The organism is Kluyvera sp. NPDC087067, assembly GCF_044745165.1.
In the GTDB taxonomy this organism is placed as follows: domain Bacteria; phylum Pseudomonadota; class Gammaproteobacteria; order Enterobacterales; family Enterobacteriaceae; genus Kluyvera.
Genome location: NZ_JBIUZS010000005.1, coordinates 44,142 through 101,812 on the forward strand (window position 1 = coordinate 44,142; position 57,671 = coordinate 101,812).

Here is a 57,671-nt window from a genome sequence, read left to right on the forward strand (position 1 = left end):
GCCGGTCGTTTGTTGTGTTTTTCTTTTCTGGGCGGGGGCGCGGCCCGGGGGGGGGGGGGGGGGGGGGGCGCGGCCGCGGCGCCCCCCCCCCCCCCCCCCCCCCCCCCCCCCCCCCCCCCGCCGGGAAATGCTCGATTATTCGGTTAATGCCCGTCGAATCACTTCCAGCGCCTGCTGGAACTGCTTCTCAGGAATGGTGAGCGGATAAAGGAAGCGAATCACGTTACCGTAAACCCCACAGCTCAGCAGCAATACCCCTTCGGCTAACGCGCGCTGCTGCACTAGTTTGGTGAATTCCGCTGACGGCTCGCCGCTTTGCGGGTCGATAAATTCGACCGCTACCATTGACCCCACCCCGCGCACATCGGCAATGGCCGGGCAACTTACGCGTGCGGCATTCAGCACTTCAATCAGATGCTGACCCAGATGGTTTGCTCGCGAGCACAGCGCCTCCTCTTCAATCACATCCAGCACCGCATGTGCCGCCGCGATTGCCAATGGATTGCCCGCGTAGGTGCCACCCAGCCCGCCGGGAGCGGGAGCATCCATAACTTCCGCGCGCCCCACGACACCGGAGAGAGGGAAACCACCCGCCAGGCTTTTCGCGATGGTGATGAGATCGGGCTTCACGCTATGGTGTTCCATCGCAAACAGCTCGCCGGTACGGGCAAAACCGGTCTGCACTTCATCGGCAATCAGCAAGATCCCATGGGTATCGCACAGTGCGCGCAGCCCCTGCATAAAGTCAGCGGGTGCAACAACGAAACCGCCTTCCCCCTGAATGGGTTCAACAATAATCGCTGCCACCTGATCGGGGGCAATATCCGCTTTGAAGATGTGGGCCAGGCTTTTCAGCGCCATCTCGGTGGTCACACCGTGGGCAGCATTCGGGTAGACCCCGTGATAGACCGAGCCGGGGAACGGGCCAAAGCCGATTTTATACGGTGCCACTTTGCCGGTCAGCGCCATGGTCATAAAGGTGCGCCCATGGAAGCCGCCGCCGAAGGTAATCAACCCCGGGCGTTTGGTGTAGGCACGGGCAATTTTAACCGCGTTTTCGACCGCTTCTGCGCCGGTACTAAAGAAGGCAGTCTTGGCGTTGCCCTCAATAGGCGCCGCGTCATTAATACGTTCTGCTAACGTTACATAGCTTTCATACGGGACAATCTGGTAGGCGGTATGGGTGAATGCTTTGAGCTGATTCTCCACGGCAGTAATCACCTGCGGATGACGATGACCGGTATTGAGCACCGCAATTCCAGCGGCAAAATCGATATACTCATTCCCTTCGATATCCCACAGCGTGGCATTTTCCGCGCGTTCCGCGTAGAAATCACACATCACGCCAACACCGCGCGGCGTTGCCTGTACACGCCGATGATTCAGTGACTCGTTACTCACGATAAACCCCCTGCCGTTAAAAGACGGAAAAATACGTAGCGCTTATTTAGTCTTTGCCATCGGCTTCATTCCCGCCAGCAGTAAAAGGGAAATAAACAGAGGAAAGCGTGATGACGGTGGGATTATCGGAGTGACGAACCCGTAGGCCCGATAAGCGTAGCGCCATCGGGCAGGTCGGCACAGATTGCCGGATGGCGGCGACGCCTTATCCGGCCTACAAAAAACAAAACCCCCGAATTTGCATTCGAGGGTTCAGTGGGCGCGTTTAATAATCAGGCTTCGATAGCCGCGCGCAGTTTTTTCATCGCATTCTTTTCAAGCTGACGAACACGCTCGGCGGAAACGCCATAACGGTCGGCCAGTTCTTGCAGCGTGGACTTGTTGTCTTCGTCCAGCCAGCGGGCGCGGATGATGTCCTGGCTACGTTCGTCCAGGCCCTGCATCGCGTCGGTCAGCTTATTGGCTGCCTGCTCTTCCCAGTTATCGTCTTCAATGCCGTCGGCAAAGTTGGACGATTTGTCCTGCAGGTAGAGCACCGGTGCAACGGCATGGCTTTCGGAATCGTCGTCAGACGACATATCAAACGCCATATCCTGTGCCGACATACGCGATTCCATTTCGCGCACATCTTTGCTGGAAACACCCAGCTCACGTGCCACCATCTCAACTTCATCCTGGTTGAACCAGCCCAAACGCTGCTTGTTTTTACGCAGGTTAAAGAACAGCTTACGCTGTGCTTTGGTGGTCGCAACTTTGACGATACGCCAGTTACGCAGCACGTATTCGTGGATTTCCGCTTTGATCCAATGCACGGCAAAGGAGACCAGGCGCACGCCTACTTCAGGGTTAAAGCGACGTACCGCTTTCATCAGGCCAATGTTGCCTTCCTGAATCAGGTCCGCCTGCGGCAGGCCATAGCCCGAATAATTACGAGCAATATGAACAACAAAGCGCAGGTGTGATAGGATCAGCGTTTTCGCCGCTTCCAGATCGCCCTCATAATGCAGTCTTTCAGCCAGCGCCTTTTCTTCATCAGCCGTCAACATCGGCCATGTGTTCGCAGCCCGGATATAAGATTCCAGGTTACCGACAGGGGCTAACGCTAAATTACGCATATCTTTGATCATTCAAATCCTCTCAATTCACTTCATGCTGGCGGAGGCTTGTCGACAAACACAACAAACATGCCAGGCTCTAGAGCCGCGAGAATAACATCCGCTCTTTTATCAGACAGTGAGTTTATCCACAAGTTCAATGCAACAGTGTGAATAAATTACGCACAAAATGTGACACGCGATAGCCGCGAGGGCAGAAAGATGGGGTTCAAAACGCATCCCCTGCGGACGTAAGTCGTCGCAGGGGACAATTATAACAGAACTTTTTTAATCGGGGGTAAAGTGGCGTAAATGTTGTACCGTGGCAAGCCACGCTGCCACCCAGCCAATCATTGAACTGAGCAATAAAAGCAGTAAACATTCATCAAACGACAGGCCGCTTAGCTCAAACTGCGTGCCGAATACCCGCGCGACTTCAGTCACCGCCGATGACAGACGCATCACCAGAATTTCCGACAAAATCAACGACAAGAACGAGCCGGAGAAACCGAGCAGCGCACCGCCATAGAGGAACGGACGCAGGATAAATCCATCCGTTGCGCCAATCAGCTTCTGCACGTTGATGCTGTCACGACGGGCGAAGATGCTCAGACGCACGCTGTTACCAATGACGAGGAAGACGGCTGCCACCATCAGCACGCCGATCATCGCCGACACGCGTCCTACCAGCCCCGTAATCGACGCCAGACGGGAGAACCAGCTGTCATCCATACGCACTTCGTTAACGCCCTGCACCTGCGACACTCGGTCGCGCAGAGTGTTTAAGGCATCCGTTGTCTGGAAGTCGATTTTCGGGATCACCACCGCCACGGCGGGCAGCGGGTTTTCCTCAAGCATATCCAGCGCGCCACCAAAACCTGACCAGTTACGGAATTCACCCAGCGCTTCGTCGCGAGACAGATAGTTAACCTTGTCGACGCCCTGCTCGGCCTGAAGCTGCCCGACCACTCTGGCAGCAGCATCGTCATCCAGGGTTTTCTCCAGATAAACGGTGATCTGCGGCGACGGATAGTACTGAGACGCTGCGGTGTTGACGTTTTTGTAGACCATGTAACAGACGCTTGGCAGCGTCAGGGAGATGGCGATCACCATCACCGTCAGGAAGGTCGCAAGCGGCTTGCTTTTCAGATCCTGAACGGCACCTTGCCAGGCGTAGCGTACCTGCTCGTTAAAGACGTTGGTTTTACGCGAGTTCGGTTTAGGCGCAGGCTTTCCGCGCTTTGGCGGCTGGCGCCCGTTGTCGCCGGGGGCCGTGACCGATTTACGGAAACGGTCAAGGCGACCGCCGAACTGGCGAATCTGGTTGATTGCATCGCGCTTATTCACTCGTCAGGCCTCCATGCAAGTGACCGTCGCTCAACGTCAGCATACGGTACGAACGACGCGAAATCAGATTCAGGTCGTGCGTCGCCATCAGTACCGTTACGCCAACGCGGTTAAACTCTTCAAACAGGCGCAGAATGCCTTCCGATAACGCATCGTCAAGGTTACCGGTCGGTTCATCCGCCAGCAGTACGGCAGGTTTATTCACCACTGCGCGGGCAATCCCCACGCGCTGCTGTTCACCGCCTGAGAGCTGAATCGGGAGGTTTTTCGCTTTATCGAGCAGACCAACTTTATCCAGCGCCGCCGATACGCGACGACGAATGTCGTCGTAACTGGCGCCTGCGATAATCAGCGGGATCGCCACGTTATCAAACACGGTACGGTCCATCAGCAAGTGGTGATCCTGGAAAATCATGCCGATCTGGCGACGCAGAAACGGCACCTCACGGTTTTTCAAACGGCTGATATCATGACCGCCGAATAAAATTTTCCCGGCGCTTGGCCGCTCAATCCCACAGATAAGCTTCAGCAAAGTACTTTTACCTGCACCGGAATGACCGGTCAGGAATGCCATCTCGCCCGGCTGCAGATGGAACGTGACGCCCTGCAGCGCTTGTCTCCCGCCGAGATAGGCTTTGCTGACGTGTTCAAAGCGAATCATGATTAATCCTCTCGGGCAAAAAGTGCCTCAATAAAATCGCCCGCTTTAAACGGACGCAAGTCCTCAATACGTTCGCCGACGCCGATATAACGAATCGGGATGCCGAACTGGTCTGCCACGGAGAATATCACCCCGCCTTTGGCAGTTCCGTCGAGTTTGGTCAGCGTAATGCCGGTCAGGCCCACCGCTTCATGGAACAGTTTGGCCTGGCTAATGGCATTCTGCCCGGTGCTGGCGTCAATCGTCAGCATGACTTCATGCGGCGCATCGACGTCGAGCTTTTTCATCACGCGGACGATTTTCTTCAGCTCTTCCATCAGATGCGATTTGTTCTGCAAGCGCCCGGCGGTGTCTGCAATCAACACATCGACGTTACGCGCTTTCGCCGCCTGAATGGCATCGAAAATTACCGAGGCGGAATCCGCACCGGTATGCTGGGCAATCACCGGGATGTTGTTACGCTCGCCCCATACCTGAAGCTGCTCAACGGCTGCCGCACGGAAGGTATCGCCTGCTGCCAGCATCACCGTTTTACCCTGCTGCTCGAACTGACGCGCCAGCTTGCCGATGGTGGTGGTTTTACCCACGCCATTCACACCCACCATTAAAATAACGAATGGGGTTTTGCCTTCAATATTAAGCGGTTCATCCACTTTTGCGAGGATTTCACCCATTTCATCTTTCAGCAGGCCATAAAGCGCTTCAGCATCGTGAAGCTGTTTGCGGCTGGCTGTTTCGGTCAGGCTGGTGATGATCTTACGGGTGGTGTCCACGCCAACGTCGGCAATCAGCAACTGCTCTTCCAGCTCTTCAAACAGATCGTCGTCTATTTTCTTGCCGCGGAATAGACTGATAAATCCTGAACCGAGATTTTCTTTCGTTTTTAACAAGCTGCGTTTCAGACGCGCGAAGAAACCTTCTTTGGTTGGTTTTTCCTGCTCTTGCTGCTGGGCAACGGACGCTTCTTCCGCCGGTTCAGCTTCCAGCGCCTGGGCTTCGAGTTCTTCGTCAGTCAGCTCGGCTTCTGCGATGTCTTCCGGGGCCACGGTTTCAACAACCGGCAGTTCTTCCACCAGTACGGGCGTAATATCTTCAGCGACTGGCGGCTCTTCTACGGCAACTGGCGCGTTGTCTTCAACGACCGGCAGTTCTTCAACCAGCACGGGCGTAACATCTTCTGCAACCGGCGGCTCTTCGACGGCGGCCGACACGTTGTCTTCGACCACCGGCAGTTCTTCCACCGGAACCGGCACGGCATCGTCAACCACTGGCTGCTCAGCTTCACTCTGGGCAACCTGCTCAGTGACTTCAACCACATCAGCGGCAAACACTTCGCTCTCTGCAACCGTATGTGGGGCAGGCGTCTCTTCCGCGACGGCTTCCGTTACGACAGTTTCTGAATCCTGTTCTGCAGCCGGTGCTTCAGGTGTAACAACCGACGCATCTACCGCCGACTGTTCTTCAATTTTTTCTTCTGATTCAACAACCTGATCCTGTTCTTTTTGACCAAAGCCCAGCCAGGAAAAAAAACCACGTTTTTTCTCTTTTGCCATTTGCGACCACACTCCCCGTTGCTCATTGATGGCGCCACTTCGCCATAATCGACGCGAAGGCTGAAATAATGATGAAATTAGTCGGTTAGTCTACCACTTAACTTCCCAGGCTTCACCGCTTTCACCCGGCAGAGCAGATCGCTAGAATAGCAGGCTGAAAGAGCGATCAGAGCGAGCAAATGAAAAAACCAACCTCCGGCGGCAGTGGCCAGATCCGCATTATTGGCGGGCAATGGCGTGGCCGCAAACTTCCTGTCCCCGACAGCCCAGGTCTTAGACCCACCACCGACCGCGTGCGTGAAACCCTTTTTAACTGGCTGGCCCCGTCGATGGTCGACGCCCGCTGCCTGGATCTCTTCGCCGGAAGCGGTGCGCTCGGACTAGAAGCACTCTCCCGCTACGCCGCCAGCGCCACGCTGCTGGAGATGGAGCGTCACGTTGCTCAACAGCTACAAAAAAATCTGGCGACGCTTAAGGCGACACAGGGCAAAGTGGTCAACACCAACACCCTCACCTTTCTCGCGCAAAACGGGACGCCGCACGATGTGGTCTTTGTCGACCCACCGTTTCGTAAAGGACTGCTTGAAGAAACCTTAAACCTGCTCGAATCAAACGGCTGGTTGGCGAATAACGCGCTAATCTACGTAGAAAGCGAAGTGGAAAATGGCCTACCGCCGGTTCCCGCCAGTTGGGATCTGCATCGGGAAAAAATTGCCGGTCAGGTAGCTTATCGCCTCTATCATCGTGAAGTGCAGGGAGAAAAGGATGCTGATTAATCTGGGACGTTTGTTGATGCTCTGCGTGTGGGGATTCCTGCTGCTGAATTTATTCCAGCCGTTCCCGCGCCCGCTGAATATTTTCGTCAACGTCGCGCTGATCTTTATGGTGCTGATGCACGGTATGCAGATGGCGCTATTGCAGTCGACGATGCCCAAAGACGGCCCGCAGATGACGCGCGGCGAAAAGGTGCGCATCTTCCTGTTTGGCGTGTTTGAGCTGCTGATATGGCAGAAGAAAATTAGCGCGGATTTGAAGAAGAAATAATGAGAACGCCCGATGAGGATGAACTTATCGGGCGTTAAGCGCCGTAAATTTTCTATTGATGTGGAGGGATGGAATCGAGTTTGTCATTCAGTTCATTTACCGCTTTGACTCCTCCATTATCCCAGGCTTCTTTCATTTGCTCGCAAATTGATTTACTTTTTGCGTAGTAGATACCTGAAAATGCCCCGCTGCCATCACAGTAAGTATAATCAGTACTGAGTGGGTAGATGTTTAGCACAATTGAAAGAACAGTACCTAACACAAGGGCGATACCTCCATATGCCAGAGCAATAATTAACCCATGGTAGAGAAACCTGTAGGGCATCAGGCCCCTTGAGCAAACTGCGCACAAATAGAAAAAAACATAATAAATGCCAGTAGGCAGAACAAGGAGAATAGGTATTGAACGCCAGTTTAGGTAGACAATACTTCTTGATTTCACAATCCCCATAATATCATCAATTGCTATTTCGTAGGCATCATAAAGCCCATAGGAAATAAACGCCATACCCAACAAAATTATAATCCTGCTTTTTACAGGTGTACGTAAGTCCAACCTAATACCCCCCTCGCAATATATCCCTACCAATACCCAATGAGTGTTTATTATTCCACTCCTCAATCCGTTGTTGTTCTTTTAATGCATTACGGATACATTCAATTAATTTTTTTGACAATTTATTATTTTCATCAAAACTAGCAAGTTTATTAGTAATAATAAATCCAATAACGACGACAATAACAATCTCCCCCCATATTGGCACAGCCAAACTTGCAGGTAATAATCCCGTCAATAGCGTCACACCTCCAGCAATCACCTCAGTAGCAAAAATCGTCACAACCACCTTAGCCACATCCATGGTGATATTCCCCAAAAAAGCGGCAACATCATGATCGGATCGGAAGATGAGCTCTATCAACCGCCAGCAAGCCGAAAACCAGATGCAAAACCTTGCCCCAGAAATCAATCCGGCTCGAAGTCCGGCTTTACCAATACCTAGCTCCAGAACTTTTGGGTGGTTAATGCCGTAACGGGTACCGTTAAGAATCCGTCGTAGAGAGGGGTAGCCAGTAATTTTCACATACATCTTCCCGCCATAAGAGTATTGAATCGCTTTAATCCCCCGCCCCTTTAGCGTGAATACAATCCTGCCAGCATCTCGATACGAAAACAGTTTCACAATATTCTCCGTACCACCCGCTGCATCTTTAATATTCCCTGCATAGGTGGTAACCCGAGACATGCCATCGCTTCTTAATAGATCGTCGATAACCCCCTGCGCTTCCTCAAGCGATAGCAAAATAATGTGTTGCGCATCCTTATCTATTCGCTCTTTGAATGCTCTGATATCATCCTCAAAACGACGGACAAGCTGCCGGTTATTCCCCCGCAGAAGGTCATTCGCATTTTTATCAATCCCATCGGTATAACCCACCATCTGGTATTCCCTTAATAAACACGATCTTCCCAAAAGCTATATCCACTGGTGCCGGCGATATGATGATCCCAATTAATTGATTCATAAGACAACTCGATCGACTCCTCGGGTTGTCCTGCGCTATCATCAATAGTGTGTGGAACATGCAGGTGGATGCTTGAAATTCTGGCATTGGTCAACTTAATCGTATAATAAAGCTCGTTAAATCCCATCCGGTTGGTCCGATAGAAACTAAAGTCACAGGTTAGCGTTTCATTTTCATTGATCGCTTTTCCCAGCAAAGGTGAGGCCTTATCAATAGGCTTTATCAACGTTAATGACTGGTGTCCTACATTCTGCTCACGCGTCATTCCATATGAAATGTCCATCACCATAATCTGATCGCAGTGTGCTACCTGAGCTTTATTGCCAATTGAGTCAACGGTTGAACAGCCTGCTGAAATTAACCCCTGGGATTGACCATTCAGGGTTAACCAGATTGTATTTGCCATATAATTCCCTTATTCATAGATTCGAATAATAGTTCATCATGATAAATAACTTTAGCAATATTGAAGTTACAGCGTGGCTCACGCCCAGGTAAAACAATACCTATAGCGTACAAAAGAAATAGTGACCAACCCTGTATTTTTAACTGCAATTGGAAGTGAATTAAAAGAAAAAAACTGAGGTTCGTATATTTAATTTCGATTCATCATAAAGCATCATTATAGTTATCAATATATAAAATCATTTCGTCACTTAAGTGGTATCACTAAAAGTGACGATAACGTTCTTCACTGGGCCACAAACCCAACAAAGCGTGACCCCTTATAGCTGAGCACCCCTTTGTCCCCTACCGTCAGCTGATGATACTGCGCAGCCTCGACGCGAAATCTCATCTCCAGACCGCCCTGTTCCGGCTTAAAGCTGACGTCATAGCGCATTTCGCTGCCCGCTGGCGCCACCGCCTGCTGACGTGAACGACGATCGTTAAGCACTTTTTCCCGTTTGTTACTCACCACAACCCGTTTTTGCATCAGCGGCGCGGCGTCGTTATCCATTTTTTCCCGGCGCTGCTGAACGTAGCGAAACGAAGCCGCAATGACGATAACCGCGACGACGATGACGAAAAACAGAGGCATCTTGCTCATATCAGGTTCTCATAAGAATTTACGCAAATCATAGTAAACGACGCATCCAATCATTGTCATCTGGTCGTCCACACTACTACACTGGACATTCAGGGCTGACGACACAGCACCTACTAATGATAGCGGATACAGGGACTTAATATGCTTTGGTCGTTTATCGCAGTTGTTTTTTCTGGATGGCTCTACGTTGATGCCTCCTATCGTGGCCCAACCTGGCAGCGCTGGGTGTTCAAGCCTATCACCTTAATCTTACTGCTCCTGCTTGCCTGGCAGGCACCGATGTTCAACGCCATCAGTTATCTGGTGCTGGCAGGTCTGTGCGCTTCGCTGGTCGGCGATGCGTTAACGCTTCTCCCTCGTGAGCGCACGTTGTACGCCATTGGGGCGTTTTTCCTCTCCCATCTGCTTTATACCATTTGGTTTGCAGGCCAGCTGACCTTCACCTTCTTCTGGCCGCTGCCGTTGATTCTGCTGGTAATTGGCGTGCTGCTACTGGCGGTCATCTGGACACGGCTTGAAGAGATGAAGCTACCGGTGCTGGCCTTCGTCGGCATGACGCTGGTGATGGTGTGGGTAGCGGGCGAACTGTGGTTCCTGCGCCCAACCGATACCGCACTCTCAGGGTTCTTCGGCGCAGCGCTGTTGCTGCTGGGTAATATTGTGTGGCTGGGCAGTCATTATCGTCGCCGTTTCCGTGCCGATACCGCAATTTATGCCGCCTGCTACTTTGCCGGACATTTCTTTATCGTCCGCGCACTTTATTTGTAGTTCTTTGCTTGACTCTGGAGTCGACTCCAGAGTGTATGCTGCGCTTAATGAAACAACGATCATTAACCGGAGGATACGATGTCGACTCCAGAGACGCATGACAAAAAAGCCCCACAGTTTTCCTCATTCAAGCTCGCCCCTGCCGCACAGACGCAGGATGATTGCTGCTGTGACAGCCAGTGCGCCACCTCGGAACCGGCGATTGCAACCGATCTTGCTGCGCGCTACAGCTGGGTGGTGAACGGTATGGACTGCGCCGCCTGCGCCCGTAAGGTCGAAACCGCCGCCAGTCAGGTTGCTGGCGTCAAACAAGCCAAAGTCGTGTTCTCCACGGAAAAGCTGCTGGTCGATGCTGACGAAGATGTCCGCGCGCAAATCGAGAAAGCGGTCAGCGCGGCAGGTTATACCTTGCGCAGCGAGGACGATATCGCGCCAGAAATCCCTGAATCTCGCTTAAAAGAAAACCTGCCGCTGATAGCGCTGGTTGTGATGATGGCGATCAGTTGGGGGCTGGAGCAGTTCAACCATCCGCTCGGCAACCTGGCGTTTATCGCCACGACGCTCGTCGGCCTGTTCCCCATTGCGCGTCAGGCGCTGCGCCTGATTAAAAGCGGCAGCTGGTTTGCCATTGAAACCCTGATGAGCGTGGCTGCCATTGGCGCGCTGTTTATCGGTGCCACGGCGGAAGCTGCCATGGTGCTACTGCTGTTTTTAATCGGCGAGCGGCTCGAAGGCTGGGCGGCAAACCGCGCGCGTCAGGGCGTCAGCGCGCTGATGGCGCTCAAACCCGATACCGCGGTGCGCGTTCGTGATGGTCAACGCGAAACGGTCGCGCAGAAAGATTTACAGCCGGGTGATGTGATTGAAGTGGCTGCCGGTGGGCGTCTGCCTGCCGACGGTAAACTCATCACGCCGTTTGCCAGCTTTGATGAGAGCGCCTTGACCGGTGAATCAATTCCGGTTGAGCGTAGCGCGGGCGAAAGCGTGCCGGCGGGGGCCACCAGTGCCGACCGTCTGGTGCAGCTTAGCGTTATTTCAAAGCCCGGCGACAGCGCCATTGACCGTATTCTTCGTTTGATTGAAGAAGCCGAGGAGCGCCGTGCGCCTATCGAGCGCTTTATCGACCGCTTCAGCCGTATTTATACTCCGGTGATTATGGCGATTGCGCTGCTGGTCGCTCTGGTGCCGCCGCTGCTGTTTTCTGCCTCCTGGGAAGAGTGGATTTATAAGGGGCTGGCCCTGCTACTGATTGGTTGTCCGTGCGCGCTGGTAATCTCAACGCCAGCGGCTATCACCTCGGGCCTGGCAACCGCAGCACGTCAAGGCGCGCTGATTAAAGGCGGCGCGGCGCTGGAGCAGTTGGGCAGCATTAGCCAGATGGCTTTTGATAAAACCGGCACCCTAACGCTGGGTAAACCACAGGTGACGGCGGTTTATCCTACCGCTTCTCTGGACGAAGAAAACCTACTGGCGATAGCCGCCGCGGTAGAACAAGGTTCAACTCACCCGCTGGCGCAGGCGATAGTGCGTGAAGCACAGCAGCGTAACCTGAACATTCCACTAGCAATGTCACAGCGCACGCTGGTCGGTTCCGGGATTGAGGCCGAGGTCAACGGGCAGCACATTGTTATCTGTGCCGCGGGCAAATTCCCGGCAGCGGCACAGCAAGAACAGATTCAGCAGCTTGAAAGTCAGGGTAACACCGTCGTACTGGTGACGCGCGACGATACGCTTCTCGGGATCCTGGCGCTGCGCGACACGGTGCGTGAAGATGCCCGTCAGGCGATCGACGGTCTTCGCGAGCTGGGGATCCAGGGCGTTATCCTGACCGGCGATAATCCGCGCGCGGCGGCAGCGATTGCCGATGAGTTAGGCATGAAGTACCGCGCCGGGCTGCTGCCCGCCGATAAGGTCAAAGAGGTGACGGCGCTTAACGCCCAGGGCCCTCTGGCAATGGTTGGCGATGGCATCAACGATGCTCCGGCAATGAAAGCGGCGGCGATGGGGATTGCGATGGGCAGCGGCACCGACGTGGCGCTGGAGACCGCCGACGCGGCGCTGACCCACAACCGGTTAACCGGACTGGTGCAGATGATTCGTCTGGCACGCGCCACCCATGCCAACGTGCGGCAAAACATTGCTATCTCGCTGGGACTTAAAGGCATTTTCCTGGTAACCACCCTGCTGGGGATGACCGGGCTGTGGCTGGCGGTAATGGCAGATACCGGGGCGACGGTACTGGTGACGCTGAACGCGTTACGCCTGCTGCGCAGGAAATAGTGTGCGGCCATAATGCCGGGTGGCGGCTCCGCCTTACCCGGCCTACAGGTTACCCGACATCCGCTACCCCGTAGGCCTGAAAGCTGCGCGCCATCAGGCACCCGGTAAGAATACATCCACTACCCCGTAGGCCTGAAAGCTGCGCGCCATCAGGCAACAGGCTTACTCACGCTCCAGATGCTTAACCGTTAATCGCCTCAAGTATCACCAGCTCATCGCTCACCCGCTTTTTCGCCACCGGCGAGCGAGCTGCCGCCAGCTCGGCCTGCAACGCCGCCTGCTTTTGCTTTTTCGCCTGCGGGTCGCTAAACAGCAGCCCCTTCACATTGAACGATGCCACGTTGTAATAACGTCCATCGTCGCTGGTTGGGACGCTGATTTTGCCCTCGTTTAGCAGTTTTTCGACGATTTTACGCTCACGTTCATAACCTTCCAGACCGACCAACTGCCAGCGCTGTACCACCTGCCCCTGATACTGACCCTTTTTCACATCAGTCAGATAACGAATGGTTAGGTTGCGAATGGTGCCCGCCTCCTCACCGTATTCCACTTTCGTATCCGACAGCACCGGGAACTGCATGCCTTCCAGCGCCCCGCCTTTTTGCGTCAGATGCCCCATACGGTAGCTGTTCATCCCCAGACGAATGGGCGTGCTGTCCGTCACCGGCGTGCCGTCAGCCATTTTCAGGTCACGGATACGCTGACCGGCAGGCTGACGAAGGTCGATTTTATAGGTCACGCCGTCGAAGAAATCATTGGTGGAATATTTAGAGGCCCGGCGCTGCGGGTTAAAACTGTAGGTCACGTCGCCATCATGGAGCTGATTAAAATAGCCCGCCGACCACTCCATATACTTCTTCAGCTCTTTGCCCGTCAGTTGATAAACGGTGATTTCACCGCCCGCATACTGATAGTTAAAGGCGATATCTTTTGCCGTAATAGTTCCGACGTTTAATTTCGGCTGGTCGTTATCAATTTGCAGCGCAATCACCTGGGCTTTCGGCGCGTAATGACGGCTGGCTTCCTGATACAGCTTGCTGATGCCAGTATCCTGGATATGCACCTGCGGAATATCCTTCACCGCATCCTGCGGCACCAGATCCTGACCGGTGAGTTGGGCTATCGGTCGATTGGCGTTAGCGCGCAATATTTTGTGATAAGGCTGATAAATCGCTTCCAGCGGCGCATCGGATTTCATGCCTTTGATGGAATAGGTGTAGCTGTCTTTGTTAATCAGCACATACTTGCCGTTATGCTGCTCAAACTGCAAATCGATACGCGACAGCGCGCGACCGTATTTATCCGGTTCGGTGACAATAACGCCATTAATCACCTCTTTATCCACTTTTACGTGCATATGCCCGGCGACGATAGCCGCCAGTTCTGGGTTCGCTCGCGCAATATCGCCGACGCCGGTGCCCGGTCGCTGGTTCTCGTTATCAATCCCCATATGCGCCACCAGCACGATGGCATCTACTTGTCCCTGAATCTGCTCAATAGTTTGTTTCACCGCGCCAACTGGATCGGTAAAGTTAAGCCCTTTTACCCGGTCAGTGCCTTTCGCAAATTCGGCGGTCATCGGCGTATCCATGCCAATAATGCCAATCTTCACCCCTTGCCGTTCGATGATTTTGTAAGCCGGTAAATAGGGTTTGCCGCTGTCCCAGAGGATATTGCCGGCAAGTGCCGTCCCTTTAAACTGGTTAAGCGAGGTCGACAGCGATTTCAGACCGAAGTCGAATTCATGGTTCCCCATCACCCAGACGTCATAGTCCAGAGCGTTAAAACCTAAGATCATCGGACTGGTTTTGTCGTTCTTGAAGGTTTCGACAAAGTTGCCCTGAATGGTGTCACCCGCGTCAACCAGAATGACGTTGGGCTGTTCATGCCGCACCTGGCGAATCTGGGTGGCAATCTGACTCAGACTGCCCGCCAGATTTTCAGTATCCGTTGAGTAGTCCCACGGAACGAAGGTGCCATGGAGATCGGAGGTGCCGAGGATAGTGATATTGACGGGTTCAGCCATCGCCGCAGAGGTACCGAAGCAAAGTAAAAGCGCAAGAAACGATTTTTTCATTGTTATTTGATGTGCCGAAAGGGAATCGAGGAGAAATTATGCGATTCACATCAAGATTTATACCAGCAACTTTACAGGGCAAACAGTGAAACTGAGAGGCAGCTCAAGCTCGGGGAGTTTAGCAATGCGGGATGACAGCCACGCCGGACAAACCACGAAAAATCAATACATTGTAGGTTGTCGCAGGCGCAGCAAATATTAATGGCTTTTGCGCAGCAGATATTGATACGGCAGCGACTCGGTCTGCTCAGCAATCAGCTCATGTTCCATGAAACGGCAAAAGCCGGGAATATCACGCGTGGTGGCAGGGTCGTCGGCAATAATCAGCAGCGTTTCGCCCACCGGCATCGTCCGCACGGTTTTGCGTACCATCATCACCGGTTCCGGGCAGCGTAGCCCTTGGGCATCTAAGGTATGGTCTGGGCGGGTAAACAAATCGGTCATGAGAATCTCGTGGTCAGAAAAAACGGCCTTAGTTTACGCTGACGGTCTGGCAACGCAACAAGGTTAACGATTGCGCGAAAAACAACCATTGCAATGAGGCGGGAAAGCAGTATTATTCCGCCCCTGCAATGGGTTTGCAGATTATTGGGTTCCCTCACCCCAACCACTAAAAAGGTACAATATGACTCCCTTTACTTCGCTACAGCGCCGACATGCGCTGGTTTGGCTATCGCTATTCCATTTACTGGTGATCACCTCCAGTAACTATCTGGTGCAGCTGCCGGTTTCCATTTTCGGCTTCCATACCACTTGGGGCGCGTTTAGCTTTCCGTTTATTTTCCTGGCCACCGACCTCACCGTGCGGATTTTCGGCGCACCGCTGGCGCGACGCATTGTGTTCGCCGTGATGATCCCGGCGCTGATGATCTCCTACGTTATTTCTGCTCTGTTTTATATGGGCGAATGGCAGGGGTTTGGCGCGCTCGCACACTTCAACCTGTTCGTTGCGCGAATCGCGGCCGCCAGCTTTATGGCGTATGCGCTAGGGCAGATCCTCGATGTCCACGTGTTTAACCGTCTGCGTCAAAGCCGTCATTGGTGGTTGGCCCCTACGGCTTCCACGCTGTTCGGTAATATCAGCGACACGCTGGCGTTCTTCTTTATCGCGTTCTGGCGCAGCACCGATCCTTTTATGGCGGCGCACTGGGTGGAAATCGCCCTTGTTGACTACACCTTTAAAGTGCTCATTAGCATTGCGTTCTTCCTGCCAATGTATGGCGTACTGTTGAATATGCTGATGAAAAGGCTGGCAGATAAATCTGATTTATCCGTAGTACAGCCCGGCTAAGAGTTCATGACATTGGTTGTGATAAGATAGATAAATGAGCCGTTAGTGGCTGTTTATCGAAAGGAAGAAGTCAATGCGCAAATTGGTGAAATATGTTGGTATTGGCCTGCTGGTCGCGGGTCTTGCTGCCTGTGATAACAGCGATACCAGCACCCCCGCACAGGGTTCGGCTGCCGCAAGTGACGCCGCCGGGCAGGCCATCAGCCTGTTAGACGGTAAGGTAGGCTTCACGTTACCTGCCGGTATGAGCGATCAGAGCGGCAAATTGGGGACGCAAAGCAACAACATGCACGTTTACTCCGACGCGACCGGCCAGAAAGCGGTCATCGTTATCGTGGGTGATGGGACTAACGAAGATCTGGCCGTCATGGCAAAACGCCTGGAAGAACAGCAGCGCAACCGCGATCCGCAGCTGCAGGTGGTGACCAATAAATCCATCGACGTAAAAGGCCACCCCCTTCAGCAGCTCGACAGCATTATCTCTGCTAAAGGCCAGACCGCTTACTCTTCCGTGGTTCTCGGTAAAGTCGACGGCAAACTGCTGACCATTCAGGTCACGCTGCCAGCGGACAATCAGCAGCAGGCGCAGACCGCTGCGGAAAACATCATTAATACTTTAGTCATCAACTAATTCTCTATGATGTTGAAATGGCCTCTCGCGTCGTTACGCCAGAGGCCGTTTTTTTAATTGCCACCCCAACAACAGGGCCACGGTAACCAACCCCGCCGCCGCGATATAGATTGTCGACACTCCCATATACGCCATCATCAACCCCGCCAGCGGCCCGGTTATCCCTAACGAAAGATCCATAAAGACGGTATAGGTTGCCAGCGCCGCCCCCTGGTTTTGCGGCGGCACGGCTTTGACGGCCACCACGCCGAGCGCCGGGAATACGAGCGAGAATCCCGCCCCCGCCAGAAACGTGCCGATTTTTGCCAGCAACGGCGCGGTTGCGAAACCGACTAACAGCAGGCCCAGAATCTCAACGGAGAAACAGATCATCGCCACATTCAGTCCACCCAAGCGATTGATGCCGTTAGGGAACAGCAGTCGCGTACCGACGAACGCGCAGCTAAACAGGGTGAGCGCGAAAGCCGCGCCATCCCAGCCTTTAGCATCGTAAAACAGGGTGATAAAGGTGGCGATAACGCCAAACCCGGCGGACGAGAGCGCCAGCGCCATACCGTAGGGCCATACGCGGCCCAGCACCGCGCGAAACGACATCGGCTTGCCTTTTGTGGCCTTCACTTCGGCGCGCGGCAGCGCCGCCAGAATCGCCACCGCGGCAACGGCCATGATGGCCAGCGCCAATCCTTGTAGGCCGATATAGCGGTAGCACATCACGCCCAGCGGCGCGCCCATAGCCATCGCGCCATAGGTGACAATCCCGTTCCAGGAGATCACGCGCCCAATATGCGGCGCGCCAACCACGCCAACGCCCCAGAGGGTTGAGCCCGTTCCGGCGAAACTTTGCCCGATGCCGAGGATCACGCGTCCTGAACACAACAGCACCAGGCTTACGAGCGGCCAGTCGCTGCCTAACGACGCCAGTAAATAGCCCAGACCGCTGAGAAAGCAGCCGCAGAGGCCAAAGACGACGATTTTTTTCGGCCCGAGTTGATCCGCATAACGTCCAGCATGAGGACGGCTAAGTAGCGTGGCGAAATATTGCAGACTAATAACCAACCCCGCCCAGAAAGCGCTAAATCCCATGACATCATGGACATAGCCGGGCAATACCGCCAACGGCAGGCCAATGGTGAGATAGCTGGCGAAATTGAAAATAACGACGGAGACAATACGCAGGTTGAGACGCAAGCCGCTAAGCTGCCCCTCTGCGTCGGCCGCAGACATAGATAATCCCTTATAGGTGCAACGAAAAAGGCATTATTGCATATTTTATCAGCGGGGCACTGCGAGTTTTCCCGGCGGCGCTGCGCTTGTCCGGGCTACAAATTGTAGGCCAGATAAACGTAGCGTCATCAGGCACAATCGCGCGGATTACCGGATGACGACGCAGCGGTAGCCCGGGCAAGGCGTTTACGCCGCCCCCGGGGAAGCAACGCACTATCAGGAACGCGAAGCTTTATTCGGCCAAAAGATGGTTATCACCCCGGCCACAATCACCACTACGCCCAGCAGCCCGCGCCAGGAGAACGGTTCGTGCCAGCCCGGTAGCCAGATGGCGGCAAGCCACACCACCATATAGCTCAAGCTCAACAAGGCATAGGCTTTGGCCAGCGGCAGTTGCTTTAGGGCGAAAAACCAGCAGGCCATCGAGGCCACGTATCCCAGCAATCCCAACAGCAGGAGCAGCGTACCGTCGCCAATATGCAGCAGGTGCAGCACAAATACCCATGGCTGCTCCGCCGATGGCAGCATGGTCATGGCAGAGCGCAGCGTCAGCTGCGCGGCACTCACCAATATCACGCTCATTAATGCCCAGAAAAGCCCCATCAGACGCTGCTCCCCACCAGCATAATGCCGACGATAATCAACCCTACGCCAGCCCAGTGACGACGACTGACCGGCTCACGCCAGATAGTGCGCGCCGCAAGCGTCACCCAGACAAAGTTCAGACTAAGCATCGGGTAGGCCACGCTGACCGGGATCTGCTGGAGCACCAGCAGCCACATCAGCATTCCCAGCCCGAGCAGCGCCAGCGCCAGTCCAAGCCAGGTCAGCAGGTGGCGTCCGCGCTGCCCTTTTGGCGCCGGGCGCGTCGCCTGTTTCTGGCATAGCTGCCCGGCACAGCTCAACAAGCTGGCAAGGAGCAAGCAAACCCAGACCATCATTGCGGACGATACTGAATAAACACGGTGCGGCCCATCACATAGCTCTCATCCGGTTTTGGTAGCGGTAAATCCGCGACCTGTACATCGTGCGACAATCGTAACACCAACGAAATTGGCCCTTCCTGACGATGCGCCTCTAACCACTGTGGGAAATCTTCCGTGGAGATATAACGGCCTTTGGCATCAGGATACGACAGACCATACCTCAGTTCACCCTGCTGCCCGTACAGCATCACATCGCTACGTTTGAGTTCCCAGGCGAGCCCCGCGGCGACGCCCACGCTGTTACTCAGCACATACCGGCTCGGCGTCAGCGATTCGTTCACGATATCGACCAGGAATTGCGGCTGCTTAGTGTCAGTCACCCGGTCAGGAATGGCAAATCCGACCAGCAAAGCCAACCCTAAAGGACACAGTGCCGCCAGCGTCCAGCGTTGGGTTCCTGGCTTCATCGACAGCCAGCCCATCAGCGCCCAGACGAAGAAGGCCACCGCCGCCAGCACGCATTTATACAGCTCAATCTGCATCCACACCGGATGCTTCATCGGCCCCCACGGCGACACCACCGCAACCGCCACCAAACCCACCACGCCAAAGACGAGGTTGATAATGCCGTTCACCCGCAGCGCGCGTCCGCCGGTTTTCGCAATATCGACCGCATAGCGCGCCATCAGCATCGCGAGCGGGGCAAAACACGGCAGAATGTAGGTCGGCAGCTTGCCTTTAGCGATGCTAAAGAACAGGAACGGCATGGCTATCCATCCCAGTAAATAGAACGCGCCACCCAGCCCTTCACGCTCGCGCCAGCCGCGCTTGAGCGCACCCGGTAACAGCGCCAGCCACGGCAGGCTTCCGGCAATCAGGAACGGCAGGTAATACCAGAACGGCGCTTTATGCTGGGCATCGCTCTGCGCGAAACGTTGAATATGTTCCACCCAGAAGAAATAGCGCCAGAAATCGCCTTCACGCGCGGCAATCGCCAGGCCCCACGGCAGCACGGTAAGCACACATACCAGCACTGATAACCAGCCCCAGATCAGCACTTCCCGCCAGCGTTTTTGGGCAATCACCCACGGCAGAACGCTAATGACCGGCACCGCTAGCGCCAGAAAACCTTTGGTCATCACGCCCATACCGCAGGCGAAGCCCAGCAGCACGTAACCCCAGAATCGTTCGCCAGTGCTTTTGGCCGATGCCGCAAGCCAGAAGCTGAACATCGCCAGCGTCATCCACAAGGTGATCATCGGGTCGAGAACGGCGTAGGTGCCAATCCCGTAAACCAGAAACGCGGTAAGGAAAATAACCCCGGAGAGCAGCGCCACCTTCTGGTCACGCCAGATTTTCCACGCAAGCCAGGCGACCAGCAGGGCGGAAACGGTGATGGAGAACACCACGCCAAAGCGGACGGCAAAATTATTGTGACCAAATAGCCACTGACCGATGCTGTTAATCCAGTAACCGGCTATGGGTTTTTCGAAATAACGAAGCCCGAGAAAATGCGGAACCACCCAATCACCGGTCGCCAGCATTTCACGGCTGATTTCCGCGTAACGGGTTTCATCAGGCTGCCACAACAGGCGAAAATTAAGTGGAACCAGGTAATACAGGACAAATAATGCGACTAACGAAATCCCATAGCGCAACGATTTCATACATCAGGACTCAACAGTTGTTGGCAACCCAACCAGCCTTCACGACCGGCAATTTCTCCACGAACCACCTTCCCGACCGGTAATTGACTAAAGTCATCCGGCAAGAGCTGGCTCAGTGGGCAAAAGTGAATGTCCTGCTTCGCCGCCAGGGTTAACAGGTCGTCAAACTGTTCGGCACAGACACCACCTTCCACTTCAGCATGGATGGTATAAACCGGCGTACCGGTATCAAGACGGATTTGTTCAAGCAGCCAGCGGTTGAAGTTGTCAGCGCTAACCACTGTCCCCACTGCCTCATCCCAGGTCGGTAAAGTGACCGGAATCTGTACCGTGGCGAGCTCACCGTTACTGAACTGCGGGCGAAACGGCTGCGTGCCGCGACAGTCACTGTTATAGAGAAAATCGAACGACTCTTTGGCCTTCACCACACGCTGGTCGGCGCGCCAGCCAGCGACGGCGGAACAGGAAACAGGACGCCCAAGAATCGCCTCCAGTTCGTGTAGGCCCCGCGCAATCTCATCAACCAGCTGCTGCTCTTTCCACACGCCGCTCCATTGCTGCCAACGGTGATGATCCCAGGCATGCAGACCGACCTCGTGCACCAGGGCTACGTTGCGGATAATCTCCGCGTTCGCCGCACCAATGCGTCTTCCAGGCCAGGCGGTTCCGGCAAGCAGAATATCCCAGCCATACAGCGAGGCCGCGCGTGAGCGCAGCATCTTCCATAAGAACTTCGGTTTTATCAGGCGCCACAGGTGACGCCCCATATTGTCCGGCCCTACACTGAAGAAAAAGCTGGCCTGCACGCGGTGTTTTTTCAGCACCGACATCAGCCGTGGAACCCCTTCGCGCGTGCCGCGAAAGGTATCCACATCAACGCGCAAACCGACTTTTCTCATGAAGATTTTTCTTCCGTTAGTTCTACCGTACGCAGGAAGAAGTCCAGGGTCTCTTCCACCGTTTGCTGCATCTCAACCGTCGGCTGCCAGTCGAGTAAGCGTTTGGCGTTGCGAATGCTCGGCTTACGGTGCTCAACATCCTGATAACCCTTACCATAATAGTCGCTGCTTTCCACTTCACGGAAGCCAGCAAACGGCGGGAAACGGTCGCGCAGCGGGTGACGCTCGAAGCAGTCGAGCAGCATTTCTGCCAGCTCCTTGATGCTCGCTTCATTATCCGGGTTACCGATGTTGATAATCTGCCCGTCGCAGCGACCATCTTTGTTTTCGATGATGCGGAACAGCGCTTCAATACCGTCGCTGATATCGGTGAAGCAACGTTTCTGCTTGCCGCCTTCAATCAGCTTAATCGGTGAACCTTCCACCAGGTTTAAGATAAGCTGGGTAATGGCGCGCGAGCTGCCGATACGCGCGGCGTTCAGGTTATCCAGGCGCGGACCCATCCAGTTAAACGGACGGAACAGCGTAAATTTAAGATCCGTTTTGTCACCGTAAGCCCAGATCACACGATCCAGAAGCTGTTTGGATACCGAGTAGATCCAGCGCTGCTTGTTGATTGGCCCCACCACCAGATTCGAGGTGTCTTCATCGAAACTGTCATCGGTACACATGCCGTAAACTTCGGAAGTCGACGGGAAGATGATGCGTTTGTTGTACTTCACGCAGTCGCGGATAATCTTCAGGTTTTCTTCGAAATCCAGCTCGAACACGCGCAGCGGGTTGCGGGTGTACTCAATCGGCGTGGCGATCGCCACCAGCGGCAGCACCACATCACATTTCTTGATGTGATATTCAATCCATTCGGAGTGAATGCTGATATCCCCTTCGACAAAGTGGAAGCGCGGACAATCCAGGAAGCGGCTTATCGCATCAGAACCAATATCCAGGCCGTAGATTTCGTAATTATCATCAGCAAGCAGACGTTCGGTCAGGTGATTACCGATAAAACCGTTTACCCCAAGAATCAGTACGCGGGTGCGACGCTTAACGGCGGTAAACGGACGGCTGGAGAGCAGCGCCCCCGCGACCAGACCCATTGCCGGCGCAAGCTGAGTGCCCTGCATATAGACACCGTTGGCGCTCTGGCCGGTGACGATTTCCAGCGCCCCCTCACCACATGCAACCACCAGCGGGGCGACCGACAGTACGGTGCCCGGCTTCGCGGCAGGCAGGTCGTTGCGCACGCGCGACGTCCAGACGATGAATTTACAGGTACCGACGAAGCCAAACGCGCCCGGCCACGGGTCGCTGACCGCACGCACCAGGTTATGTAACTCCTGCGCCGGTTTCTCCCAGTTCAGGCGACCATCTTCCGGGGTACGACGACCCACATAGGTCGCCTGCGTATCATCCTGCGCGCGTTCCTGCGTCTGCCCGCTGCGAATCTTCGGCAGCACGTCGCCCAGCAGCATTTGCGAGGCGGAACAGAGTTTACGGTGTAGCGACAGCGCCACATCAGTATCGGTAATTGCCACCGTCTGCTGCGCCACGATATCGCCCGCATCCGCGCGCTGAGTCATGCGATGAAGGGTAACACCGGTCTCTTTTTCACCGTTGACCAGCACCCAATTCAGCGGCGCGCGACCGCGGTATTTCGGCAGCAGCGAGCCGTGCAGGTTGAACGCGCCTTTTGGCGCCAGGCTCAGGATGTCGTTACTGATAAGATTGCGATAGTAGAAGGAGAAAATGACGTCAGGGTTCATGGCCCGAATACGATCGACCCACAGCGGGTGATTCACGTCTTCCGGCGCATAAACGGCAATGCCCTGCTCGGCCGCCAGACGCGCGACGGAGCCAAAGAAATGGTTCTCACCGGCATTATCCGGGTGAGTGAAAATCGCCTCGATGTTGTATCCGGCGTCCAGCAAAGCCTGAATTCCGGTGCAACCCATATCATGGTAGGCAAAAACAACAGCTTTCATTAGCGATCTTCCTCTTCAGAGACCAGGCTTTCCTGGCGTACAACACGTTGAATAAAGTAGCGGGGACGCGCGCGGACATCGTTGTAGATGCGCCCGATATACTCCCCAAGCAGCCCCATACCGATAAACTGGGCGCCGATAAACATGAATAAAATGGCAAATAGCATGAACACGCCGTCACCCGCCCACTCCGCGCCGAGCGTTAACCGCAGGACAACCAGCAGAAGTGAGAAGGCAAAACCCACCAGGGCGATAACGCTGCCGACCACGCTTAATAGACGCAGCGGCGTGGTCGTTAAACAGGTCACCAGGTCGTACATCAGGTTTATCAGGCGCATAAAACTGTATTTCGAGTCGCCAAACTCACGCTCAGCGTGATGCACCGGAATCTCCACGGCGCGGCGGGCGAACGTATTCGCCAGAATGGGGATGAAGGTGCTGCGCTCATGGCAGTTGAGCATCGCGTCGATAATATGGCGGCGGTACGCGCGCAGCATGCAGCCATAGTCGCCCATCGCTTTACCGGTGGTGCGTTGGATCAGGCGATTGATCATCTTCGAGGCGGTTTTGCGGAACACGCTGTCCTGGCGATTTTGCCGAACGGTGCCCACCACGTCGTAGCCTTCATCGGCTTTTTCCACCAAACGAGGGATCTCTTCCGGCGGATTTTGCAGGTCGGCATCCAGCGTAATCACCAGATCGCCGGTCACGTGGCTGAACCCGGCCATAATCGCCGAGTGCTGACCGTAGTTGCGGTTAAGCAGCACCGCAACAACATGGCTGCCCGGCACTTCTGCCGCCTCAACCAACATGCGCGCGGAGTCATCAGCGCTACCATCATCGACCAGCAGAATTTCATAATCACGATTGAGGAGGGCGCAGGCCGCGTCAGTACGACGAATCAGCTCTGGCAGACTCTCCTGCTCGTTGTACACCGGGATCACCACGGAGACTTTTTTCACTTTCGGGTATTCAAACATCTCAACGTCCTGCTAGCTGATGAAGTGCGGTAATCACGCGGGTGGTATCGTCATCGGTCATATCGGGGAACAGCGGGATAGAACAGATACGCGCACTGTTCCATTCGGTATTCGGCAGCGACAGCTGCGGGAAGCGCTCGCGATAATATTTCTGGGTATGCGCCGCGCGGAAATGCAGACCGGTACCGATGCCTTTGGCTTTCAGCTGTTCCATTAAGGCATCGCGGCTGATACCGCAGCGCTCTTCATCAACGCGGATAATAAACAGATGCCAGGCATGCAGGTGCGACCATTCGGGCACGGCCAGCGGCTGGAATGGCGTATCGGCGAGCTCCGCCTTGTAACGCGCGGCAATTTCGCTGCGGCGTTGATTGGCCTGTCCCAGTTTCCCCAGCTGTACCAGCGCCAGCGCGGCGTTGATATCGGCGAGGTTGTATTTAAAGCCTGGGCTTATCACCTCAGCCTGCGGCGCGCGTCCCAGCGTTTGCCTGTCAAAGGCGTCAACACCGAGACCGTGGAATTTCAGGCTACGAATACGATTCGCCAGTTGCTCATCGTCGGTGACAATCAGGCCACCTTCGGCGCAAGTCATGTTTTTGATAGCGTGGAAGGAGAAAATCGCCGTTCCCTGCCAGCCAACATGGCGGTTTTTATAGTGGGTGCCCGCCGCGTGCGCGGCATCTTCAATCACCGGGATCCCATGAGGCTGTGCAACGGCACGAATACCATCGATATCAGCCGGAGCACCGGCGTAATGCACGGGAATAATCGCTTTGGTACGTGGGGTAATCGCGGCTTCAACGGCCTGCGGCGTCACCATCAGGGTGTCAGGATCGACATCGATCATTACCGGCGTGGCGCCAAGTAAGACGATCATATTGAGCGTAGAAACCCAGGTCTGGGACGGCGTAATCACCTCATCGCCCGGGCCGATGCCAAGCGCCATGAGCGTCACGTGCATCCCGCCGGTTGCGGAGCTCACGGCAATCGCAAAGCGGTTTCCCGTTAAGGTGCAAAATGCCTCTTCCAGCGCCTGATTTTTTGGCCCGGTGGTTATCCAACCGGACTGCAGCACGTCTTTTATCGCAGCGAACTCCGCATCACCCATCGAGGGGCGTGAAAACGGCAGAAAATCACTCATGAATGGTCCTTACCCTATTACTCAAATGAGCACGCCTGATAGGCGAATAAAACTTAACGATAGTTGTTTTGTTAACATCAGGAGTGAATAGACATGATATTTAAACCAGCAACATTCGATTGCGGTAAAAGTAACAGTGTTATCTTAGGATAAGATTAAGAAATGAGGGAGGGTAGATGCAATAAATGATTAATAAACAAAAGTGATTACTTATCAAATGATTAGCTTGATTAACGGCAAAGACAGAGCGCCCAGCCTACATACTAGCTGGGCGCAGCTTCACATTATTCAACACAGCCTAAACGAGGATTTTATTTAGGGAGTAAATTAACCCTCGTTGCATATTAGTGTAATAAAAATGATGTGTAGCCATAATTAACATTTAGCGCAAATTAGCTGGGAAATCTTTTGGTAATTCGCTGGCCGCGCAGTCAATTACGCTATCGTTATTGGCACCGCAGTCACGGACGAAGGTAATTGTCGCAAATTCATCAATAACCTCAGTCGGATACGCTGGGCCAGCATCACGATAAGCGTTCATCAGCGGAATATGCTCGTTCTGGAAGCAGACCGTTTTTTCTGGATTGTTCATCACCCAACGCGGGAAGAAGATGGTGCCGTGGAACAGTTTGTCGCCCAGGTTCGCAATCAGGCTGACATCCGTACCGGTCGGTTCCGTCCAGGAAATTTTATAGATGCTTTCGCCAACGCGGACAATGTACGCCTGCTGATCTTTCACCCAACGGTTTGCCACCAGGCCGCTGTGAATGCGGTAATCCAGCGTGTTTTCGTTTTTGACATAAATTTCGTAGTTCCAGCCGTTATCGTAGGTATAGACCAGATGTTTGCCAACGAAACCGCTCAAATCATGTTTATCAAAGTTGCTCATAATGAATTCTCCTTGTGTCGATGCGGAGATCTTATTGCTTTAAAATCCGAATGAATAACGCTATGTTTGGATTAAATTCATCTAAATTTTAAATCAATCATGCATAAAACGACCCTGGAACAATGGGCGCTTCTGGAAAAAGTAGTAGAACTCGGCAGCTTTGCCAAAGCCGCGGAAGAGACAAACCGCAGCCAGTCATCGGTCAGCTATAACCTGGCGCTATTGCAAGAACGCTTAGGCGTGGCGTTGCTGGTGCCGGAAGGCCGACGCGCGGTACTCACCCCGGCGGGCGAACTGCTGCTAGGTCAGGTGAAACCGCTGCTCAAGGCTTTTGCCTGGGTGGAAACTCGCGCCGCCACGCTGCGTGAGGGCATGCGTACGCGGCTGGACTTAGTCGTTGACAGTATCTTCCCGCGCGAGCGGCTGTTCGCCATTTTGCGCCAGTTTCAGCAGCGCTACCCACAAACTCAGGTACGCCTCACCGAAGTGCTGGAAAACGCCCACGGCAATGAGGTCGTTCAGGCCGAAGCTGACGTGATGGTGCTAACCCGCCGCCAGGATATTACCGGGCGCGGAGAGTGGCTGATGAACATTGATTTCGTCGCCGTCGCCCACCGGGATCACCCTTTATTTGATCTTCAAACGCCGCTCAATGATGAGCAGCTTCGCCCCTGGCCGCTTATCCGCATAGCCGATAGCGATAACGACAAACAGGCCGGGCGCGACGCCTGGACGTTCTCGACCATAGATGCGGCTATTGACGCGATAATGTATCAGGTGGGATATGGCTGGCTGCCGGAAGAAAGGATTCAGGCGGAACTGTCACAGGGGATTTTAAAACCGCTGCCGCTGGCGCACGGCGTCCGCCGCGCTACGCCGCTGCATCTTATCGTTAAACAGGATTTGGCACCGCTCGACGTACAGGTGGAGCTGCTGCTGGCGTTATTCAGCCAGCAGCCAAACTAGCCTACTCCGCCAGCGCCTGCGCACAGGCCCAGGCGCTCGACCATGCCCACTGGAAGTTATATCCGCCCAGCCAGCCGGTGACGTCCATCACTTCGCCAATGAAGAACAGCCCCGGCGCTTTCTTCGCTTCCATGGTGCGCGACGACAGCTCGTTGGTATCCACGCCGCCGAGGGTCACTTCCGCGGTGCGGTAACCTTCCGTGCCGTTTGGCTGGACGCGCCAGTTCGTCAGTGTTTCGACCAGCGTTTGCTGTTCGCGGACGTTGAGTTGCTTCAGGGTTACATCTGGCACCTGCCCAAGCTGTTGCAGACATTCAACCAGCCGTTTTGGCAGCTGCATCGCCAGCGTGTTTTTCAGGCTTTGATTCGGGTGCTCAGCACGTTGGGCATCGAGGAACGCCACCAGATCGATGTCAGGCAGCAGATTGATGCTGACAAACTCGCCCGGCTGCCAGAAGCTCGAGATTTGCAGAACTGCCGGGCCGGACAGGCCACGGTGGGTGAAAAGCAGACTCTCGCGGAAGACCGTACCATCTTCGGCGGTAATCACCGACGGTACAGAAACCCCGGACAGAACCTGAAACTGTTCCAGCATCGGCTTATGCAGGGTAAACGGCACCAGACCGGCTCGCGTTGGCAGAACCTTAAGCCCGAACTGTTCGGCCACTTTATAGCCGAAAGGCGAAGCGCCTAAACCCGGCATCGACAAACCGCCGCTGGCGATAACCAGCTTATCCGCCGAGACAACATCGCCGTTAAGTTGCAGGGTATATCCCGCATCATCACGGGTAACGCTGAGAATTTCGCTACGCAGGCGAGTGGTCACTTTGCCCTTCTCGCACTCGTCGACCAGCATGGTCACTATCTGCTCGGCAGACTCGTCGCAAAACAGCTGACCCAACGTCTTTTCATGCCAGGCGATGCCGTGTTTACCCACCATGTCGATAAAATCCCACTGGGTATATCGCGCCAGCGCAGATTTGCAAAAATGCGGGTTTTGACTGAGATATGCCGCAGGCTCGACATAAAGATTAGTGAAGTTGCAGCGACCGCCGCCGGACATGAGGATCTTACGCCCCGGTTTTTTACCGTTGTCCAACAGCAATACGCGGCGGCCTGCCTGCCCGGCCATGGCTGCACAAAACATTCCTGCCGCTCCGGCACCCACTACAATGGCATCAAACCTTTCCACGCACTATCCTCAACATAGGTATTGTCGGGAAGTGTAAATTTTTCACGGATGTCATACCAGTGAAATATCCGCAAACCCGACTTATCTGATTGATACAAGGGAAATATTTATTTGCAGTCACTGACAAGACGCCGATAAATATCAAAAAAAAGAGAGATTTCACTTTGCCCACACCGCCAATGTCCCTGATAATGCGGCGCGTTCATGACCTCAAAATGGCGTAACGTCCTATGTTACATTTGTTCGCTGGCCTGGATTTACATACCGGGCTGTTATTAGTTCTGGCACTTGTGTTTGTTCTGTTCTACGAAGCGATTAACGGCTTCCATGATACGGCCAACGCGGTTGCCACCGTAATTTACACCCGTGCCATGCGCTCGCAGCTTGCGGTTGCAATGGCAGCAATCTTTAACTTCCTCGGCGTTCTGTTGGGCGGTCTGAGTGTAGCCTATGCGATTGTGCATATGTTGCCCACGGATCTTCTGCTCAATATGGGCTCCGCACACGGCCTTGCCATGGTCTTTTCCATGCTGCTGGCTGCGATTATCTGGAACCTCGGCACCTGGTACTTCGGTCTGCCTGCGTCCAGTTCCCACACGCTGATTGGCGCTATCATCGGGATTGGTTTAACCAATGCGCTGATGAACGGCACCTCTGTGGTTGAAGCGCTCAACATCCCGAAAGTGATTAACATTTTCGCGTCGTTAATTGTTTCACCTATCGTGGGTCTGGTTGTTGCTGGCGGTCTGATTTTCCTGCTGCGTCGTTACTGGAGCGGAACCAAAAAACGTGCCCGTATCCACCTGACTCCTGCTGAACGTGAAAAGAAAGACGGTAAGAAAAAGCCGCCGTTCTGGACGCGTATTGCTCTGATTATCTCGGCGATTGGCGTGGCATTCTCCCACGGCGCTAACGATGGTCAGAAAGGCATTGGTCTGGTAATGCTGGTGTTGATTGGCGTGGCTCCGGCAGGTTTCGTGGTCAATATGAACGCTTCCGGTTATGAAATTACGCGTACCCGTGATGCGGTCAACAACGTTGAGACCTTCTTCCAGCAGCGCCCTGAGCTGCTGCTGAAAGTGGCAAACAACGCTGAGAAACTGACGCCAGAAGCGATGGCTGCCGTTGAGTTCCACTGCCATCCGGCAAACACTCTCAACGCGCTGGATCGTACCAAAACGATGCTGGCCAATATCGAAAGCTACGATAAGCTCTCGGTAGAACAACGCGGCCAGCTGCGTCGCATCATGCTGTGTATCTCCGATACCACCGATAAAGTGGCGAAGATGCCAGAAGTGAATGCCGACGACCAGCGTCTGCTGAAGAAGCTGAAAACCGACATGCTGAGCACCATTGAATACGCTCCAGTCTGGATTATCATGGCCGTCGCGCTGGCGTTAGGCTGCGGTACGATGATCGGCTGGCGTCGAGTGGCGACCACCATCGGTGAGAAAATCGGTAAGAAAGGTATGACCTACGCACAGGGTATGGCAGCGCAGATGACCTCTGCGGTGTCCATCGGTCTGGCGAGTTATACCGGGATGCCGGTTTCAACTACCCACGTACTGTCATCCTCTGTGGCAGGTACCATGGTGGTTGACGGCGGCGGACTGCAAAGAAAGACCGTGACCAACATTTTGATGGCCTGGGTCTTTACGCTGCCAGCATCGATTATTCTGTCTGGTGTACTGTACTGGTTGTCTCTGAAGCTTATCTAAGCGTCAGACACAAAGAAGAAACGGGTCAGGAAACTGGCCCGTTTTTTTTGCTTAGTGCCAAATCATCAGGCCAATCAAGCTAATCAAAACCAGACCACACAGAGAGCTGGTCAAAATAAATTGCCGACGTAGCCGTTCACAACGACGGATAAATTCGTCGTCATGATGATCGCGGTAGCGCTGCCCGTAAATGTACCAGACCAGACGCACCTGCTTGCCAGGCTGGCCGTGGGAGGTAAAGAAACCACCGCCATCAACGTATTGATAGAGCAAAGGATCGCAACCACGTAGTACAACCAATAATGCACGTAATGATGAGAAGTAACGTGCCATATTCACAACACAAACGATACACAGGGCCCAAAACAGCGCAATAGTGCTGATCATAACGCCTCCCCGGCGACCCGTTCCCAAAGATCTCCCCAGGAACATCTCGCTCACCATATCCAACCAACGGCTCAATGAAAGAGTGCGATACCAATCACATTTAATTATTCGATCGGCTCATTTAATAGTGTAGGAGATCAGTTAAATTTTTTACCACAAGGTTAATCGTTATCAATACGTAACCATGAAAAATTTGTTTAACTAATTGGCGAACCGGATGGATTGACGGCGCCCGAAGGCCAAGATAAGGTAGAAATCTCTACTACAATTAGGTCTTTAAGGGCAAATCCCGCGCATTTAGCACGCAGGACGCGGGCAAGGGACAGCGCATGGGCTGTCTGGTCCAACAGTCATCGACAACTTTATGGAAGGAGTAACACTATGGCTTATAAACACATTCTTATCGCAGTCGACCTTTCACCAGAGAGCAAAGTTCTGGTTGAAAAAGCGGTATCTATGGCTCGCCCCTACAATGCGAAAGTTTCTCTGATTCACGTGGATGTGAACTACTCAGACCTGTATACCGGTCTTATCGACGTTAATCTAGGCGATATGCAAAAACGTATCTCCGAAGAGACTCACCACGCGCTGAGCGAACTGTCTACCGGTGCAGGCTATCCTATCACTGAAACCCTGAGCGGCAGCGGCGACCTGGGCCAGGTGCTGGTTGATGCCATCAAGAAATACGATATGGACCTGGTTGTATGCGGTCACCACCAGGACTTCTGGAGCAAACTGATGTCGTCTGCCCGTCAGCTCATCAACACCGTACACGTTGATATGCTGATTGTTCCACTGCGCGACGAAGAAGAAGAGTAAGTCTCATGCTGTAACCCGGACGAGGTGCGCGAGCACCGACTCCGGGGGATTCCCGGCGGCGCTGCGCCTGGACGGGCTACGGTGCTGAAGCGCGATGACGAAAGTGTAGCCCGGACGAGGTGCGATAGCGCCGACTCCGGGAGTTTCCCGGCGGCGCGCGTCTGACGGGCTACTGATTGGTGCAGGTATTCACTGTTTCTACCTGAAATTTATGCGCCTTTGCGGTTGGCGATCCACTCCTGTACTTCCACCACAAAGGTGTCCGGCGCTTTGCGGTACATCTTTCGCGCCAGATCCAAAATCGTGTGCTGACCGAGCGCCTCTTCCATCCGCTGCTGCGCCATATCCATCACCGACCGCACGCCGCAAATACCCTCACAGGCCCACTCTGGCGGCTGCTCATCAAATACCGCCAGACGTTGGCGGATTTCCCGGCATTCAAAAATACGTTTATCACCGTCAATCGCATTCGCCACATCCAGCACCGTAATGTCTTCAGCCGGTTTCGCCAGTTGAAAGCCACCGCCCTTACCTTCGATGCTGCGCACCAACCCGGCTTTTGACAGGCGCGTAAAGATTTTGGCCAGGTAATCGTAAGGCACACTTTGCAGCTCAGCGATTTCACGCACGCTCATATCGCGGGCATCGCCCTTGCTGTCCACCATACACATCAGGCTATGGATGCCGTACTCAACCCCGGAACTGTAGAATGCCATTCACTTATCTCAGCCAATATTAATCTGAGTTGATTGTAGCTTTTTCAGAATGCACATTCCATACGCTCGAAATCAAAACCGTTCACTAATAAATTTAATTAATTATTTATCATGCACATAGATAAAAATAACCGACTTTATCAGCAGGACAAAACAGATTCACATTGCAATCACTAACTACGACCAATAAAATCCGAGTAAATAAATCGTAGTCACCAGTGAGAACATACAATGCGTAAACAAATTCTGATCGTCGGTGCAGGCTTTGCCGGCATGTGGGCCGCACTGAGCGCCGCGCGTCTGGCGGATAAAAATCAGCAATCTATTGATATTACGGTGATTGCACCCCAGCCAGAGCTGCGCGTGCGTCCCCGTTTTTATGAAAGCGCCGTCGAGACGCTGGTAGCGCCACTACAGCCGTTGTTCGACGTCACCGGCGTTAACTTCCTGCGGGGTACCGTCGAGCAAATCCTTCCGGCCTCTAAAGAAGTCAGCTGGAAAGATGCTAACGGCGAGAGTCGCCTGCGCCGCTATGATCGCCTGGTACTGGCCAGCGGCAGCCACGTAAACCGCAACATGGTTGCCGGTGCCGCCGAGCATGCGTTCGACCTCGATCAGCTCGAGAGTGCAGCCGTACTGGAGCAGCATCTTAAAAGTCTGGCTGAACAACCGGAGAGCGAAGCACGTAACACCGTCGTGGTCTGCGGCGGCGGCTTTACCGGTATTGAGATGGCGCTGGAACTGCCGGGCCGTCTGCGCGACATTCTCGGCGCGGATGCTAAGACCAGAGTTGTCGTAGTTGAGCGCGGCGCACAGCCGGGTGCGCGCTGGAGCCAGGAGCTGCGCGATGTTATTGCCGAGGCCTCGGCGGGGCTTGGCGTTGAGTGGATGGTGAATAGCGAAGTCGAGAGCGTTGACGCTTCCGGCGTGACGTTGAAAGACGGGCAAAAGATCCACTCACAGACGGTTATCTGGACCGTGGGCGTGCAGGCTAACGGTCTGACGACGCAGATTGAAGCACCGCGTGACCGTCAGGGGCGTCTGCACGTGAATGCAAATCTTCAGGTTGTGGGTCATGAAGATATCTATGCGACCGGTGATGTGGCCTACGCCGCCACCGACGATAAAGGCAACCATGCGTTAATGACCTGCCAGCACGCCATTTTGCTGGGTAAGTTTGCCGGTAATAACGTTGCGGCCAGCCTGCTGAACGTGGCGCCGCTGCCGTATCGCCAGGAGATGTACGTGACCTGTCTGGATCTGGGCGCGTGGGGTGCGGTTTACAGCGAGGGCTGGGATCAGCAGGTGAAACTGACGCGGGAGGAGGCGAAAAAGCTCAAGGTCTCGATTGTCAGCGAGCTGATTTACCCGCCGAAGGCGGATCGTGCGGTGGCATTTGAGATTGCGGATCCGCTGGCGCCGTTTGTGTAATCAGTAATGCCGGATGGCGGCTAACGCCTTATCCGGCCTACAACGGGCGCCGTTTACGTCAGTCTGAGCGAGAGCGCTCCCCTCACCCCGGCCCTCTCCCCAAAGGGGCGAGGGGGAAAACCATCCCCTTTCGGGCGGGGTAGAAAACACATCATCCTGCAAGCTCGATCGGTCCCCTCTCCCCTTTGGGGAGAGGGCTAGGGTGAGGGGGAAAACTACTCCGCCGTCCCCGCATAAATATCAAACCGATGCCCTTTGGTCACCACCGCGTTCGGTGTCGCCTCGTCCGCCAGCGGCGGCGCATAATCCGGGCGCTTCACCACCACGCGTTTGGTCGCCAGCTGACGCGCCGGTTCGAGTAACCCATCGGCATCCAGGTCCGGCCCCACCAGCGACTGAAACACGCGCATCTCTTTTTTAACCAGCGCGCTTTTTTGCTTATGTGGGAACATCGGGTCAAGATACACCACCTGTGGACGCGGGGTGATATCGGTTAACGCCGTCAGGCTGGAGGCATGAATCAGCTGCAAACGCGCCTGCAACCACGGGCCAATTTCCGCATCGGTATAACCGCGCGCTAAACCATCGTCGAGCAGCGCCGCCACCACCGGATTACGTTCCAGCATCCGCACGCGACAGCCCACCGAGGCCAGCACAAACGCATCGCGTCCTAGCCCCGCCGTTGCATCCACGACGTCCGGCAGATAATCGCCTTTCACGCCAACGGCTTTCGCCACCGCTTCGCCACGACCGCCGCCGAATTTACGCCGGTGCGCCATTGCACCGCCGACGAAATCGACAAAGATCCCACCAAGCTTCGGTTCATCGCGTTTACGCAGCTCCAGATGCGCTGGCGTCATGACCAGCGCCATCAGGTTGTCTTCATCGTGTTCGAGCCCCCAGCGGGCGGCCAGAACAGATAAGGCGCCGTCTCCGGCGCCCGTTTCATCAAGTAAACAAATTTTCACGCCGGTATTCAGCCCTTGATGCCGTAATGGGCCAGCATCGCGTCAAGCTGCGGCTCACGGCCACGGAAGCGTTTGAACAGCGCCATCGGTTCTTCAGAGCCCCCGCGCGTTAAGATGTTATCGAGGAACGATTGACCGGTTTCACGGTTAAAGATCCCCTCTTCCTCAAAGCGAGAGAAGGCATCCGCCGCCAGCACGTCGGCCCACAGATAGCTGTAGTAACCGGCCGCATAGCCGCCCGCAAAGATATGGCTGAACGCATGCGGGAAGCGACCCCAGCTTGGGCCCGGCACCACGGCAACCTGCTTTTTAATCTCGGCCAGAGTCTCGAGGATTTTCGCCCCCTGCTGCGGACTGAATTCCGCATGCAGACGGAAGTCGAACAGGCCGAACTCCAGCTGGCGCAGAATAAACAGCGCTGCCTGATAGTTTTTCGCCGCCAGCATTTTATCCAGCAGTTCTTTTGGCAGCGGCTCGCCGGTCTCAAAGTGACCGGAGATAAATGCCAGCGCTTCCGGCTCCCAGCACCAGTTTTCCATAAACTGGCTCGGCAGCTCGACCGCATCCCACGGTACCCCGCTGATGCCGGACACGCCCGCGGTTTCGATACGGGTCAGCATATGATGCAGGCCGTGACCGAACTCGTGGAACAGGGTAATGACTTCATCGTGGGTAAACAGCGCAGGCTTGCCGCTGACCGGACGGTTGAAGTTACAGGTCAGGTAAGCGACTGGTTTTTGCAGCGTGCCGTCGAGCTTACGCATCTGGCCGACGCAGTCGTCCATCCACGCCCCGCCGCGCTTGTGCTCGCGGGCGTACAGGTCAAGATAGAAGCTGCCGCGCAGTTCGTTGTTTTCGTCGTACAGTTCGAAGAAGCGTACTTCCGGGTTCCAGACGTCAACATCCGTACGCTCTTTGGCGGTGATACCGTAGATGCGCTTAACCACTTCAAACAGGCCGTTAACCGCTTTGTTTTCCGGGAAGTAAGGACGCAGCTGTTCGTCGCTGATGCTGTACAGGTGCTGTTTTTGTTTCTCGCTGTAGTACGCGATATCCCACGGTTGCAGTTCGTCCACGCCAAATTCGGCTTTGGCAAAAGCACGTAACTGGGCCAGCTCTTTCTCACCCTGTGGGCGCGCGCGTTTGGCAAGGTCAGTCAGGAAATCGAGCACCTGCTGCGGGTTCTCGGCCATTTTGGTGGCGAGTGATTTAAAGGCGTAGCTTTCAAAGCCGAGCAATTGCGCCAGTTCGTGGCGCAGGGCGAGGATCTCTTCCATCACCGGGCTGTTATCCCATTTGCCCGCATTCGGCCCCTGGTCTGACGCACGGGTGGAATAGGCACGATACATCTCTTCACGCAACGCCTGGTTGTCGCAGTAGGTCATCACCGGCAGGTAGCTTGGGATATCCAGCGTCAGCAGATAACCTTCCTGCTCTTTCGCTTCGGCCTGTGCTTTTGCAGCCGCCAGCGCGCTTTCCGGCATCCCGGCAAGTTCAGCTTCGTCGGAGACTAACTTCGTCCAGCCCATGGTGGCGTCGAGCACGTTGTTGCTGTACTGGTTGCCAAGTTCAGACAGGCGGGTAGCGATTTCGCCATAGCGCTGCTGTTTGTCTTTTGGCAGACCAATACCGGAGAGTTCAAAATCACGCAGCGCGTTATCTACCGCTTTCTTCTGTGCCTGGCTCAGCGTGGCGTAGTTATCGCCCTCGCGCAGGTCGCGATAGGCTTGGTATAACCCTTCATTTTGCCCAACCCAGGTGCTGTATTCAGACAGCAGCGGCAGCGTCTGCTCATAGGCTTCGCGCAGTTCCGGGCTGTTTTTGACCGAGTTCAGGTGGCTAATTGGCGAAAAGATACGCCCCAGCACATCGTCCACTTCCGCCAGCGGCTGGCAGAGGTTTTCCCAGGTGTACGGCGCGCCTTGTGCAACCACCTGCTCCACATTTTCACGGCAATCGTTCAGCGCTTTCGTGACGGCTGGGACGACATGCTCTGGTTGAATTTGGGAAAACGGCGGAAGTTCGAAGGGCGTCAGTAATGGATTGGTCATATGCACATCCTGGTCTAAGAAAGAAATGAAGCGCTCATCGGCGCTTTAGCGATAGATCTAGAATGGGGGATAGTTGGGTGAATTTCAATGTTAGCACCGGATGATAACCTCTCCCGCGCAGGATAGAGCGCAAAAGCGGTAATCTGCCCCGTTCTGCGGTAAACTGTCGGTTATCTTGTTTAATTCCCGGAATCTCTGCATCCATGCTCAGTTATCGCCACAGCTTTCACGCTGGCAACCACGCCGACGTCCTAAAACATACCGTTCAGAGTCTGATCATTGAATCACTCAAAGAGAAAGAAAAACCGTTTCTCTATCTGGATACCCACGCCGGTGCAGGCCGTTATCAGCTGAGCGGCGAGCACGCCGAGCGTACCGGTGAATATCTGGAAGGTATCGCCCGTATCTGGCAGCAGGATGACCTGCCGGAAGAGTTGAAGCCGTACATCTCCGTGCTGGAGCACTTCAACCGTAGCGGCCAGCTGCGCTACTACCCGGGTTCACCGCTCATTGCCCGCCAGTTGCTTCGCGAGCAGGACAGCCTCGAGATGACCGAACTGCACCCAAGCGATTTCCCGCTGCTGCGTTCCGAATTCCAGAAAGACAACCGCGCGCGCGTGGCAAAGTCCGACGGCTACCAGCAGCTAAAAGCCAAACTTCCGCCCGCCTCGCGTCGCGGCCTGATCCTTATCGACCCGCCGTACGAGATTAAATCCGATTATCAGGCGGTGGTTGCCGGTATTCATGAAGGTTACAAACGTTTTGCCACCGGCACCTATGCGCTGTGGTATCCCGTCGTGTTGCGCGCGCAGATCAAGCGCATGATTAAAGATCTCGAATCCACCGGCATCCGTAAAATTTTGCAGATTGAGCTGGCGGTTCGCCCGGACAGCGATCAGCGCGGCATGACCGCTTCCGGCATGATTGTTATCAATCCACCATGGAAGCTGGAAGCGCAGATGAACAATGTGCTGCCGTGGCTGCACAGCAAACTGGTTCCGAGCGGAATTGGCCATACGCTGGTCAACTGGATCGTGCCGGAGTAATCGCAGACATCGGTGGAACCTATTGATTTCAGGTATACAATCGCGTGTATTTTGACGAGTGGCACGATGCCTACCCGTCCGACATTGAACGTTTGAGGAGCGCCCATGACCAAACATTACGATTACATCGCCATCGGCGGCGGCAGCGGCGGTATCGCCTCGATTAACCGTGCGGCTATGTATGGCCAGAAGTGCGCGTTAATTGAAGCCAAAGACCTTGGCGGTACGTGCGTCAACGTCGGTTGCGTACCGAAGAAAGTGATGTGGCATGCCGCGCAAATTCGCGAAGCCATCCATTTGTATGGCCCGGATTACGGTTTTGATACCACCATCAATCACTTCGACTGGGACAAGCTGATTGCCAGCCGTACCGCCTATATTGACCGTATTCATACCTCTTACGACAACGTTTTGGGTAAGAATAAGGTTGATGTGATTAAAGGCTTTGCCCGTTTTGTCGATGCGAAAACCGTTGAAGTGAATGGGGAAACGATCACCGCCGATCATATCCTGATCGCCACCGGTGGCCGTCCAAGCCATCCGCACATTCCGGGTGCTGAATTTGGTATCGACTCCAACGGTTTCTTTGAACTGCCCGCGTTACCAAAACGCGTTGCGGTCGTTGGCGCGGGCTATATTGCCGTTGAGCTGGCGGGCGTGATTAATGGCCTGGGCGCTGAGACTCACCTGTTCGTGCGTAAACATGCGCCGCTGCGCAGCTTTGATCCGCTGATCGTCGAGACGCTGGTTGAAGTGATGAACGCCGAAGGCCCGCAGTTGCATACCAACGCCCTGCCGAAAGCGGTGGTCAAAAATGCCGATGGCAGCCTGACGCTCGAACTGGAAGATGGTCGCAGCCAGACCGTCGATTGCCTGATTTGGGCAATTGGTCGTGAACCTGCTACCGATGATTTCAACCTGGCGGCAACGGGTGTGAAAACCAACGATAAAGGCTATATCGTCGTCGATAAATTCCAGAATACGAACGTTGCAGGTATTTACGCGGTTGGTGATAACACCGGGGCCGTGGAGCTGACGCCGGTGGCGGTTGCCGCTGGTCGTCGCCTGTCTGAGCGCCTGTTTAACAACAAGCCGGACGAGCATCTGGACTACAGCAATATTCCGACCGTAGTCTTTAGCCACCCGCCAATCGGCACCGTTGGTTTAACGGAACCGCAGGCGCGTGAGCAGTACGGCGACGATGCGGTGAAGGTCTATAAATCGTCCTTTACCGCCATGTACACCGCCGTCACCTCACACCGCCAGCCTTGCCGTATGAAGCTGGTTTGCGTGGGGCCAGAAGAGAAGATTGTCGGTATTCACGGTATTGGTTACGGTATGGATGAAATGCTGCAAGGCTTCGCCGTGGCGCTGAAAATGGGCGCGACGAAGAAAGACTTTGATAACACCGTAGCGATTCACCCAACCGGGGCAGAAGAGTTTGTGACCATGCGCTAAGCGTGGAGAGCGGATGATAAAAAGCCAGACTTCGGTCTGGCTTTTTATCATCCGGCGCGGGTTGCCGGATGGCGGCTAAAGCCTTATCCGGCCTACATTAGCCGGTAGGCCTGATAAGCGCAGCGCCATCAGGCAACAAGTGCAAATTAGAACGCGTAGCTCATACTGACCGAGACGTTACGCGGCTCACCGTAGACCGCAGAATCATCCAGATAAGAGTAGTACTCGCGGTCAAACAGATTGTTGACGTTGGCCTGCACCGCCAGCGCTTTGGTCACCTGATACTGAGCAAACAGGCTCACCAGCGGGTAGCTGCTCTGATGGAGGCGCTGCGTCTCGCCATCTGGCCCGGTCACATCCTTGTACACGCCATTTTGCCAGTTTGCCCCGCCGCCAATCGTCAGCTCTGGCATAACCGGAACCCGGTAACGGCTGAACAGCTTGAGCTGCGTTTGCGGCGCAAAGCTGTTGTAACGGCCATCGCTATCCTGCGCGACAAAGCGCGTCGCGCTAAAGGTCAGCTGCAGGTTATCGGTCACCGCACCATTCACCTCAAACTCTGCGCCTTTACTCACCGCACCGCTGGTCGCGCGATAGGCCTGCTCGCTGCTGGCGTTGACGAACTCACCGCTTATCGCTTCCGCAACGTTTTCTTGCTCGATACGAAATACCGCAAGGTTGGTGGTTAAGCGCCCGTCCATCCAGTCAGCTTTCAGGCCGGTTTCGTAGTTTTTGCCGGTAATCGGCGACAACCATTTACCGTCAACGGAACGCTTGGTTTGTGGCGCAAAAATCGAGGTATAGCTGGCGTAGGCTGACAGGCTTTCGGTCAGGTCATACACCAGTCCGCCGTAAGGCGTGGTGTTGTACTTGCGCATATCGCCGCTGCTGCCGTCGGTGCTGTACTGGGTGTAACGCGCGCCAAAAATCAATGAAAGCGGATCGGCCAGTGATAAGCGTACCGCAGTGTAGGTCGATTTCTGGCGGACGATATCATTGGCATTCTGATACCAGTCGCCCCACGTTGGCTGCGACACACTCCCGTTCCAGTTGTTGTCGAAAATGCCGATTTGGCTGGCTTCCATCGGCCCGTCCTGACTTTCGGTCGCATTATGCTGGCGACTGTAGCTGGCACCGGCCATCAGTTGATGCTGGCGTCCGAGCAGCGTGAATGGCCCATTGGCATAGGTATCGAAAGAATCCACGGTACGTTTGCCTTTGTCTTTGCTGCCCCAGCCGGTTGCGCCTTCGCCGGTATCGGCATCCGGGTTCCCCATGACATATAACAGTGTATCGTTGAAGGTCTGCTCACCGTGGGTACCATTGAAGCGATATGACCAGCCGTTATCCCAATTGTGGGTCAGGTCAACGAAAACCTTGCGCGATTCAACCTGATAGCGCGTCCAGTCTGCCGCCGTGTTGGTGCTGCGGTCGTAATGGGTGCGCGTACCGTTGCTAAACAGGCTTGGCAAACCACCCCAGGTCGGATTGCCGGTGTTGGATTTCTGATAGTCCCAGCCCAATGACACGGTGGTGTTGTCGGTCAGGTCAGCATCCACCACGCCGTAGAGAAACTTCTTGGTTTTATGATAGCGGTCGAGCCAGCTGTCCTGATCCTGATAGCCGGTGACAATGCGACCACGCAGGCTGCCGTCAGCATTAAGCGGCGTAGAGAGATCGGCCACGTAGCGCTGAGTATTCCAGCTACCGTAACTGGCGCTGATATTGCCGGTCGCCGTTTTGCTGTCAGCCCGTTTACGCACCATATTCACCGTGGCCCCCGGATCACCGGCGCCGGTCATCAGGCCATTGGCTCCACGCACGACTTCTATTCGGTCATAGATAGCGGTATCAGCCGCCGCATCGCCATAGTTCCACGCATCGCCAATTGAGGTTGGAATATCATCGTAAGAGAAGTTGGTGATCTCAAAGCCACGTGAGTAGAAATAGGTACGCTCGGAGTCTATCTGTTGTGATGAAACACCGGTTGCGTTGGTCAGCACATCGTCCACGGTTTGCAGATCCTGATCCTGCATCCGCTGACGCGTCACCACGGTAACAGACTGTGGGATATCGCGCGGGGCCATTTCCATTTTGGTGCCCGCATGAGTGGTTTTCACCGCATAATCCTGCTGTTCATCCACAGCATTGTCGGTGCTGCCATACACCACCATTTCCTGGCTTTTTTCTTCCGCGTGCGCTTGCTGGATAAAACCGTGAATGACCAGCGCCAAAAGTGAAACGGTAAGCGGTCTGCCGCTGATTTCCCTGCCATAAAAATGCATAAGTATTCCCATCAGATCTTGTAATTGTGAGTGAAAACCCTTGCGCTTAAAGCCGCGAAAAATACCCAGAATTTCTGTAAGCATTTAACTTGCATAAAAAGCGATAACGGCAACAAATGAGAATGCTAATGATAATTACTCGCTTTAAATAACACAGGCGGTTTTGTCAGTTAAATGTAAGCAAATGTATACATATTATTTATCAGTGCATTACATGCTTATTCCAGCCATGTCACCGCAAAAATAGCGTAATGAAAAGCCTGTTGCAGGCGGATATTACCGCCTGACACACGCAACTGATTTGCTCATTTTTTATAAATAATTATTATTCTCATTCTTATTAAAACTATCCCGTTCAGGGTGACCTCTTGCGGGAATCGCTTATCCAATGATGGAGTTTCGAATGGTATCGTTATTCAGCCCGCGTAAAACGGCGCTCGGCGTCGCGTTAATGGCCGCTTTTTCCCTGACCGCCCTGCCTGCCGCTGCCGAGAACGCACAGCCCGCCGAGAACGCGGCAGCGCTAAAGACCGCCACCTCCGTAAATCAGCGCGAGCTGGGTGATGGCTTGTATGAAATGGCGTATGTATCAGCCCAGAAAGCGCTGTATGTTGCCAGTGCGCAGAGCTTCAAGGATGTAAACGGGGGCGTCATTTACCGCCTCGACCCGGCAACGCTTGCCACTAAAGGCACAACGCATACCGACCTGAAAAACTTCGGTATGGCGGTCGATGACAATGGCAAAGTGTTCTACACCACCAATTCCCTGGATGGCGCAGTTTCAAAGGTCGATGCTAAAAGCGGGAAAGTCCTTCAGCGATTAGTGCTGGACGGCAAAAAAGATAAAGACGGCGATCCAACGGGCGCGCGTGAAGTGTTATTCCACGACGGCCTGCTGTTTATTGGTCGCGTGGCAGAGCCTGGTTTTATCTCGATTGTTGATGCCAAAACCATGACCCTGAAGGGGCGTATTGATAACGCAGGTAAATGGGTCACCGGGATTATCTATTCGCCGCTGACCAAGCGTATTTATGCCACCAACGGCGCAGGCGAAGTGCTGGTGATAAACCCGCAAAGCTACAAAATTGAACAGCGCTGGACGCCGGGCGACGGTAAAGAGTACCTGTTGCTGAACATGGCCGAAGATCCAAAAACTGGTCGCCTGTTCGTCACCGACGACTCTAAAGCCAAAACCACGCTGGTGTTTGATGAGCACACGGGCAAAGTCGTGAAGCGTATCGACGGCGACGCGCTGGGCATTAAGTTCGACGCACAACGTAATGAAATTTTTATCAGCCAGCGTGAATCGAAAAAAGTGCTGCGTCTGGATGCCACCAGCTACGCCGTGAAGCAAAGCTGGGACTTCACCAGCCGTCCAAACAGCCTACTGCTTTCAGACGATGGCAAAACGCTGTTTGTGACCCTGAAGCAAGATTTCAATAAAGATTATTCAACTAAAGGGTTGGATAGCGTTGCGCGTATCCAGCTGGATTAATCACCCGACGGCCCTCTTCCTTTTGGTTGAGGGCCGACCGTTTTTAAATTTCTGCTGTCACTCTCTGGTCATAATATCATGACAGAAATATACCGTTTTTACTCAGCTTGCTAACGTCTTTATTAACCTTTCGCTAGTTTTATAAATAAAATAACCCCGATTGATTATCTTAATAACTAATAATAGGCAGATGCTAGCTACTTTATTATTGACCTTTTGTGACCCGACGCCTCTCGTTGAATTATGGTATTTTATATTCGTGGAGATTTAAAGCCCGGTCGATGTACTGTCGATAGCGCGAAGTGACGTGAATCGGTGGCATCAAATATTTTCCAACCCCCTCTATGAATAAGCATACGATAATGAATAGCTCGATTTCTCTGGAAGAAAAATCCAACCAAATTTTCAGTCATAAAAACAAAATGGATAAATACTGGAATACCTATTCCATGGAGTTAATCACGCAAATTACTGCTACCGAGCGGCTTTATCACCATCAGGTTCAGCCGAGTGAAAAAGGGCGATTGAGCGTGAACGTCTTTGGTGGCGTCAATATCAATATCATCCGCTCACGCGTGTTTGGCGAGGTGCGTATAGATTTTCAGGTGGTGTCGGAAGAGCTTGGCAACATTGAACTGCAAGGTTCCTGTATTGATGTCAACGGCAATCTCGACCGCACCATCCCGGTGAATGATAAAGCACAGGTCTTTGCACACTATCTGGAACGCCTGCAGGTGGTTTACGACACCATTTTAGCGCTGTCGCAGGATAAGGCCTAATCATGATTGTCAGGCCGGAGCAAACCTGGTTCAGGAAATTGTTTTCATGGCGCGGGTCGATTATGCGAAAAATATCGCCGCAGCTCTGTTTTTTTATCGTGCTTAACATCGTCTATCTGTTCACGCTGCCGATATTACATTTGCGCGGGATTATTGCCAAAGAGAGTTCGTTCTATTTCATCGGCATTTCTATTTCGATCTCGGTGTTCCTCGGTTTTCGTAACAATACGGCATGGCTACGCTTTTGGGAGGCGCGGAAACTGTGGGGCGATCTATTGATCGTCAACCGCTCACTGATGCGGGAGATAATCAACACCACGCAAACTCGTCGCGAAGAAAAACAGGTGGTGCTCGATTTGATGGTCACCTACTGTATGACGCTGAAAGCCAAACTCCGCCACGGACCGGTGCCGGTGTCGCGTGCACTGAACTATCAGCACCTCACCACGCCTTGTAACGCGCTATTGCAAGAAATCGGGCGCTGGCTTTACCTGCATCGCCCGAATGAGTTTGTGTACCGTAATTTCAATACCTACCTCAATCAGATAAGCACCATCCAGGGCGGCTGCGAGCGAATCAGCAATACGCCAATTCCCTATGCCTACTCGTTGCTGCTGCATCGCACGGTGGGCATTTTTTGCGCCGTGTATCCGCTGCTGCTGATCCACGATTTCGGCTTTCTGACGCTGCTGTTTTCTATTTTCACCACCTACGCCTTGCTGGCGCTTGATGCTATTGCCACCGAACTGGAAGATCCGTTCGGCACCGAGGACAACGACCTGCCGCTCAGCGCAATTTGTAATGCGATAGAGATCGATTTGCGGGAAATGCTCAACGACAGCATGGTGCCGGCCAAAATGAAGCCAGACGCACATTACCGCCTGATTTGATTCGAATTGCGCTACGGGAAAAACGCTGAGGTACGGGGGTGTTCTTAGCCGATTTCGCGTAGCGCAACCTGTTTATCGAATCACCTCATAGATCGATTTTTGTATCATTAGCCTGTTCTTACTTTGCGCATCGCCAACCGCTCTACTGCGCTTCTCGGCGTTCTCCACCGCAAGCCGCTGCCGTGCAACCACCGCCGGTTGCGTGCAGAAAGTTTGCAGATAGGATTTGCGGATGGCGGTTAGCTGCGCGCCCTGAGATAGCTCGTGCGTGAGCGTATTTATGAAGCGACGGCAGGGTTTTGGTTCATCCATCTGCTGGCGATAGCGCAATAACAAATTCAAGACCGCTTCGTGTTGTGATGACATCGCGTGATCTGTCCAGGCCAATTGCCAGTTCATGCCACCGCGTAAAAACAGTGTGCTGACCTCAATGTCATTGCGATCAATTGCCGAACGTAGCCCATTGTTGTCCCAGGTGATCCCACGGCGCGCCAGGATTTCGCGCGGGGAAGGCGGCGGGGTGACGGCGGGCTCACGCAGGGCGATGTCGTCGCGCGGCTCAACGGATGCCTGAGGCTGCGGTGTAGACGTCAGGAGACTCACACCGCCAAGCGTTATGCCGAATAGCGTCACGCCGACGGCGCCCCACAGTACGCCCGCAATCAGTTTTTCGCGCGCATCCGTTCGCGCCTGAATTTTACGATACTGCTTTTCAATGCCATCAGCGATTGACCGGGCATCCGGCCCCCAGGCTTGCGCCGCCTCCATCGCCTGTTCCCAGAAGTGCTGCACTTCGCTACCGTCCGCACTCATCAGGCTGGCGGGATTCACCCGCACCCGACCTTGCTCATAGGCCCGCTGCACGGGGGCGGTAATCTGCTGCGTGTAGTGCTCAAGTAGCAGGCATTCCATCTCGGTAAGCGGTATCTGGGCCAGCAGCTTATTGCGCATCCGCCGGATATCATCCAGAAAGGTATGCAGCGTCAGCCGCTGTTCTGCGAGAAAGGTTAGCGCCGCGCCTGAGTTAAACAGCGAGGCGTAGTGACGGGAGAAAGCCTTTTTATCGACAATCAGTAATGCCCGCTCGCTAAATGACATTCCGTCAAGGATCTCGCCTGTCGGGCTTTGCGCCTGCCAGCGTGCGACATCGTGCGCATCGAAATGGGACTTCAGGTAATGATGAAGATGCGCAGCGTCTGGCCATACCCGGCTAATCAAGCCATTTATCACAAGCTCTATGGTGCGAATCTGCCGCTGCGCCATTTCCTGTCGCTGCTCGGCATCGCTGGCATAGTGGGTATTAAACGTCAGCAACGGCTGCTGTTGTTTAAGCTGTTCAAGCGTCACAATAAAACGCTGGGCGGCAATCAATTGATTCTCTGTCGCCGCCACGCCCTGCTCGTAGGACGCAGTGCCTTGCTGAAGGTGGCGCAGCTGAAGCATAAATTCGCTCAACTGGCTGTCATTAATCTGCAAGCGTTTCGCAACGACTCCCCAGCCGCCGAGGTTCAGGCGCGCCTGGTCAAGCTGCTCGAGAAACCAGCGAGGATCCTTGCCTTCGGTGACCCTCATTTTCAGTAGCGTCAAAATTTCGATAGAGGCCTGGCGGATCACGCTCAGGCAATGCTCAAATTGCTGACTGACCTGATGCGATGACATCGGCATCTTCGATTTCCTTAATCAACAACAAGGCCATTTAGCCTTCAGATTAACATGTTGTTATTTTGTTATTTTTATCGTTACACCATAGAGCAAATCAGGCAAATTAACAGTCCTCTCCTGACGTTGAGAATGTGAAATTATGACCGCGCTCACCACCGCACGTTTAAATTGTTCCCTGATTACCGAAAGTGACTGGCCGTTTTTTCTGGCGTTGCAGCAGCATCCGCAGGTGATGCGCTATGTGGCGGATAATCGAAGCGAGCACGATATCCGTGAAACCTTCGATTCCCGACTCCTACCCTGGAAGCCGGGAGCTGCGCATTGGCTGTGTTTGGTCGTGCGTGATAAGCAAAATGTGCCGCTTGGCGTCACGGGCTATATTCATCGGGAGACAGATTGCGCGGAAGTAGGCTTTTTATTTTCACCCCAGGCGCAGGGTCAGGGCTATGGCAGCGAGTCACTGCGCGCCGTATGTGATTACGCGTTCAGCCAGGGGGGCATTCGTCGCTTAACCGCGACGGTCACCGTGGGCAATATAGCCTCCCGGCATACGCTTGAGAAAATAGGCTTCAGACTTGAGGGGGAGCTACGTGAAAGCTACCAGCTGGCGGGAAAATGGCATAACGATTGGCTTTTTGGCCTACTTAGTCATGAGTATGATAATTCACCGACATCCGGCTAATAGTCGCGCTAAGGGCGTTCTTTTACACTTCACCTCCTGCTAATTGAGGATAAAAGATGCCACTTTCTGCCGTCTACCCCAGCCTGTATGGGCTTGAATTTATTAAACGTTACCAAGGGCTGTCGCTCGAAAAATATCAGGATGCCGCTAATCTGTGGCTCATTGGTTATGGCCATCTGATCCGCGATCGCGAGTACTTCGATGCGCCGCTAACCCCGCAGCAGGCGGAGGCGCTTTTTCAGGCGGATGTCGATTACTATCAGCAGGTGCTGCGGCAATGTATTCGCGTACCGCTGACCCAGAACCAGTTCGATGCCCTGCTCTCGCTTGCCTTTAGCCTCGGGCCGGAAGCCGTGCAGCAATCACCTATCGTTTACTGGATTAATCACGGGGATATGAATCGAGCGCTCGCGGAGTGGCAGCGTGAAGGAGAGAGGGAAAGTAGCCTGGCCGGACAGCGCCAGGCTGAGTCTGCTTTATTCCAGACCGGCGGTCTGCGAGACGTTACGATTATTGAGTAGCATGGCTGCCTGAGTCCGATTTTTCACGTCCAGGCGTCGGTATAACGATTCCAGATGCGCCTTGACGGTGCCCGCGCTGATATTTAGGGCACGGCTAATCTCTTTATTCGATTCACCATTCGCCAGCAGCGCTAATATTTCCCGCTGGCGTTGGCTGAGATTATCCAGCCCGCGTTTTTCCTGTTCATATTCCATCCGCCAGTCGCCCGGTAAGCACATCAACCCCCGCATGACGCTTTTGATGGTCTGCACAAAGACCTCAATACTGGCATCCCTGGCAATAATGGCCTGGACGTTGTAGGCCATCATGTCGCTCAGCCAGCTACGATTATATTCGTTGGCAACGATGATGCCCTTAGAGTCAGGAAACTGCTGATGTTTTTCCTGCAATAACCACTGGCAAAAGCCGTGGTCCATTTCACCATCCAGGATCAAAAGTGCATCCGGGTGGCGTAACAACTGCCGCCACAGGTCATCTGCCTGACTAACAGCAGAGATATCAATTCCTGGAATATGTTCCTGTAAGCTGATTTTCATTCCATGAATAAATATTGACTGCCTGTCAAAGATGACTACCTGCATAACGGTTTCCCCATTAAAAAATAAACTGTTCTCTAATGACCGGAAGAGTAATCCTCGCGGCATAAAATAAGAACTCGCCGTTTGGCCTGGGGCATTCTACGTAGAAACGGGATAATCTAAATATCACAATTATGAATGCTTACAACCGCCTCGTCGCAATTACGCATTCACATCACTCATCACATCGTCATTAAGGAAAGGATTAAAAGCGGGGGTTTTGAATAATATTTAATGAGCAAAATATAGATCATTTCCCGCATAGCGGGAAACGCAAAAAGCAATAAGTCCTGAACAGGACTTATTTTAGCACGATAAGTAGCACTGCCCCTTCATCACTGAGGCAATGCCATGTCGGGTGTTACAGGAACATGCCGCCTGAAACTTCAATGCGCTGCGCGGTCATCCAGTGCAGATTATCGCTGAGCAGCGCCACAATTGCCTCACCAATATCATCCGGTAAACCGGTACGTCCCAGCGCTGTTTGCGAAGCCACATACCGGTTCAGCTCTTCATTGTCGCGCAGATGGCCTCCGCCGAAGTCGGTTTCAATGGCGCCTGGCGCAATGCTGTTGACCGAAATGCCACGCGCACCCAGCTCTTTGGCTTGGTAACGCGTCAGAACTTCCATCGCCCCTTTCATTGACGCATAGGCCGCGTAACCCGGTAGCGCGAAACGGGCAAGACCGGTTGAGACGTTGAGAATACGTCCGCCGTCAGCGATTAACGGCAGAAGCTGCTGGGTGAGGAAAAATGGACCTTTAAAATGAATGTTCATCAGCTCGTCGAACATAGCTTCTGAAGTCTCAGCAAACGGCGCGTACAGCCCAATCCCGGCGTTGTTCACTAAGTAATCAACGCTATCGCGTCCCCATTCTTTTTTCAGCTGCACTTTCACCTGTTGCGCGAATTCAGAGAAGCTCGCAATATCGCTGACATTCAGCTGCAATGCCACCGCTTTCGCGCCTGTTTTCTCAATTTCGGCGACAACATCCCGCGCCGCATCCTGCTGGCTACGGTAGGTAAAAATAATATCTACACCGGCAGCGGCGAGCTTAAGCACCGCGTTTTTACCTAATCCACGGCTGCCGCCGGTGACTAACGCTATACGTTGGGACATAGAAACCTCATTTCAGATGGCGTGTTCGTTGAGAACAAGCTTATTAGGTGATAAAAAAACAATAAATAGCGCCTCGAGCGCTTCACTGTCTCATCCAGAACAACAATGGGTCGTTTCGATGGATAAAATTCACGCAATGCAGCTGTTCATCCGCGTGGCGGAGCTGGAAAGTTTTACCCGTGCGGCGGACACATTGGGTATTCCTAAAGGTAGCGTATCGCGGCAAATTCAGGCGCTGGAGAATCATCTGGGCTGTCGTCTTTTGCACCGCACAACGCGCCGCGTGTTGTTAACCCAGGATGGAATGGTGTATTACGAGCGCGCCAAAGACCTGCTGAGTAACCTTGATGAGCTGGACAGCATGTTTCAGGCCGATCCCAGCAGCGTGAGCGGGCGGCTGCGCGTGGATATGCCGGTCGCCATGGCCAAAAATGTGGTTATCCCTCGGCTACCGGAATTTTTGCAGCAGTACCCGGGGCTGGAGCTGGAACTGAGCAGCAGCGACCGCCTGGTGGATGTCATTCGTGAAGGCTTTGACTGTGTGGTGCGCGTCGGTACGCTTAAGGACTCCGGGCTTATCGCCAGACCGCTTGGCAAGCTTGCCATCATCAACTGTGCGAGCCCCGCGTATCTGGCGCGTTTTGGCACCCCGGAGTCGCTGGAAGATCTCAGCAGCCATGCATTAGTACACTACACAACTAATATTGGCGTGCGTCCGCAGGGCTTTGAGGTGGCGAGAGACAATGACACGCAGTGGGTCAAAACCGGTGGCGTGCTGACGGTAAACAGTACCGAGACTTACCACGCGGCGTGTCTTGCGGGACTCGGGATTATTCAGGTTCCGCGCGTCGGAGTACGTGAAGCGCTGCGCAGCGGCAAGCTAGTGCAAATCCTGCCACAGTACCGCGCACAGCCCATGCCGGTGTCGCTGATTTATCCGCATCGCCGCAATCTGTCGCGCCGGGTGCATCTGTTGATGGAGTGGTTAACGGGCGTGTTGCAGGATTACGTTGATTGAATTTGGTATCGGAGCCTGCCCCGGCGGCGCTGCGCCTGGACGGGCTACCGTATCTACCGGATGTAGCTCGTCCAGGCGCAGCGCCGCCGGGTTTTGCTCTATACTTAAGTAAAAGCAATTAAAAGGAAAATCTCCCTGATGACGTCGGAAAACAACGACAAACGTCTACAGCAAAAGGCCAGCCAAGCGCTGGATACCGTCACCAGTACGGCGCAGAAGATCCAGCGCCGTCCGGTTATCGCTCACCTGATTCGCGCCGCCGAGCGCTTTAACGACCGGATGGGGAACCAGTTTGGTGCCGCAATAACCTATTTCTCATTCCTCTCCATGATCCCGATTATGATGGTGTCGTTCGCCGCCGCCGGGTTTATCCTCGCGTCGCACCCCACGCTATTGCAGGATATTTTCAATAAAATTCTCGATAACGTCAGTGACCCTACGCTTGCCACGACGCTGAAAAGCACCATCAACACCGCCGTGCAGCAGCGTACTACCGTTGGGCTGGTCGGGCTGGGCATTGCGCTCTATTCCGGGGTGAACTGGATGGGCAACCTGCGCGAGGCTATTCGTGCACAGTCGCGTGACGTGTGGGAACGCACACCTCAAGATGAGGAAAAACTGTGGATTAAGTACCTACGTGATTTCGTGTCGCTGATTGGTCTGCTTATCGCCTTAATTATCACGCTGTCGATTACGTCGGTAGCCGGTTCTGCCCAGCAGCTGATCATCTCAGCGCTGTATCTTGATTACATTGAATGGCTCAAACCCGCCTGGCGGCTGATTGGCCTGGTGATTTCTATTTTCGCCAACTACCTGCTGTTCTTCTGGATTTTCTGGCGACTACCGCGTCATCGTCCGCGTAAGAAGGCGTTGATTCGCGGTACTCTGCTCGCCGCTATCGGCTTTGAGGTGATTAAAATCATCATGACGTGGACATTGCCTACGCTTGTGAAGTCACCCTCCGGCGCGGCGTTTGGTTCCGTTCTCGGACTGATGGCCTTCTTCTACTTCTTTGCGCGTCTGACCCTCTTCTGTGCGGCCTGGATTGCCACCGCAGAATATAAAGACGACCCAAGAATGCCGGGGAAAACCCACAGCTAATCGCAGGGTTGGGCTGAAAATTTCGGCCCAACTCGCCATTTCAGCATATAAATCCAGGCCGTAACTTTTATTTAACCAAAAACCAGCTTTATCATCTATTCCACAAAAAATGTGAAGCATTTCATGTTTCATATTCTTCTGGTATAAAAATTATCCACTCTTTCGTTATTTTTGCCTGTTTTTACAATCTCGTTACAGATTGAAATGTCGCTTTTGCTATGTCTAATATGGCCCTTCGTTCGCTATAAATATTAGAAAAGACTATGACCAGCACAACACTCGATAACGAACAGGCTTCCGCTCCGGTTAACTCGCGCAATAAGGTCGTCGTGGCCTCACTCATTGGCACCGCCATTGAGTTCTTCGACTTCTATATTTACGCCACCGCCGCGGTTATCGTGTTCCCGCATATCTTCTTCCCACAGGGCGATCCTACCGCGGCAACGCTGCAATCGCTGGCAACGTTCGCGATTGCTTTCGTCGCACGCCCAATCGGTTCCGCACTCTTCGGTCACTTTGGCGACCGCGTGGGGCGCAAGGTCACTCTGGTCGCATCGCTGCTGACCATGGGGATCTCCACCGTCTTGATCGGCCTGCTGCCTACCTATGATTCGATTGGCATTCTGGCACCGATGCTGCTGGCGCTGGCGCGTTTTGGCCAGGGTCTGGGGTTGGGTGGTGAATGGGGCGGTGCGGCGCTGCTGGCTACCGAGAACGCGCCGCCGCGTAAGCGCGCGCTGTACGGTTCTTTCCCACAGTTAGGTGCGCCAATTGGCTTCTTCTTTGCCAACGGAACCTTCCTGCTGCTCTCCTGGCTTCTGACCGACCAGCAGTTTATGACCTGGGGCTGGCGTATTCCCTTTATTTTCTCTGCGGTTCTGGTGCTGATTGGCCTTTATGTGCGCGTTTCGCTGCATGAAACGCCGGTCTTTGCCAAAGTCGCCGCCGCTAAAAAACAGGTTAAAGTGCCGATGGGCACCCTGCTCAGTAAGCACGTTCGGGTGACGGTGCTCGGCACCTTCATCATGCTGGCGACCTATACGCTGTTCTATATCATGACCGTCTATTCGATGACCTACAGCACCGCCGCCGCGCCTAACGGGCTGGGCCTGCCGCGTAATGAAGTGCTGTGGATGTTAATGTTAGCGGTTATCGGATTTGGCGTGATGGTGCCGATTGCGGGCCTGTTAGCAGACCGCTTTGGTCGTCGACCTAGCATGATCGTCATCACCTGCTTGATTATCGCTTTTGCCCTGTTCTTCTTTGAGCCGCTGCTGGGTTCCGGTAATCCGGCGCTGATTATGCTGTATCTGCTGGTCGGGTTGAGCCTGATGGGCCTCACTTTCGGCCCAATGGGCGCATTGTTGCCAGAACTGTTCCCTACGGAAGTACGCTATACCGGGGCATCGTTCTCGTATAACGTGGCCTCCATTCTCGGCGCATCGGTAGCACCGTATATCGCGGCCTGGTTGCAGAGCAGCTATGGATTGTTCTACGTCGGGGTTTATCTGGCGGCCATGGCGGCGCTGACGCTGATTGCCTTGCTGTTGACGCACGAAACGAAGCACCAATCACTATAAAGTTGTCTGGACGAGGAGCGCTAGCTCCGACTTCGGGGCATTCCCGGCGTCACGTTCGTTCGGCCGGGCTACCGCATCAATCGCTATCACGTAGCCCGGACGAGGAGCGCTAGCTCCGACTCCGGGGCATTCCCGGCGTCACGTTCGTTCGGCCGGGCTACCGCATCAATCACTATTCCGTAGCCCGGACGAGGAGCTCTAGCTCCGACTCCGGGGCATTCCCGGCGTCATGTTCGTTCGGCCGGGCTACGGCATTAATCGCTGTAACGTAGCCTCTGAATGCCGGGTGGCGGCTATGCCTTACCCGGCCTACAAAACCTGCGACTTCCGTAGGCCGGGTAAGCGTTAGCGCTACCCGGCATTTTTATTTCTTCATCTGCGACAAGATGTTCCGGCACTGGTTTGTATCCCCTTCCGATGGCGAAATCAGCGCCAGCAGCGCCGCCGCAGGGGTAACGAGCGTCGCAAGGGCTGCCGCCACCGCACCACGCGCAATCAACGGCCCGGCTTTAACACCTGCCTGTGGATTTTTGAAGGTGCCTCGCACATAAAGCGGCGAGCGCAGGGTGATAATGCGGAATCCTTTACTTTCCGGGTCGATGGTCAAATCAAGCTGCTCAGAGGCCATGCTGGCGGTTCCCGTCACGTTGATCACCGCGTTTTCCGTGTCGAAAGCAAAAATTTGCGGACGCGCCACGCCGTTAACCAAATCCAGATTCGCCGCCGCACAGTTCACCCGAACCTCATCGTCACCGAAAATTTGCCCGATGATAAAGTTACCAACGTTCAGTCCGAGGATTTCCATCAGGTTGCGGCTGATAAGCCCATCATTCATCAGCAGTTTCAGATTCCCGTTACTACTCCCCAGCAGCGCCGCCACGGAATTACCGACGCCGCGGATATCCGCATCGCCGTTCATTTCACCGAGCGTTTTCTGCATCAGTTCAACGTTGGGCATCAGCGCTTTAAGTTTCAGCCTGCGCGCCTGAATATCCGCCCGTCCCTGCATCGGCTTCTTATCGCCTTCAAGGTGGATGTTCGACGAAATAGTCCCTCCCGCCAGGCCAAATTTCAACGGTTGCAGGCGAAGATCGGCATTTTTAAGGATGATATGCGTAGAGAGATCGCTTATCGGCAGCGTGCTGCCATGCTCGATTTTCCGCCCCTTAAATCGTACATCGGCATCCATCACGTTCCATTTATCGGTTTCAAAGCGATCGTAAGGCAGCACCTTACCCGCAGGCTGGATGTCCTTTTTCACCTCTTTTGATTTCGTCCCTTTACCTGAATCGACGCCAATTAGCGGCCCCAGATCGGCAAGACGTAGCTGGCGCGATTCCATCTCGCCTTCAAGTTTCGGACGCGGTTTACCGGTGGTGTAAGTGAGTGAACCGTGGATGTCACTGTCGCCAATGCGACCGTTGAAGTCCCGGTAGTCAAACACCGACGATTTTTTGGTATCGATTTTCGCGACCAGATGGCCATCAGTCTCAAACGGCGGCGTGTCCGGCAGCAGAACGCCGGTCAGCTCATACAGCGCGCCCAGCGAGTCGCCGGCAAATTTCAGTCGCAAATCGACGCCGCCCATATTCATCGGATCGTTCACCGTGCCGGTGAAGGCCACTCGCGTATTGCCGGAGCGAAAATCGGCCTGCACCGGGAAGGGAGTTCCTTCGCTGCGCAGCGCCAGCATTCCGCCAATTTTACCGCTGCCAGTGAGCGGCTGGCCGTTGTAACGCCCTTTCGCGGTCAGTCCGAACACATAGTCACCGACCTTAGTGTTATCCCCTTTGGCTTTGCTGCCGGTCACTTCGCTAAACGGCAACGGTTTCCCTAGCGGATCGACCAGGATCTCCACGTCGGCCTTGCTGACCTTATCGTCAATCGCGATCCGTCCGCGATCGAACAGAATATTGTCGAGACGGAAAGACCATGAAGAGGGTTGTGCATTGGCATCTTTCTCGTCGCTGCTGGCGAGATTAAACGTCCAGTTATTGTTTTTTTCGGAGAGGCGGATAAGCCGCGCATCAGGCTGCTGGAGCTTGATCCACGGCAGATAGACGGTTTTAGCCAGCAGCGAAAGCGGTGCAAGCGTCGCTTCTACGCGTGGCAGGTGAACCATCGTAACTTCAGGAATATCCGGTGGATTGCCCAGAATAATATCGTCGGCGTGCACATGCGGCCACGGCACCCAGCTTCGCCAGCCGGTTTCTTGTTTCTGCCGTTCCCACACGACGCCCAAATCCCCGCGTATCGCGAAGGGGCGGTTTAGCTCTGCTGAGACCTTCTGGTTGATGGTCGGCTTGAGACGATTCCAGTCGAACGTCGCGATAATGATGATGGCGACCACGATCAACAACAAGAAAATCCCGGCTGTCCAGGAGATAACCCTGGTTGTTTTTGTCATTATTGTCCCCTTTCCTGATGACCTTGCCTATAAAACTATAGTCCAGACAAAGGGAAGCGGGCGACTTACAGAATGGTTAACACGTTTTCGAGGGTTTCCATCGGGACAGGGCGAGAGAGGAAATAACCTTGCGCGGCGGCGGCGGGTGAGTTTTGCACTTCACGCCACTCTTCAAGCGTTTCCACTCCCTCAACGATCACGCCCTCGCAATAGCGATTCATCAATTGCAGCAGCATAATGAACAGCTTACGGCCTTCCGGCGTTTTACGCAGCATAATGAACAGGTCGCGGGCGACTTTGATGTAGTCATAGCGCACTTCATTAAGCGCTGAAAAGTTAGCCATTCCGGTGCCAAAATCATCTAACCACAGCGGGCCGAACTCGCGCAGTGAAGCTGACGAATTCTTGGGTAGCGCGATATTCTCGACCAGTTCAAAACGCAGCCAGGGCAGCGTCTCAATCATCGTTTTCAGGATCCGGTCCTGACGCATTTCCAGTAGCGTCAGCGCATCAACGTTCACCGAGGCCAGCACCTTATTCTGCACAAAGAAATGCTTTCTTTTTGCCAGCATCGCCACCTGTTCTTTGATGACATGGATACGCTGACCGATAGAAATTTCAGCGAAGTAACGATCCGGGGCGATACGCTTTTGCGGCTCCGAAGGATGGGCCACTATCGTTAGCACCTCGATCGCCATCAGGCGGCCCTGGATGGTGTAGATAGGCTGGTAGGTATAGACCCGTTCACATTCTTGCCAATAACGCAGCTGCTGTAGGCTTTCCAGCTCCGCATCGGGAGCTCTCGCCCGCTGGCTCACCTGCTTTAACGTCATTTAAGCTTCCTGTGATTAGAGGGGCAAAGGGTCTGGTCATAAGGTTATCGGCGGGGCATTTGATAACTTTATGTTCAGATCGGGGCATTTTATTTTTCTTCATGCATGACGAATACGCCGTAACACGCGCTAGCTCAAGAAAAATAATGGAACGATGTTTTAATATAGTTGACCACTGATTGACCGCAGCGCACACTACCAAAAATTTACCGATTCAGGTTGATGACTATGTCTAAAAAAATTGCCGTAATTGGCGAATGCATGATTGAACTGTCCGAGAAGGGCGCACAAGTTAACCGCGGCTTCGGCGGCGACACCTTAAATACGTCCGTCTATATCGCGCGTCAGGTCTCCCCTGCTGAACTTAGCGTTAATTACGTCACCGCGCTGGGTACCGACACCTTCAGCCAGCAAATGATGGATGCCTGGCAGGCGGAGAACGTCAAAACTGACCTGATTCAACGAATGAGTGACCGCATGCCTGGCCTGTACTACATCGAAACCGATGAGACCGGCGAACGAACCTTCTACTACTGGCGCAACGAAGCCGCCGCCAAATTCTGGCTGGAGAGCGAGCAGTCTGCCGCGATCTGCGAGCAGCTGGCCGGTTTTGACTACCTCTATCTGAGCGGAATTAGCCTCGCAATCTTAAGCCCGGCTAGCCGTGAGAAACTGCTGACGCTGCTGAAAACCTGCCGCGCTAACGGCGGTAAAGTTATCTTTGACAACAACTATCGTCCACGCCTGTGGGCCAGCAAAGAAGAGACCCAGCAGGTGTATCAGCAGATGCTGGAATGCACCGATATCGCCTTCCTGACGCTCGACGATGAAGATGCGCTGTGGGGCGAAAAGCCGGTTGAGGAAGTGATTGCTCGCACCCACGCCGCAGGCGTGAACGAAGTGGTGGTGAAGCGCGGCGCGGACTCTTGCCTGGTTGCGGTTGTCGGCGAGGCGCTTGTTGATGTGCCAGCGGTGAAGCTGCCAAAAGAGAAAGTCGTGGATACGACGGCGGCCGGTGACTCGTTCAGCGCAGGCTATCTGTCGGTACGTTTAACCGGTGGCGATACGGTTGCGGCAGCCAAACGTGGGCACCAGACGGCAAGCACCGTGATTCAGCACCGCGGGGCGATTATTCCTCGCGACGCGATGCCGGCGTAAGGTTGCAGGTATAAAAAAACCTCTTCCGTTTGGGAGAGGTTTTTTTTCGTCTGGTGAGTGGGTTTCCCCTCACCCCGGCCCTCTCCCCAAAGGGGCGAGGGAGAACGGCGTGCGTACCTCGCGCTGGGTCGGTCCCCTCTCCCCTATGGGGAGAGGGTTAGGGTGAGGGGAAACCCCACTACTTACTGCGCTGGCGGAATATCCGTCACATCCTGATGCACATCATCCGTCGTAGCAGCCACCTCTGGTTTCGATTCGAGCATGATTTTGTTCCAGGTCTCCTGCAAGTCCTTCATATTAAACTCAGGCTCGCCGGTTGGCTGTTGCAAAATCAGCGCCATGTCCTGTGACAGCTGCTGGCGCAGATCCATATTCAGGACAT

53 protein-coding genes (1 of these 53 only partly in view) are annotated in these 57,671 nt (G+C 54.1%); 21 read left to right on the top strand and 32 right to left on the bottom strand.

Annotation, left to right across the window (positions count from 1 at the left end; genetic code table 11):
- Positions 1–135 precede the first annotated feature (135 nt).
- The 5 genes from ACIPDS_RS14000 to ftsY form a co-directional block, all read right to left on the bottom strand.
- Positions 136–1,401: a 4-aminobutyrate--2-oxoglutarate transaminase gene (locus ACIPDS_RS14000; protein WP_400736867.1), complete on the bottom strand. Its 1,266-nt coding sequence runs from the start codon at positions 1,399–1,401 to the stop codon at positions 136–138.
- Positions 1,402–1,673: 272 nt separating this feature from the next.
- Positions 1,674–2,528 (bottom strand): RNA polymerase sigma factor RpoH, encoded by an 855-nt coding sequence (gene rpoH, locus ACIPDS_RS14005; protein WP_062775572.1) that lies wholly within the window; start codon positions 2,526–2,528, stop codon positions 1,674–1,676.
- A gap of 255 nt (positions 2,529–2,783) precedes the next feature.
- Positions 2,784–3,842 (bottom strand): permease-like cell division protein FtsX, encoded by a 1,059-nt coding sequence (gene ftsX, locus ACIPDS_RS14010; RefSeq protein WP_400736871.1) that lies wholly within the window; start codon positions 3,840–3,842, stop codon positions 2,784–2,786.
- Complete coding sequence (gene ftsE / locus ACIPDS_RS14015; protein ID WP_166515396.1) at positions 3,835–4,503, bottom strand: cell division ATP-binding protein FtsE; 669 nt, start codon at positions 4,501–4,503, stop codon at positions 3,835–3,837. Before ftsE ends, ftsX begins: the two co-directional genes overlap by 8 nt.
- Positions 4,504–4,505: 2 nt before the next feature.
- On the bottom strand, positions 4,506–6,056 hold the full coding sequence (gene ftsY / locus ACIPDS_RS14020) for a signal recognition particle-docking protein FtsY (protein ID WP_400736876.1): 1,551 nt from the start codon (positions 6,054–6,056) through the stop codon (positions 4,506–4,508).
- Between the two features lie 179 nt (positions 6,057–6,235).
- Here ftsY and rsmD point away from each other — a divergent pair, with 179 nt between their 5' ends.
- Both rsmD and ACIPDS_RS14030 read left to right on the top strand, forming a co-directional pair.
- On the top strand, positions 6,236–6,832 hold the full coding sequence (rsmD, locus tag ACIPDS_RS14025) for a 16S rRNA (guanine(966)-N(2))-methyltransferase (protein ID WP_166515394.1): 597 nt from the start codon (positions 6,236–6,238) through the stop codon (positions 6,830–6,832).
- Entirely contained in the window at positions 6,822–7,100 is a 279-nt protein-coding gene (locus ACIPDS_RS14030) for a DUF1145 family protein (protein ID WP_166515393.1), read from the top strand. The genes rsmD and ACIPDS_RS14030 overlap by 11 nt, the downstream gene beginning before the upstream one ends.
- 52 nt (positions 7,101–7,152) lie before the next feature.
- On the opposite strand, the gene ACIPDS_RS14035 is transcribed toward ACIPDS_RS14030, so the two are convergent.
- The 4 genes from ACIPDS_RS14035 to ACIPDS_RS14050 all read right to left on the bottom strand — a co-directional run bounded on the left by ACIPDS_RS14035 (position 7,153) and on the right by ACIPDS_RS14050 (position 9,672).
- The gene (locus ACIPDS_RS14035) at positions 7,153–7,617 is read right to left on the bottom strand and encodes a hypothetical protein (RefSeq protein WP_400736881.1); all 465 of its coding nucleotides are present in this window, start codon (positions 7,615–7,617) and stop codon (positions 7,153–7,155) included.
- A 40-nt stretch (positions 7,618–7,657) separates the two neighbouring features.
- Positions 7,658–8,539, bottom strand: a complete 882-nt coding sequence (locus ACIPDS_RS14040; protein WP_400736884.1) for a hypothetical protein — start codon at positions 8,537–8,539, stop codon at positions 7,658–7,660.
- Between the two features lie 11 nt (positions 8,540–8,550).
- On the bottom strand, positions 8,551–9,030 hold the full coding sequence (locus ACIPDS_RS14045; RefSeq protein ID WP_400736887.1) for an Hcp family type VI secretion system effector: 480 nt from the start codon (positions 9,028–9,030) through the stop codon (positions 8,551–8,553).
- 285 nt (positions 9,031–9,315) lie between these two features.
- A complete protein-coding gene (locus ACIPDS_RS14050) occupies positions 9,316–9,672 on the bottom strand; it encodes a DUF2500 domain-containing protein (protein WP_400736890.1) in 357 nt (118 codons plus the stop codon).
- Between the two features lie 141 nt (positions 9,673–9,813).
- Between ACIPDS_RS14050 and ACIPDS_RS14055 the strand changes: the two genes are divergently transcribed.
- On the top strand, positions 9,814–10,440 hold the full coding sequence (locus tag ACIPDS_RS14055; RefSeq protein ID WP_166515391.1) for a lysoplasmalogenase: 627 nt from the start codon (positions 9,814–9,816) through the stop codon (positions 10,438–10,440).
- A gap of 78 nt (positions 10,441–10,518) precedes the next feature.
- Entirely contained in the window at positions 10,519–12,720 is a 2,202-nt protein-coding gene (gene zntA, locus ACIPDS_RS14060; RefSeq protein ID WP_400736894.1) for a Zn(II)/Cd(II)/Pb(II) translocating P-type ATPase ZntA, read from the top strand.
- A gap of 181 nt (positions 12,721–12,901) precedes the next feature.
- Here the strand turns inward: zntA and ACIPDS_RS14065 are convergent, their stop codons facing one another.
- On the bottom strand, positions 12,902–14,797 hold the full coding sequence (locus tag ACIPDS_RS14065) for a bifunctional metallophosphatase/5'-nucleotidase (protein ID WP_400736897.1): 1,896 nt from the start codon (positions 14,795–14,797) through the stop codon (positions 12,902–12,904).
- Positions 14,798–14,995: 198 nt separating this feature from the next.
- The gene (tusA, locus tag ACIPDS_RS14070) at positions 14,996–15,241 is read right to left on the bottom strand and encodes a sulfurtransferase TusA (RefSeq protein WP_166515388.1); all 246 of its coding nucleotides are present in this window, start codon (positions 15,239–15,241) and stop codon (positions 14,996–14,998) included.
- Positions 15,242–15,422: 181 nt separating this feature from the next.
- Here tusA and ACIPDS_RS14075 point away from each other — a divergent pair, with 181 nt between their 5' ends.
- On the top strand, positions 15,423–16,088 hold the full coding sequence (locus tag ACIPDS_RS14075; RefSeq protein WP_166515387.1) for a 7-cyano-7-deazaguanine/7-aminomethyl-7-deazaguanine transporter: 666 nt from the start codon (positions 15,423–15,425) through the stop codon (positions 16,086–16,088).
- Positions 16,089–16,161: 73 nt separating this feature from the next.
- On the top strand, positions 16,162–16,719 hold the full coding sequence (locus tag ACIPDS_RS14080) for a DcrB family lipoprotein (RefSeq protein WP_400736901.1): 558 nt from the start codon (positions 16,162–16,164) through the stop codon (positions 16,717–16,719).
- A gap of 33 nt (positions 16,720–16,752) precedes the next feature.
- On the opposite strand, the gene ACIPDS_RS14085 is transcribed toward ACIPDS_RS14080, so the two are convergent.
- From ACIPDS_RS14085 to ACIPDS_RS14125, 9 genes are all read right to left on the bottom strand, one after another.
- Positions 16,753–17,943 (bottom strand): MFS transporter, encoded by a 1,191-nt coding sequence (locus ACIPDS_RS14085; RefSeq protein ID WP_400736904.1) that lies wholly within the window; start codon positions 17,941–17,943, stop codon positions 16,753–16,755.
- 216 nt (positions 17,944–18,159) lie between these two features.
- The gene (gene arnF / locus ACIPDS_RS14090) at positions 18,160–18,546 is read right to left on the bottom strand and encodes a 4-amino-4-deoxy-L-arabinose-phosphoundecaprenol flippase subunit ArnF (protein WP_400736907.1); all 387 of its coding nucleotides are present in this window, start codon (positions 18,544–18,546) and stop codon (positions 18,160–18,162) included.
- Positions 18,546–18,884, bottom strand: coding sequence for a 4-amino-4-deoxy-L-arabinose-phosphoundecaprenol flippase subunit ArnE (arnE, locus tag ACIPDS_RS14095; protein ID WP_400736910.1), 339 nt, complete (start codon positions 18,882–18,884; stop codon positions 18,546–18,548). The genes arnF and arnE overlap by 1 nt, the downstream gene beginning before the upstream one ends.
- On the bottom strand, positions 18,881–20,536 hold the full coding sequence (gene arnT, locus ACIPDS_RS14100) for a lipid IV(A) 4-amino-4-deoxy-L-arabinosyltransferase (protein ID WP_400736913.1): 1,656 nt from the start codon (positions 20,534–20,536) through the stop codon (positions 18,881–18,883). Before arnT ends, arnE begins: the two co-directional genes overlap by 4 nt.
- Positions 20,533–21,435, bottom strand: a complete 903-nt coding sequence (arnD, locus tag ACIPDS_RS14105) for a 4-deoxy-4-formamido-L-arabinose-phosphoundecaprenol deformylase (protein WP_400736916.1) — start codon at positions 21,433–21,435, stop codon at positions 20,533–20,535. The genes arnT and arnD overlap by 4 nt, the downstream gene beginning before the upstream one ends.
- Positions 21,432–23,417, bottom strand: a complete 1,986-nt coding sequence (arnA, locus tag ACIPDS_RS14110) for a bifunctional UDP-4-amino-4-deoxy-L-arabinose formyltransferase/UDP-glucuronic acid oxidase ArnA (protein WP_400736919.1) — start codon at positions 23,415–23,417, stop codon at positions 21,432–21,434. Before arnA ends, arnD begins: the two co-directional genes overlap by 4 nt.
- A complete protein-coding gene (gene arnC / locus ACIPDS_RS14115; RefSeq protein ID WP_166515379.1) occupies positions 23,417–24,397 on the bottom strand; it encodes an undecaprenyl-phosphate 4-deoxy-4-formamido-L-arabinose transferase in 981 nt (326 codons plus the stop codon). Before arnC ends, arnA begins: the two co-directional genes overlap by 1 nt.
- A gap of 1 nt (position 24,398) precedes the next feature.
- On the bottom strand, positions 24,399–25,538 hold the full coding sequence (gene arnB / locus ACIPDS_RS14120; protein ID WP_400736923.1) for a UDP-4-amino-4-deoxy-L-arabinose aminotransferase: 1,140 nt from the start codon (positions 25,536–25,538) through the stop codon (positions 24,399–24,401).
- 382 nt (positions 25,539–25,920) lie between these two features.
- Positions 25,921–26,427 (bottom strand): phenolic acid decarboxylase, encoded by a 507-nt coding sequence (locus tag ACIPDS_RS14125; protein WP_166515377.1) that lies wholly within the window; start codon positions 26,425–26,427, stop codon positions 25,921–25,923.
- Between the two features lie 99 nt (positions 26,428–26,526).
- On the opposite strand from ACIPDS_RS14125, the gene ACIPDS_RS14130 reads away from it, so the two are divergent.
- Positions 26,527–27,393 carry a LysR family transcriptional regulator gene (locus ACIPDS_RS14130; RefSeq protein WP_400736926.1) on the top strand — a complete coding sequence of 289 codons (867 nt, stop codon included), beginning with the start codon at positions 26,527–26,529 and terminating at the stop codon, positions 27,391–27,393.
- Position 27,394: 1 nt separating this feature from the next.
- On the opposite strand, the gene ACIPDS_RS14135 is transcribed toward ACIPDS_RS14130, so the two are convergent.
- Positions 27,395–28,585, bottom strand: coding sequence for an NAD(P)/FAD-dependent oxidoreductase (locus tag ACIPDS_RS14135; protein ID WP_400736929.1), 1,191 nt, complete (start codon positions 28,583–28,585; stop codon positions 27,395–27,397).
- A 230-nt stretch (positions 28,586–28,815) separates the two neighbouring features.
- On the opposite strand from ACIPDS_RS14135, the gene pitA reads away from it, so the two are divergent.
- The gene (pitA, locus tag ACIPDS_RS14140; RefSeq protein ID WP_166515368.1) at positions 28,816–30,303 is read left to right on the top strand and encodes an inorganic phosphate transporter PitA; all 1,488 of its coding nucleotides are present in this window, start codon (positions 28,816–28,818) and stop codon (positions 30,301–30,303) included.
- A gap of 51 nt (positions 30,304–30,354) precedes the next feature.
- Here the strand turns inward: pitA and uspB are convergent, their stop codons facing one another.
- Complete coding sequence (uspB, locus tag ACIPDS_RS14145) at positions 30,355–30,690, bottom strand: universal stress protein UspB (protein WP_166515367.1); 336 nt, start codon at positions 30,688–30,690, stop codon at positions 30,355–30,357.
- Between the two features lie 381 nt (positions 30,691–31,071).
- On the opposite strand from uspB, the gene uspA reads away from it, so the two are divergent.
- A complete protein-coding gene (uspA, locus tag ACIPDS_RS14150) occupies positions 31,072–31,509 on the top strand; it encodes a universal stress protein UspA (protein WP_166515366.1) in 438 nt (145 codons plus the stop codon).
- A 209-nt stretch (positions 31,510–31,718) separates the two neighbouring features.
- Here uspA and ACIPDS_RS14155 read toward each other — a convergent pair whose 3' ends face one another.
- Complete coding sequence (locus tag ACIPDS_RS14155; protein WP_166515365.1) at positions 31,719–32,225, bottom strand: Rrf2 family transcriptional regulator; 507 nt, start codon at positions 32,223–32,225, stop codon at positions 31,719–31,721.
- Between the two features lie 231 nt (positions 32,226–32,456).
- On the opposite strand from ACIPDS_RS14155, the gene ACIPDS_RS14160 reads away from it, so the two are divergent.
- Positions 32,457–33,656: an NAD(P)/FAD-dependent oxidoreductase gene (locus ACIPDS_RS14160; protein WP_400736936.1), complete on the top strand. Its 1,200-nt coding sequence runs from the start codon at positions 32,457–32,459 to the stop codon at positions 33,654–33,656.
- Positions 33,657–33,871: 215 nt separating this feature from the next.
- Here ACIPDS_RS14160 and rsmJ read toward each other — a convergent pair whose 3' ends face one another.
- Positions 33,872–34,624, bottom strand: a complete 753-nt coding sequence (rsmJ, locus tag ACIPDS_RS14165; RefSeq protein WP_400736939.1) for a 16S rRNA (guanine(1516)-N(2))-methyltransferase RsmJ — start codon at positions 34,622–34,624, stop codon at positions 33,872–33,874.
- An 8-nt stretch (positions 34,625–34,632) separates the two neighbouring features.
- Entirely contained in the window at positions 34,633–36,675 is a 2,043-nt protein-coding gene (prlC, locus tag ACIPDS_RS14170) for an oligopeptidase A (RefSeq protein WP_400736941.1), read from the bottom strand.
- A gap of 203 nt (positions 36,676–36,878) precedes the next feature.
- Between prlC and ACIPDS_RS14175 the strand changes: the two genes are divergently transcribed.
- Both ACIPDS_RS14175 and gorA read left to right on the top strand, forming a co-directional pair.
- Positions 36,879–37,721 carry a 23S rRNA (adenine(2030)-N(6))-methyltransferase RlmJ gene (locus tag ACIPDS_RS14175; protein ID WP_166515361.1) on the top strand — a complete coding sequence of 281 codons (843 nt, stop codon included), beginning with the start codon at positions 36,879–36,881 and terminating at the stop codon, positions 37,719–37,721.
- 105 nt (positions 37,722–37,826) lie between these two features.
- Positions 37,827–39,179: a glutathione-disulfide reductase gene (gene gorA / locus ACIPDS_RS14180; RefSeq protein WP_400736944.1), complete on the top strand. Its 1,353-nt coding sequence runs from the start codon at positions 37,827–37,829 to the stop codon at positions 39,177–39,179.
- Between the two features lie 146 nt (positions 39,180–39,325).
- On the opposite strand, the gene fhuE is transcribed toward gorA, so the two are convergent.
- On the bottom strand, positions 39,326–41,464 hold the full coding sequence (gene fhuE, locus ACIPDS_RS14185; protein WP_400736947.1) for a ferric-rhodotorulic acid/ferric-coprogen receptor FhuE: 2,139 nt from the start codon (positions 41,462–41,464) through the stop codon (positions 39,326–39,328).
- A gap of 403 nt (positions 41,465–41,867) precedes the next feature.
- On the opposite strand from fhuE, the gene ACIPDS_RS14190 reads away from it, so the two are divergent.
- The 3 genes from ACIPDS_RS14190 to ACIPDS_RS14200 all read left to right on the top strand — a co-directional run bounded on the left by ACIPDS_RS14190 (position 41,868) and on the right by ACIPDS_RS14200 (position 44,628).
- The gene (locus ACIPDS_RS14190; RefSeq protein ID WP_400736950.1) at positions 41,868–42,959 is read left to right on the top strand and encodes a YncE family protein; all 1,092 of its coding nucleotides are present in this window, start codon (positions 41,868–41,870) and stop codon (positions 42,957–42,959) included.
- 362 nt (positions 42,960–43,321) lie between these two features.
- Positions 43,322–43,738 carry a hypothetical protein gene (locus ACIPDS_RS14195; RefSeq protein WP_166515357.1) on the top strand — a complete coding sequence of 139 codons (417 nt, stop codon included), beginning with the start codon at positions 43,322–43,324 and terminating at the stop codon, positions 43,736–43,738.
- 2 nt (positions 43,739–43,740) lie between these two features.
- Positions 43,741–44,628 carry a bestrophin family ion channel gene (locus ACIPDS_RS14200; protein WP_166515356.1) on the top strand — a complete coding sequence of 296 codons (888 nt, stop codon included), beginning with the start codon at positions 43,741–43,743 and terminating at the stop codon, positions 44,626–44,628.
- Positions 44,629–44,700: 72 nt separating this feature from the next.
- Here the strand turns inward: ACIPDS_RS14200 and ACIPDS_RS14205 are convergent, their stop codons facing one another.
- Entirely contained in the window at positions 44,701–46,293 is a 1,593-nt protein-coding gene (locus ACIPDS_RS14205) for an STY4199 family HEPN domain-containing protein (RefSeq protein ID WP_400736955.1), read from the bottom strand.
- A gap of 136 nt (positions 46,294–46,429) precedes the next feature.
- Between ACIPDS_RS14205 and ACIPDS_RS14210 the strand changes: the two genes are divergently transcribed.
- Positions 46,430–46,972 (top strand): GNAT family N-acetyltransferase, encoded by a 543-nt coding sequence (locus tag ACIPDS_RS14210; RefSeq protein ID WP_400736958.1) that lies wholly within the window; start codon positions 46,430–46,432, stop codon positions 46,970–46,972.
- Between the two features lie 56 nt (positions 46,973–47,028).
- On the top strand, positions 47,029–47,493 hold the full coding sequence (locus ACIPDS_RS14215) for a lysozyme (RefSeq protein WP_400736961.1): 465 nt from the start codon (positions 47,029–47,031) through the stop codon (positions 47,491–47,493).
- On the opposite strand, the gene ACIPDS_RS14220 is transcribed toward ACIPDS_RS14215, so the two are convergent.
- Positions 47,449–48,075, bottom strand: a complete 627-nt coding sequence (locus ACIPDS_RS14220; protein WP_400736964.1) for a LuxR C-terminal-related transcriptional regulator — start codon at positions 48,073–48,075, stop codon at positions 47,449–47,451. The genes ACIPDS_RS14215 and ACIPDS_RS14220 overlap by 45 nt on opposite strands.
- Positions 48,076–48,433: 358 nt before the next feature.
- On the bottom strand, positions 48,434–49,192 hold the full coding sequence (locus ACIPDS_RS14225; RefSeq protein ID WP_400736967.1) for an SDR family NAD(P)-dependent oxidoreductase: 759 nt from the start codon (positions 49,190–49,192) through the stop codon (positions 48,434–48,436).
- A 118-nt stretch (positions 49,193–49,310) separates the two neighbouring features.
- Between ACIPDS_RS14225 and ACIPDS_RS14230 the strand changes: the two genes are divergently transcribed.
- The 3 genes from ACIPDS_RS14230 to ACIPDS_RS14240 all read left to right on the top strand — a co-directional run bounded on the left by ACIPDS_RS14230 (position 49,311) and on the right by ACIPDS_RS14240 (position 52,891).
- A complete protein-coding gene (locus ACIPDS_RS14230; protein WP_400736970.1) occupies positions 49,311–50,210 on the top strand; it encodes a LysR family transcriptional regulator in 900 nt (299 codons plus the stop codon).
- 138 nt (positions 50,211–50,348) lie between these two features.
- Entirely contained in the window at positions 50,349–51,311 is a 963-nt protein-coding gene (yhjD, locus tag ACIPDS_RS14235; RefSeq protein ID WP_400736973.1) for an inner membrane protein YhjD, read from the top strand.
- A 263-nt stretch (positions 51,312–51,574) separates the two neighbouring features.
- A complete protein-coding gene (locus tag ACIPDS_RS14240) occupies positions 51,575–52,891 on the top strand; it encodes an MFS transporter (RefSeq protein ID WP_400736976.1) in 1,317 nt (438 codons plus the stop codon).
- A 364-nt stretch (positions 52,892–53,255) separates the two neighbouring features.
- Here ACIPDS_RS14240 and ACIPDS_RS14245 read toward each other — a convergent pair whose 3' ends face one another.
- Positions 53,256–55,298 carry an AsmA family protein gene (locus ACIPDS_RS14245; RefSeq protein WP_400736979.1) on the bottom strand — a complete coding sequence of 681 codons (2,043 nt, stop codon included), beginning with the start codon at positions 55,296–55,298 and terminating at the stop codon, positions 53,256–53,258.
- Between the two features lie 65 nt (positions 55,299–55,363).
- Positions 55,364–56,131, bottom strand: a complete 768-nt coding sequence (gene pdeH / locus ACIPDS_RS14250) for a cyclic-guanylate-specific phosphodiesterase (protein WP_166515347.1) — start codon at positions 56,129–56,131, stop codon at positions 55,364–55,366.
- A gap of 228 nt (positions 56,132–56,359) precedes the next feature.
- Between pdeH and ACIPDS_RS14255 the strand changes: the two genes are divergently transcribed.
- Complete coding sequence (locus tag ACIPDS_RS14255) at positions 56,360–57,289, top strand: sugar kinase (RefSeq protein WP_400736983.1); 930 nt, start codon at positions 56,360–56,362, stop codon at positions 57,287–57,289.
- A gap of 182 nt (positions 57,290–57,471) precedes the next feature.
- On the opposite strand, the gene ACIPDS_RS14260 is transcribed toward ACIPDS_RS14255, so the two are convergent.
- Positions 57,472–57,671: the 3' end of a pitrilysin family protein gene (locus ACIPDS_RS14260; RefSeq protein WP_166515345.1), read on the bottom strand. The gene runs 1,291 nt beyond the window's last position; only the last 200 of its 1,491 coding nucleotides appear in the window; its start codon lies off the right edge, out of view; its stop codon occupies positions 57,472–57,474.

Coding starts and splice junctions, on each gene's coding strand:
- rpoH (WP_062775572.1), bottom strand. CDS start 2,528: ATGATCAAAGATATGCGTAATTTAGCGTTAGCCCCTGTCGGTAACCTG.
- ftsE (WP_166515396.1), bottom strand. CDS start 4,503: ATGATTCGCTTTGAACACGTCAGCAAAGCCTATCTCGGCGGGAGACAA.
- ftsY (WP_400736876.1), bottom strand. CDS start 6,056: ATGGCAAAAGAGAAAAAACGTGGTTTTTTTTCCTGGCTGGGCTTTGGT.
- rsmD (WP_166515394.1), top strand. CDS start 6,236: ATGAAAAAACCAACCTCCGGCGGCAGTGGCCAGATCCGCATTATTGGC.
- ACIPDS_RS14030 (WP_166515393.1), top strand. CDS start 6,822: ATGCTGATTAATCTGGGACGTTTGTTGATGCTCTGCGTGTGGGGATTC.
- ACIPDS_RS14040 (WP_400736884.1), bottom strand. CDS start 8,539: ATGGTGGGTTATACCGATGGGATTGATAAAAATGCGAATGACCTTCTG.
- ACIPDS_RS14045 (WP_400736887.1), bottom strand. CDS start 9,030: ATGGCAAATACAATCTGGTTAACCCTGAATGGTCAATCCCAGGGGTTA.
- ACIPDS_RS14050 (WP_400736890.1), bottom strand. CDS start 9,672: ATGAGCAAGATGCCTCTGTTTTTCGTCATCGTCGTCGCGGTTATCGTC.
- ACIPDS_RS14055 (WP_166515391.1), top strand. CDS start 9,814: ATGCTTTGGTCGTTTATCGCAGTTGTTTTTTCTGGATGGCTCTACGTT.
- zntA (WP_400736894.1), top strand. CDS start 10,519: ATGTCGACTCCAGAGACGCATGACAAAAAAGCCCCACAGTTTTCCTCA.
- ACIPDS_RS14065 (WP_400736897.1), bottom strand. CDS start 14,797: ATGAAAAAATCGTTTCTTGCGCTTTTACTTTGCTTCGGTACCTCTGCG.
- tusA (WP_166515388.1), bottom strand. CDS start 15,241: ATGACCGATTTGTTTACCCGCCCAGACCATACCTTAGATGCCCAAGGG.
- ACIPDS_RS14075 (WP_166515387.1), top strand. CDS start 15,423: ATGACTCCCTTTACTTCGCTACAGCGCCGACATGCGCTGGTTTGGCTA.
- ACIPDS_RS14080 (WP_400736901.1), top strand. CDS start 16,162: ATGCGCAAATTGGTGAAATATGTTGGTATTGGCCTGCTGGTCGCGGGT.
- ACIPDS_RS14085 (WP_400736904.1), bottom strand. CDS start 17,943: ATGTCTGCGGCCGACGCAGAGGGGCAGCTTAGCGGCTTGCGTCTCAAC.
- arnF (WP_400736907.1), bottom strand. CDS start 18,546: ATGGGGCTTTTCTGGGCATTAATGAGCGTGATATTGGTGAGTGCCGCG.
- arnE (WP_400736910.1), bottom strand. CDS start 18,884: ATGATGGTCTGGGTTTGCTTGCTCCTTGCCAGCTTGTTGAGCTGTGCC.
- arnT (WP_400736913.1), bottom strand. CDS start 20,536: ATGAAATCGTTGCGCTATGGGATTTCGTTAGTCGCATTATTTGTCCTG.
- arnD (WP_400736916.1), bottom strand. CDS start 21,435: ATGAGAAAAGTCGGTTTGCGCGTTGATGTGGATACCTTTCGCGGCACG.
- arnA (WP_400736919.1), bottom strand. CDS start 23,417: ATGAAAGCTGTTGTTTTTGCCTACCATGATATGGGTTGCACCGGAATT.
- arnC (WP_166515379.1), bottom strand. CDS start 24,397: ATGTTTGAATACCCGAAAGTGAAAAAAGTCTCCGTGGTGATCCCGGTG.
- arnB (WP_400736923.1), bottom strand. CDS start 25,538: ATGAGTGATTTTCTGCCGTTTTCACGCCCCTCGATGGGTGATGCGGAG.
- ACIPDS_RS14125 (WP_166515377.1), bottom strand. CDS start 26,427: ATGAGCAACTTTGATAAACATGATTTGAGCGGTTTCGTTGGCAAACAT.
- ACIPDS_RS14130 (WP_400736926.1), top strand. CDS start 26,527: ATGCATAAAACGACCCTGGAACAATGGGCGCTTCTGGAAAAAGTAGTA.
- pitA (WP_166515368.1), top strand. CDS start 28,816: ATGTTACATTTGTTCGCTGGCCTGGATTTACATACCGGGCTGTTATTA.
- uspB (WP_166515367.1), bottom strand. CDS start 30,690: ATGATCAGCACTATTGCGCTGTTTTGGGCCCTGTGTATCGTTTGTGTT.
- uspA (WP_166515366.1), top strand. CDS start 31,072: ATGGCTTATAAACACATTCTTATCGCAGTCGACCTTTCACCAGAGAGC.
- ACIPDS_RS14155 (WP_166515365.1), bottom strand. CDS start 32,225: ATGGCATTCTACAGTTCCGGGGTTGAGTACGGCATCCATAGCCTGATG.
- ACIPDS_RS14160 (WP_400736936.1), top strand. CDS start 32,457: ATGCGTAAACAAATTCTGATCGTCGGTGCAGGCTTTGCCGGCATGTGG.
- prlC (WP_400736941.1), bottom strand. CDS start 36,675: ATGACCAATCCATTACTGACGCCCTTCGAACTTCCGCCGTTTTCCCAA.
- ACIPDS_RS14175 (WP_166515361.1), top strand. CDS start 36,879: ATGCTCAGTTATCGCCACAGCTTTCACGCTGGCAACCACGCCGACGTC.
- gorA (WP_400736944.1), top strand. CDS start 37,827: ATGACCAAACATTACGATTACATCGCCATCGGCGGCGGCAGCGGCGGT.
- fhuE (WP_400736947.1), bottom strand. CDS start 41,464: ATGCATTTTTATGGCAGGGAAATCAGCGGCAGACCGCTTACCGTTTCA.
- ACIPDS_RS14190 (WP_400736950.1), top strand. CDS start 41,868: ATGGTATCGTTATTCAGCCCGCGTAAAACGGCGCTCGGCGTCGCGTTA.
- ACIPDS_RS14195 (WP_166515357.1), top strand. CDS start 43,322: ATGAATAGCTCGATTTCTCTGGAAGAAAAATCCAACCAAATTTTCAGT.
- ACIPDS_RS14200 (WP_166515356.1), top strand. CDS start 43,741: ATGATTGTCAGGCCGGAGCAAACCTGGTTCAGGAAATTGTTTTCATGG.
- ACIPDS_RS14205 (WP_400736955.1), bottom strand. CDS start 46,293: ATGCCGATGTCATCGCATCAGGTCAGTCAGCAATTTGAGCATTGCCTG.
- ACIPDS_RS14210 (WP_400736958.1), top strand. CDS start 46,430: ATGACCGCGCTCACCACCGCACGTTTAAATTGTTCCCTGATTACCGAA.
- ACIPDS_RS14215 (WP_400736961.1), top strand. CDS start 47,029: ATGCCACTTTCTGCCGTCTACCCCAGCCTGTATGGGCTTGAATTTATT.
- ACIPDS_RS14220 (WP_400736964.1), bottom strand. CDS start 48,075: ATGCAGGTAGTCATCTTTGACAGGCAGTCAATATTTATTCATGGAATG.
- ACIPDS_RS14225 (WP_400736967.1), bottom strand. CDS start 49,192: ATGTCCCAACGTATAGCGTTAGTCACCGGCGGCAGCCGTGGATTAGGT.
- ACIPDS_RS14230 (WP_400736970.1), top strand. CDS start 49,311: ATGGATAAAATTCACGCAATGCAGCTGTTCATCCGCGTGGCGGAGCTG.
- yhjD (WP_400736973.1), top strand. CDS start 50,349: ATGACGTCGGAAAACAACGACAAACGTCTACAGCAAAAGGCCAGCCAA.
- ACIPDS_RS14240 (WP_400736976.1), top strand. CDS start 51,575: ATGACCAGCACAACACTCGATAACGAACAGGCTTCCGCTCCGGTTAAC.
- ACIPDS_RS14245 (WP_400736979.1), bottom strand. CDS start 55,298: ATGACAAAAACAACCAGGGTTATCTCCTGGACAGCCGGGATTTTCTTG.
- pdeH (WP_166515347.1), bottom strand. CDS start 56,131: ATGACGTTAAAGCAGGTGAGCCAGCGGGCGAGAGCTCCCGATGCGGAG.
- ACIPDS_RS14255 (WP_400736983.1), top strand. CDS start 56,360: ATGTCTAAAAAAATTGCCGTAATTGGCGAATGCATGATTGAACTGTCC.